The organism is Christiangramia sediminis, assembly GCF_020552705.1.
In the GTDB taxonomy this organism is placed as follows: Bacteria; Bacteroidota; Bacteroidia; order Flavobacteriales; family Flavobacteriaceae; genus Christiangramia; species Christiangramia sediminis.
Genome location: NZ_JAJBZG010000005.1, coordinates 1,153,431 through 1,211,101, shown reverse-complemented (window position 1 = coordinate 1,211,101; position 57,671 = coordinate 1,153,431). Strand labels below are relative to the sequence as shown.

General features: G+C 38.3%; 51 protein-coding genes and 1 riboswitch (2 of these 52 cut by a window edge). Of the genes, 12 read left to right on the top strand and 39 right to left on the bottom strand.

All coding sequences use genetic code 11. The annotated features are described in order from the left end of the window. The 6 genes from LGQ90_RS14965 to LGQ90_RS14940 form a co-directional block, all read right to left on the bottom strand. A protein-coding gene (locus tag LGQ90_RS14965; RefSeq protein WP_229342396.1) for a carboxylesterase family protein crosses the window boundary here: on the bottom strand, nucleotides 1-225 show its start. The gene continues 579 nt to the left of window position 1, outside the view; 225 of the gene's 804 nt are visible here — the first part of the coding sequence; its start codon is at nucleotides 223-225; the stop codon falls past the left edge of the window. Next, entirely contained in the window at nucleotides 215-1,594 is a 1,380-nt protein-coding gene (locus tag LGQ90_RS14960) for a glucoamylase family protein (RefSeq protein WP_229342393.1), read from the bottom strand. Before LGQ90_RS14960 ends, LGQ90_RS14965 begins: the two co-directional genes overlap by 11 nt. A 35-nt stretch (nucleotides 1,595-1,629) precedes the next feature. After that, complete coding sequence (locus LGQ90_RS14955; RefSeq protein WP_229342390.1) at nucleotides 1,630-2,991, bottom strand: glucoamylase family protein; 1,362 nt, start codon at nucleotides 2,989-2,991, stop codon at nucleotides 1,630-1,632. Nucleotides 2,992-2,995: 4 nt separating this feature from the next. Next, nucleotides 2,996-4,426, bottom strand: a complete 1,431-nt coding sequence (locus LGQ90_RS14950; RefSeq protein ID WP_229342387.1) for a RagB/SusD family nutrient uptake outer membrane protein — start codon at nucleotides 4,424-4,426, stop codon at nucleotides 2,996-2,998. A gap of 26 nt (nucleotides 4,427-4,452) precedes the next feature. After that, nucleotides 4,453-7,563, bottom strand: coding sequence for a SusC/RagA family TonB-linked outer membrane protein (locus LGQ90_RS14945; RefSeq protein WP_229342384.1), 3,111 nt, complete (start codon nucleotides 7,561-7,563; stop codon nucleotides 4,453-4,455). 228 nt (nucleotides 7,564-7,791) lie between these two features. Next, nucleotides 7,792-10,530, bottom strand: a complete 2,739-nt coding sequence (locus LGQ90_RS14940) for a helix-turn-helix and ligand-binding sensor domain-containing protein (protein WP_229342381.1) — start codon at nucleotides 10,528-10,530, stop codon at nucleotides 7,792-7,794. Nucleotides 10,531-10,620: 90 nt separating this feature from the next. On the opposite strand from LGQ90_RS14940, the gene LGQ90_RS14935 reads away from it, so the two are divergent. The 5 genes from LGQ90_RS14935 to LGQ90_RS14915 all read left to right on the top strand — a co-directional run bounded on the left by LGQ90_RS14935 (nucleotide 10,621) and on the right by LGQ90_RS14915 (nucleotide 15,048). After that, nucleotides 10,621-12,321, top strand: a complete 1,701-nt coding sequence (locus LGQ90_RS14935) for a sulfatase family protein (RefSeq protein ID WP_229342378.1) — start codon at nucleotides 10,621-10,623, stop codon at nucleotides 12,319-12,321. Nucleotides 12,322-12,412: 91 nt separating this feature from the next. After that, complete coding sequence (locus LGQ90_RS14930; RefSeq protein ID WP_229342375.1) at nucleotides 12,413-13,672, top strand: putative DNA modification/repair radical SAM protein; 1,260 nt, start codon at nucleotides 12,413-12,415, stop codon at nucleotides 13,670-13,672. Beyond that, nucleotides 13,672-14,448 (top strand): TIGR03915 family putative DNA repair protein, encoded by a 777-nt coding sequence (locus LGQ90_RS14925; RefSeq protein WP_229342372.1) that lies wholly within the window; start codon nucleotides 13,672-13,674, stop codon nucleotides 14,446-14,448. The genes LGQ90_RS14930 and LGQ90_RS14925 overlap by 1 nt, the downstream gene beginning before the upstream one ends. 84 nt (nucleotides 14,449-14,532) lie before the next feature. Then, nucleotides 14,533-14,730: a hypothetical protein gene (locus tag LGQ90_RS14920; RefSeq protein WP_341481970.1), complete on the top strand. Its 198-nt coding sequence runs from the start codon at nucleotides 14,533-14,535 to the stop codon at nucleotides 14,728-14,730. 72 nt (nucleotides 14,731-14,802) lie between these two features. Further along, the gene (locus tag LGQ90_RS14915) at nucleotides 14,803-15,048 is read left to right on the top strand and encodes a hypothetical protein (protein ID WP_229342366.1); all 246 of its coding nucleotides are present in this window, start codon (nucleotides 14,803-14,805) and stop codon (nucleotides 15,046-15,048) included. 50 nt (nucleotides 15,049-15,098) lie between these two features. Here the strand turns inward: LGQ90_RS14915 and LGQ90_RS14910 are convergent, their stop codons facing one another. From LGQ90_RS14910 to LGQ90_RS14855, 12 genes are all read right to left on the bottom strand, one after another. Then, nucleotides 15,099-16,076, bottom strand: a complete 978-nt coding sequence (locus LGQ90_RS14910) for a polyprenyl synthetase family protein (RefSeq protein WP_229342364.1) — start codon at nucleotides 16,074-16,076, stop codon at nucleotides 15,099-15,101. Between the two features lie 58 nt (nucleotides 16,077-16,134). Beyond that, on the bottom strand, nucleotides 16,135-17,178 hold the full coding sequence (gene rlmN, locus LGQ90_RS14905; RefSeq protein WP_229342362.1) for a dual-specificity RNA methyltransferase RlmN: 1,044 nt from the start codon (nucleotides 17,176-17,178) through the stop codon (nucleotides 16,135-16,137). 115 nt (nucleotides 17,179-17,293) lie between these two features. Beyond that, nucleotides 17,294-18,343, bottom strand: coding sequence for a tRNA preQ1(34) S-adenosylmethionine ribosyltransferase-isomerase QueA (gene queA / locus LGQ90_RS14900; RefSeq protein ID WP_229342463.1), 1,050 nt, complete (start codon nucleotides 18,341-18,343; stop codon nucleotides 17,294-17,296). 90 nt (nucleotides 18,344-18,433) lie between these two features. After that, a complete protein-coding gene (gene aroA / locus LGQ90_RS14895; RefSeq protein ID WP_229342360.1) occupies nucleotides 18,434-19,651 on the bottom strand; it encodes a 3-phosphoshikimate 1-carboxyvinyltransferase in 1,218 nt (405 codons plus the stop codon). A gap of 30 nt (nucleotides 19,652-19,681) precedes the next feature. Then, nucleotides 19,682-19,936, bottom strand: a complete 255-nt coding sequence (locus LGQ90_RS14890) for a hypothetical protein (protein ID WP_229342358.1) — start codon at nucleotides 19,934-19,936, stop codon at nucleotides 19,682-19,684. Beyond that, nucleotides 19,936-20,262 carry a nucleotide pyrophosphohydrolase gene (locus tag LGQ90_RS14885; protein ID WP_229342356.1) on the bottom strand — a complete coding sequence of 109 codons (327 nt, stop codon included), beginning with the start codon at nucleotides 20,260-20,262 and terminating at the stop codon, nucleotides 19,936-19,938. Before LGQ90_RS14885 ends, LGQ90_RS14890 begins: the two co-directional genes overlap by 1 nt. Then, nucleotides 20,262-20,714, bottom strand: a complete 453-nt coding sequence (dtd, locus tag LGQ90_RS14880) for a D-aminoacyl-tRNA deacylase (RefSeq protein ID WP_229342354.1) — start codon at nucleotides 20,712-20,714, stop codon at nucleotides 20,262-20,264. The genes LGQ90_RS14885 and dtd overlap by 1 nt, the downstream gene beginning before the upstream one ends. Then, entirely contained in the window at nucleotides 20,714-21,661 is a 948-nt protein-coding gene (gene rsgA / locus LGQ90_RS14875) for a ribosome small subunit-dependent GTPase A (RefSeq protein ID WP_229342351.1), read from the bottom strand. Before rsgA ends, dtd begins: the two co-directional genes overlap by 1 nt. 95 nt (nucleotides 21,662-21,756) lie before the next feature. Next, nucleotides 21,757-22,845, bottom strand: a complete 1,089-nt coding sequence (locus LGQ90_RS14870; protein ID WP_229342348.1) for a bifunctional 3-deoxy-7-phosphoheptulonate synthase/chorismate mutase type II — start codon at nucleotides 22,843-22,845, stop codon at nucleotides 21,757-21,759. After that, entirely contained in the window at nucleotides 22,835-23,719 is an 885-nt protein-coding gene (locus LGQ90_RS14865) for a prephenate dehydrogenase (protein WP_229342346.1), read from the bottom strand. Before LGQ90_RS14865 ends, LGQ90_RS14870 begins: the two co-directional genes overlap by 11 nt. Next, nucleotides 23,716-24,861, bottom strand: a complete 1,146-nt coding sequence (locus LGQ90_RS14860; RefSeq protein WP_229342344.1) for a pyridoxal phosphate-dependent aminotransferase — start codon at nucleotides 24,859-24,861, stop codon at nucleotides 23,716-23,718. The genes LGQ90_RS14865 and LGQ90_RS14860 overlap by 4 nt, the downstream gene beginning before the upstream one ends. Further along, complete coding sequence (locus LGQ90_RS14855) at nucleotides 24,858-25,685, bottom strand: prephenate dehydratase (RefSeq protein ID WP_229342342.1); 828 nt, start codon at nucleotides 25,683-25,685, stop codon at nucleotides 24,858-24,860. Before LGQ90_RS14855 ends, LGQ90_RS14860 begins: the two co-directional genes overlap by 4 nt. 349 nt (nucleotides 25,686-26,034) lie before the next feature. On the opposite strand from LGQ90_RS14855, the gene gldA reads away from it, so the two are divergent. Further along, the gene (gene gldA, locus LGQ90_RS14850) at nucleotides 26,035-26,952 is read left to right on the top strand and encodes a gliding motility-associated ABC transporter ATP-binding subunit GldA (RefSeq protein ID WP_229342340.1); all 918 of its coding nucleotides are present in this window, start codon (nucleotides 26,035-26,037) and stop codon (nucleotides 26,950-26,952) included. A 32-nt stretch (nucleotides 26,953-26,984) separates the two neighbouring features. Here gldA and LGQ90_RS14845 read toward each other — a convergent pair whose 3' ends face one another. The 21 genes from LGQ90_RS14845 to LGQ90_RS14745 all read right to left on the bottom strand — a co-directional run bounded on the left by LGQ90_RS14845 (nucleotide 26,985) and on the right by LGQ90_RS14745 (nucleotide 49,274). Continuing rightward, a complete protein-coding gene (locus tag LGQ90_RS14845) occupies nucleotides 26,985-27,740 on the bottom strand; it encodes a head GIN domain-containing protein (protein WP_229342338.1) in 756 nt (251 codons plus the stop codon). Beyond that, entirely contained in the window at nucleotides 27,737-28,840 is a 1,104-nt protein-coding gene (locus LGQ90_RS14840; RefSeq protein WP_229342336.1) for an acyloxyacyl hydrolase, read from the bottom strand. The genes LGQ90_RS14845 and LGQ90_RS14840 overlap by 4 nt, the downstream gene beginning before the upstream one ends. A 60-nt stretch (nucleotides 28,841-28,900) precedes the next feature. Beyond that, nucleotides 28,901-29,857 (bottom strand): methylenetetrahydrofolate reductase [NAD(P)H], encoded by a 957-nt coding sequence (gene metF / locus LGQ90_RS14835; protein WP_229342334.1) that lies wholly within the window; start codon nucleotides 29,855-29,857, stop codon nucleotides 28,901-28,903. A 209-nt stretch (nucleotides 29,858-30,066) separates the two neighbouring features. Beyond that, on the bottom strand, nucleotides 30,067-33,198 hold the full coding sequence (locus LGQ90_RS14830) for a vitamin B12 dependent-methionine synthase activation domain-containing protein (protein ID WP_229342332.1): 3,132 nt from the start codon (nucleotides 33,196-33,198) through the stop codon (nucleotides 30,067-30,069). A gap of 5 nt (nucleotides 33,199-33,203) precedes the next feature. Continuing rightward, nucleotides 33,204-34,217, bottom strand: a complete 1,014-nt coding sequence (locus tag LGQ90_RS14825; RefSeq protein WP_229342329.1) for a homocysteine S-methyltransferase family protein — start codon at nucleotides 34,215-34,217, stop codon at nucleotides 33,204-33,206. 51 nt (nucleotides 34,218-34,268) lie between these two features. Continuing rightward, nucleotides 34,269-34,373: riboswitch (SAM riboswitch) on the bottom strand. An 85-nt stretch (nucleotides 34,374-34,458) separates the two neighbouring features. Continuing rightward, nucleotides 34,459-34,965 carry a hypothetical protein gene (locus LGQ90_RS14820; RefSeq protein WP_229342327.1) on the bottom strand — a complete coding sequence of 169 codons (507 nt, stop codon included), beginning with the start codon at nucleotides 34,963-34,965 and terminating at the stop codon, nucleotides 34,459-34,461. After that, the gene (locus LGQ90_RS14815) at nucleotides 34,965-35,387 is read right to left on the bottom strand and encodes an OsmC family protein (RefSeq protein WP_229342325.1); all 423 of its coding nucleotides are present in this window, start codon (nucleotides 35,385-35,387) and stop codon (nucleotides 34,965-34,967) included. The genes LGQ90_RS14820 and LGQ90_RS14815 overlap by 1 nt, the downstream gene beginning before the upstream one ends. A 63-nt stretch (nucleotides 35,388-35,450) precedes the next feature. Continuing rightward, nucleotides 35,451-35,945 (bottom strand): SRPBCC family protein, encoded by a 495-nt coding sequence (locus LGQ90_RS14810; RefSeq protein WP_229342323.1) that lies wholly within the window; start codon nucleotides 35,943-35,945, stop codon nucleotides 35,451-35,453. Between the two features lie 124 nt (nucleotides 35,946-36,069). Then, entirely contained in the window at nucleotides 36,070-37,134 is a 1,065-nt protein-coding gene (locus LGQ90_RS14805; protein ID WP_229342321.1) for an NAD(P)/FAD-dependent oxidoreductase, read from the bottom strand. Beyond that, nucleotides 37,127-37,720, bottom strand: a complete 594-nt coding sequence (locus tag LGQ90_RS14800; RefSeq protein ID WP_229342319.1) for a precorrin-2 dehydrogenase/sirohydrochlorin ferrochelatase family protein — start codon at nucleotides 37,718-37,720, stop codon at nucleotides 37,127-37,129. Before LGQ90_RS14800 ends, LGQ90_RS14805 begins: the two co-directional genes overlap by 8 nt. Before the next feature lie 10 nt (nucleotides 37,721-37,730). Then, nucleotides 37,731-38,516 carry a uroporphyrinogen-III C-methyltransferase gene (cobA, locus tag LGQ90_RS14795; RefSeq protein ID WP_229342317.1) on the bottom strand — a complete coding sequence of 262 codons (786 nt, stop codon included), beginning with the start codon at nucleotides 38,514-38,516 and terminating at the stop codon, nucleotides 37,731-37,733. Then, complete coding sequence (locus tag LGQ90_RS14790) at nucleotides 38,509-40,602, bottom strand: HEPN domain-containing protein (RefSeq protein WP_229342314.1); 2,094 nt, start codon at nucleotides 40,600-40,602, stop codon at nucleotides 38,509-38,511. The genes cobA and LGQ90_RS14790 overlap by 8 nt, the downstream gene beginning before the upstream one ends. A 250-nt stretch (nucleotides 40,603-40,852) precedes the next feature. After that, on the bottom strand, nucleotides 40,853-42,097 hold the full coding sequence (locus tag LGQ90_RS14785; RefSeq protein ID WP_229342312.1) for a sulfate adenylyltransferase subunit 1: 1,245 nt from the start codon (nucleotides 42,095-42,097) through the stop codon (nucleotides 40,853-40,855). 111 nt (nucleotides 42,098-42,208) lie between these two features. Continuing rightward, complete coding sequence (cysD, locus tag LGQ90_RS14780; protein ID WP_229342309.1) at nucleotides 42,209-43,108, bottom strand: sulfate adenylyltransferase subunit CysD; 900 nt, start codon at nucleotides 43,106-43,108, stop codon at nucleotides 42,209-42,211. A gap of 10 nt (nucleotides 43,109-43,118) precedes the next feature. Further along, the gene (locus tag LGQ90_RS14775) at nucleotides 43,119-43,748 is read right to left on the bottom strand and encodes a phosphoadenosine phosphosulfate reductase domain-containing protein (RefSeq protein WP_229342306.1); all 630 of its coding nucleotides are present in this window, start codon (nucleotides 43,746-43,748) and stop codon (nucleotides 43,119-43,121) included. 68 nt (nucleotides 43,749-43,816) lie between these two features. Further along, on the bottom strand, nucleotides 43,817-44,074 hold the full coding sequence (locus LGQ90_RS14770) for a DUF2061 domain-containing protein (protein ID WP_229342303.1): 258 nt from the start codon (nucleotides 44,072-44,074) through the stop codon (nucleotides 43,817-43,819). Between the two features lie 118 nt (nucleotides 44,075-44,192). Continuing rightward, complete coding sequence (locus LGQ90_RS14765; RefSeq protein WP_229342300.1) at nucleotides 44,193-44,609, bottom strand: RrF2 family transcriptional regulator; 417 nt, start codon at nucleotides 44,607-44,609, stop codon at nucleotides 44,193-44,195. A gap of 33 nt (nucleotides 44,610-44,642) precedes the next feature. Further along, entirely contained in the window at nucleotides 44,643-45,860 is a 1,218-nt protein-coding gene (locus tag LGQ90_RS14760) for a trans-sulfuration enzyme family protein (RefSeq protein ID WP_229342297.1), read from the bottom strand. Between the two features lie 6 nt (nucleotides 45,861-45,866). Beyond that, nucleotides 45,867-46,940 carry a homoserine dehydrogenase family protein gene (locus LGQ90_RS14755; protein WP_229342294.1) on the bottom strand — a complete coding sequence of 358 codons (1,074 nt, stop codon included), beginning with the start codon at nucleotides 46,938-46,940 and terminating at the stop codon, nucleotides 45,867-45,869. After that, nucleotides 46,903-47,916 carry an alpha/beta fold hydrolase gene (locus LGQ90_RS14750; RefSeq protein ID WP_229342292.1) on the bottom strand — a complete coding sequence of 338 codons (1,014 nt, stop codon included), beginning with the start codon at nucleotides 47,914-47,916 and terminating at the stop codon, nucleotides 46,903-46,905. Before LGQ90_RS14750 ends, LGQ90_RS14755 begins: the two co-directional genes overlap by 38 nt. A 65-nt stretch (nucleotides 47,917-47,981) precedes the next feature. Continuing rightward, nucleotides 47,982-49,274, bottom strand: a complete 1,293-nt coding sequence (locus tag LGQ90_RS14745) for an O-acetylhomoserine aminocarboxypropyltransferase/cysteine synthase family protein (RefSeq protein WP_229342289.1) — start codon at nucleotides 49,272-49,274, stop codon at nucleotides 47,982-47,984. Nucleotides 49,275-50,313: 1,039 nt separating this feature from the next. Here LGQ90_RS14745 and metK point away from each other — a divergent pair. The 6 genes from metK to LGQ90_RS14715 form a co-directional block, all read left to right on the top strand. Continuing rightward, on the top strand, nucleotides 50,314-51,576 hold the full coding sequence (gene metK, locus LGQ90_RS14740) for a methionine adenosyltransferase (RefSeq protein WP_229342285.1): 1,263 nt from the start codon (nucleotides 50,314-50,316) through the stop codon (nucleotides 51,574-51,576). A 119-nt stretch (nucleotides 51,577-51,695) separates the two neighbouring features. After that, nucleotides 51,696-54,263 (top strand): DUF3857 domain-containing protein, encoded by a 2,568-nt coding sequence (locus LGQ90_RS14735; RefSeq protein ID WP_341481969.1) that lies wholly within the window; start codon nucleotides 51,696-51,698, stop codon nucleotides 54,261-54,263. A 96-nt stretch (nucleotides 54,264-54,359) separates the two neighbouring features. Then, complete coding sequence (locus tag LGQ90_RS14730) at nucleotides 54,360-55,724, top strand: acyl-CoA dehydrogenase family protein (RefSeq protein WP_229342282.1); 1,365 nt, start codon at nucleotides 54,360-54,362, stop codon at nucleotides 55,722-55,724. A 12-nt stretch (nucleotides 55,725-55,736) separates the two neighbouring features. Further along, a complete protein-coding gene (locus LGQ90_RS14725; RefSeq protein ID WP_229342280.1) occupies nucleotides 55,737-56,666 on the top strand; it encodes a 2-hydroxyacid dehydrogenase in 930 nt (309 codons plus the stop codon). A gap of 18 nt (nucleotides 56,667-56,684) precedes the next feature. Further along, complete coding sequence (locus LGQ90_RS14720) at nucleotides 56,685-57,131, top strand: universal stress protein (RefSeq protein ID WP_229342278.1); 447 nt, start codon at nucleotides 56,685-56,687, stop codon at nucleotides 57,129-57,131. A 69-nt stretch (nucleotides 57,132-57,200) separates the two neighbouring features. Continuing rightward, on the top strand, nucleotides 57,201-57,671 hold the 5' portion of the coding sequence (locus LGQ90_RS14715; RefSeq protein ID WP_423738458.1) for a threonine ammonia-lyase. 465 nt of this gene lie beyond the right edge of the window; the window shows 471 of its 936 coding nt (coding positions 1-471); the start codon lies at nucleotides 57,201-57,203; the stop codon falls past the right edge of the window.

Below are 57,671 nucleotides of genomic sequence, written 5' to 3'. Positions count from 1 at the left end.
ATTGTTATTTCCTCTTTCTCCCGCGCCATGCAAAACCAATACTACCGGATATTGCTTTTCTATAGAAAAATCCTTCGGATATAAAATCCTGTAATTAAGCGTATCCTCATCTAAAATAAAATGTTCTCTTTTAAAATCTTCTTTGGACTGAGCCTCCAGTGTAAGAGGTAACATTAGAAGAATCGAGCCAAACATTATTAGTAAATACTTCAGTCTATTTTTCATATTCAAATCCTAAGTTTTTTAATCCATTTTGTACTTCCGGGGCACCCATAAATAAATCCCAGATCAATCCTGAACGATAATTTTCTATCATTACAAGCATAGGCCCCTGGTCTATTGCCAGGTATTTTTTTGCTGCCCAGGGTTTACCCTCAAGACTATATGCATCATAAAATCCTGCCGGTCCCCAAAGCAATTCATTCTGTTCGTTAAAAAAGTATCTCATTGCAGCCATTGACTTTTCCGGAGTATAGGGAATTGAGCTTATAGCTGCTGTTGGAGAAACCACTCCTTTATCTGTGTCTGGTGAATGTGCCGTATATCCAATACCATCGTCCTCCTTACGAGTGTAACTAGCCGTTAAACCCCAGGAATTAGGACCATAGGTCTCAAAGTTATTAGGATTTTCCTGGCAGTATTCATAATTAATCAACGTATGGTTTACGTTTAGATCCCAATAATTGGCATACTTATCGGAAAGGCCTTTCGGATTTAATCCTAAATAAGAGTAATGTGCCCAGAATAGAGGGCCACCCATATCTCCGCGTGTGTTATGTTTTAGTATTAACGGGTATCCATATGCCTCTACATCTGTAGTGATATTCCCGCTACGAGCCCATCCATCATGATACACTCTTGGGTCTATCGCATGATCTGGAGAAGAAGCGGCCATCACGTAAGTGATAAGACATTCATTATAACCTTCAATCATAAAGTCCATTTCCCATTCATACACCGGGGACCAATGCCAGTATATACCGTCTTTATTGTTGGTATACCAGTTCCATTCTATCCCTTTCCATAACTCATCGTATTTCTTAGCCACGGCCTTTTCTTCCTCGGAACCATTTTGAAGGTATTCTCTAACCACGATAAAACCCTGAGCTAGAAATGAAGTTTCCACAATATCACCACCGTTATCTTTTTCTCCAAAGGCCTGAACGTCCCCGGTTTCTCCATTCAACCAGTGGGACCACGCCCCGTGAAATCTGGGTGCAGCATCAAGGAAATCGGCAATTTTATTAAGTCTGGCTACGGCAGAATCTCGAGGAATAAAACCTCTTTCCATTCCGGCAACTATTCCCATTAGTCCAAAACCTGAACCACCAGTTGTAACCACATGGGCATCATTCTTAGGATACTCACCATCGGGATGATATCTTTCCCTGGCCATTCCGCTATTGGGTTCAGCATAATCCCAGAAATATTTTAAAGTTTGTTTTTGAACTGTATCCAGTAAAGCTTCATCTGATAATTCTTCATCAGTTGAAATTTCATTTTCCTGGGATTTTTCAGATTTATTCTGATCATTCTTGCAACCAGCAATTAGAAAAACTCCAATAATTAATATTAGTAAAGATCTATTAAGCATTTGGGTTAGTGTTATTATGTAAAATTTCTTAAAATCTAATACGAGAACCCTAATTTTTCCAATCCGCTTTTAACTTCGGGATTAGCCATGAATAGATTCCATGGTAATTGAGTTCGGTAATTTTCAATCATGGCTACTATCAGACCCTGGTCTATGGCGAGATAGCCATCAGCATACCAGTTATATTCTTCAGAAAAAGCATCGTAAAACCCCATATCTCCCCATAAATTATCACCCTGCTCTTCATAAAAATAGCGCATTGCAGCCATGGACTTTTCAGGAGTATAAGGAAAAGAGGATAATGCGGCAGTAGGGGTTATTACTCCCAGATCATTGGTAGGGCTATGAGCCGCATATCCTGCTCTACTATCTGAAGCCGTCAAGCCCCATGAATTCGGACCATATCCTTCATAATTTAAAGGATTGTCAACGCAATATTCATAATTTATCAGAGAATGTGCTGTATTCTGCTCCCAGTAACTGGCATATTCATCCTGAAGATTTCTTGGATCCAAACCTATAAATGAATAATGACTGAAAAATAATGGCCCGCCATAAGATGGTCCTAAAGGCATATTTATGCCATAATGAGATCTGCCGGTTCTAATATTTCCATTTGATGCCCAGCCATTCGTATAAACTTCTTTGGAAATACTATGCGTGGGGGACGAAGCTGCGAGTACATATACTATTAATGCTTCATTCCAGCCTTTAATCTCAAGACCTATTTGAAAATCGTTATTTGGAGACCAGTGCCAGTAAAGGGTATTTTCACCCTGGGTGTACCAGTCCCATTCTACATCTTCCCAGATTTGGTTGATCCTGGAGGCTACTTGCTCTTCACTAAAGTATTCGCGACAAATCATTAAACCCTGCATAAGAAATGCTGTTTCCACTAAATCTCCACCATCATCAAGATCACTAAATGGTCTTGTTTGTGCCGTACTTCCCAAATACCAGTGTGAATAAGCACCGTGATAGGTGGGGACACTTTCTAAGAAGCTAAGAATTTTGTCCAATCTCGCTAATGCATCATCCCGTGTTATCCAGCCACGTTCCACTGCGGTAGGAAATGAAGCAAGACCAAAACCAGTACCTCCGGTAGTAACCAGATTTGGCGATTGACCGCCATAAGCATTATCCTGTGATCTTTCTCTGGCCATCCCGCTAACAGGTTCTGCAAATTCCCAGAAATACTTAAAGGTTTGTTCCTGCACCAGCTCCAGAAGTTCTTCATCAGAAAGAGAAGGAACCTCTTCAGGTTCCTCTTCTTCTGTTTCTTCCTCTGTAACTGGATCAGGTGATTCGGGCACCACCTCGGTACCCGAATCATTACTGCAACCTATTGTAGCTAAAAAAAACAATATTGTACTTAATGTTCTGAGCTGTTTTATCATGAAATTACCATCCTGGATTCTGCTCCATCTCAGGAGTTTGAATCAATTGATCGTTAGGGATCGGGAATAGCTCATGTCTGCCAGTTTGAAAAGGCTTACCATGTTCTATCATTTCTTCTGCAGCCTGTCCTGTTCTTATAAGATCAAACCAACGATCGTGTTCAAAAGCAAGTTCCAGACGACGTTCTTTCCAAATAGCCTGTCTTAATTCTTCCTGACTTAATCCGGTCTTTGGCTCAAGCTCTACACGTTCACGTACCATATTTAAGAAATCTTCAGCTGTGGCTGTTTGTCCCAGTTCATTAAGAGCTTCAGCATAAATTAAAAGAATTTCAGCATATCTAAGCACCCTGATATTCTTATCACCATCTCCAGCTCCTGCATTTGCGCTTGAATATGCTTTTTCATTATATCTTGGATTCTCTACAGCAGGATCTACTTCTCTTCCATCCCAAAGGGTCTCCCCGGCGAAAACGATCGTTGCATTTTTTCTAATTTCATCTTCTTCTGAATCAAAAGCATTTACAAGATCTTCAGTTGGAGTATTGAATCCCCAACCCCAACCGCTAGGTCCACGTGCACCTTGTGTTGATGAATATTGTTGAATTCCGTGCGCAGGAATTTCACCTCTTCCCTGTAATTCAAAGATTGATTCGATTCCATTTTCTGTAGATTCTCTCCAAAGAGTCGCATAGTCATCTTCCAGTCCATATTCACCTGAAGTGATCACGCTATTAGCTGCATCTGCTGCTGCCTGCCATTCTTCCTGATATAGATAAACTTTGGCTAGTAAAGCCTGTGCAGCTCCACTAGTCGCCCTTCCTAAATCTGAAGGAGCATATTCGCTTTTAGCCGGTAATAAACTTATAGCATCATTAAGATCCTGTTCTATATAAGAGTAAATCTCTTCTACCGGAGCTCTTTCAACAAGACTCACGTGTTGCAAAGGTATAGGTCCAAAAGATCTTACCAACCAGAAATAGTTAAGTGCTCTTAAAAATTTCGCTTCTCCTATAAGTCTACTCTCTAAATTTTCAGGATCTGGATTTTCCGCATAATACTCTTCAGTAAATTCTATAGAGAGAGTTGCTCTTCCAATTGTTTTATACCATTGTGTCCACATATTCTGTATAGAAGGAGTGGATGTAGTATGGGTTAAACCATCTAAAAGATGTTTATCTGTTCCCGTGTCTGTTGGGGCACTACCTTTATCTGCATTATCTGAAATAATTTCAGTAATTCCCAGGTAAGCAAATGCATAGGCAAAATCTGTATGTCTACCATAGACTCCGTTTACGAAATCTACAGGCACATTGAATTCTCCTCTTTCTTCAGCAGTAGGATCTACGATCTCTACCTCTTCTACAAACTCTTCATCACAAGAAATGATGATGAGTGAAAACAGGAGTAAATGAATTATATTTTTTAGTTTCATATCCTTAATGTTTTATCTTTTAATAATTACAGTTGAAGATTCGCTCCTAGCAAGAAAGAACGAGTTGTTGGATAAGCAGATAGTTCTATACCCGTTGTTTGCTTAGGATTTCCATTTTGATTTAATTCAGGAGTAAAACCTGAATAATCGGTGAACATAAATGGATTCTGCAACGTGAAATAGATTCTGGCTCTCTTTACCAAAGAGATATCCTCTAAAGTATATCCCACGGTCATATTATTTATTCGGAAAAAATCTCCGTCTTCCAGATAATAGGAAGAAGCAATGGCATCCCTGTCTGCTCCCGGTGCTGAATTCGTAGAACCTGGACCTGTCCATCGGTTATTGAAGGTCTCTAAAGTAACATTCTCCCCTCCTAATCTTGTATTCTTAAGTCCATTATATACTTTATTTCCTCCTACACCATAACCATCAACACTTAGATCAATATTTTTATAGTTTACACCAAATCTTACCCCATAATTATAGGTAGGAATGTAAGAACCAAAATATTTCTTATCCCTGTCATCAATTACTCCATCATCATTTTGATCTACATAGCGAAGATGTCCTGGAGCCGCATTTCCAACAGCAGGATTATTATCTATTTCCTGCTGAGTCTGCCAAACACCATCTGCCTCGTACATCCACCAGGCAAACAATGGTTCTCCATCTTTAAGTCTTTTGGTGATCTGTCCATTTCCTAAGCTACCACCAGTTTGTCCATCAAAAGCCTCTCGAACATTTTGAACCGTATTCTCATTGGTAGAAAAATTCACCCCAATGTTATAACTAAAGTCATCGTTAATGTCATCACTCCAATTAGCAAGGAATTCAAAACCTTCATTAACCACTTCAGCGGCCTGTGCGAGGAAATTACCTTCTGCGGCTGAGTTTAGAAGAGGAGTAACCTGAATTATCGCATTGGTATTCGTTCTTTGATAATACGCGGCTGTACCGGTTAATTTTCTGTCGAATAATCCATAATCAAATCCAACTTCCCATTCCTGAGTAGTTTCCCATTCCAGAGTTTCTACCGGGCTTCCAAAAGCTGCACCTAATATTAATGACTGTGTAGGCCCAAATACATAGTTCGTATTTCTACTTCCGTCACCTGAGTTAACCTGCTGAATATTAATTGGTACGTTAGCATTTCCTATTTCTCCCCATCCTGCGAATATTTTGAAATAATTCAATACCTCACTATCATTTAAGAATTCTTCATTTGTAACCGTCCAACCAACACTGAATGCTGGGAAGGTCGCAAAATAATTATCCCCGGTAATGAAGTTACTTGAACCATCACGTCTTACAACTGCTCTTAAATAATATTTCTTGTCAAAATTATATTCTGCTCTGGCAAAATAAGATTGCAGGTTCGTAGACTGATTAAATTCCTGGGTAACTGTATTGTCAAAGAAATTAGCTGTTCTTCTACTAATTTCTCTAAATCGTCTTTCTTCAAATACATCGTAAGCCTGACCTTCAAGAAATTCTCTTCCTCCAAAATTTTCACGGCTAATACCTACCGTGGCATCCAGGTTATGCTTTCCAAATGTTTTTTCAAAAGTCAGGAATCCTTCTATATTCCATCGGAAGTAATTCTCATCTCTTACCGTATAAGAATTATTTGCGAATTCCGTAGAAATTGAACCATCCCCATCTGCATCAACTCTACCCTGCTGAAATTGTTCTAATGTTCTTCTTGGATCTGCATTTAACCAACGTTCTCTGGTTGGAGTATATGCATACCTTTTATAGTAAAACTGCGTAGCACCAAATCTGGTAGTGAATGTCAAATAATCGGTTAGATCTAATTCTGCCGTAATTTGTCCCTGAAGTGTAGTAGTATTTATATCTTCATCGGCAAAGAAAACATCAGAAACCGGGTTTCCATGAGGATTCAACCTACCAATAGATTCACCCTCTCCACCTATATAATTTACAATTCCTGTGGTTTGATTCACATATGACTGCCCGAATCTTCCATTTGGATAAAAAACTGGTACTAATGGAGACTGCCTGTAAGCGTTACTAAATGACCCAAATGGCTTTGGAGACTCATTCGTATAACTAATATTCAGGTTTTGTATAATTCTGAACCTGTCATCAAATAAATGGAAAGTATTATTATTTCTGATGGTACCTCGGCTATAATTATTTTCTTCCAGAATACCTTCTTCATCATAAAAGTTATAACTTAAGAAGTAATCTATATTTTCTCCTGCACCAGAAACTGAAAAACTGTTATTGCTAATTGTTCCTGTTTGTAACAATTCATCGTACCAGTCTGTTTCAAAAGGCTGATTTTGCTGAAGTTGATAACCTCCAGATGCAGCACTCTCTTCATTAAAGTAATCTATGTATTGCGATCCATTGGCCATTTCCACCTGATTTTGAACAGTACGAATACCATAATATGTATCAAAACTGAAAGTTGGTTTTCCTTTACCCCTCTTGGTCGTAATTAAGATAACTCCATTTGCAGCTCTAATACCATAGATGTTGGCATAAGAAGCACCTTTCAAGAATTCTATAGACTCAATATCATTTGGACTGATATTCTGGATATCCTGAACCGGTTGTCCATCTACAACATAAAAAGGGTCTCTACCCCCTTCTGCTGTTCCAAGTCCCCTAACCAACACTGTTGGAGTAGATCCAGGTGCATCATTAGCGATGATATTTACCCCGGCAACTTTACCCTGAACAGCCTGAGCGGCATTTAAAGCAGGTTGCTTTACAATATCTTCAGATTTTACAGATGCAATCGCACCGGTAATATCAGCACGGCTCTGACTACCGTATCCTACAACGACCACCTCATCAAGCTGGCCGGCATCTTCCTGAAGGACTACTGAATAATTTGAATTTTCAGTGACTTCTACTTCCTGTGGAGCGAATCCAAGGAAAGTTACTCTAAAGACATCCCCAACTTCAACATTTTCTAAAGTGAAATTTCCGTCGAAATCAGTTACATCATAAATCTCCTTACCGTCAACTTTAACTTCTGCTCCCGGTAATGGAACCTGATTAGCATCTGTTATGATACCACTAATGGTTTTGGTTTGTTGTGCGTGCGATAATCCTGAAAAGACTAAAAAGATAATGCAAGCAAAGAATAATTTTAATTTCATACTCGTTGGGTGTTTTTGCTTAATTTGTATTAGAAAGATACGCCGTAATGCATTCTTTACGCAAACGTTGTAGTACATAACTACTACATCAGACTAATTTAGCAAATAAAACCCTGTATATCAAGTCTTTGTTTAATTAATGAAGTATAGTTTTAACGAAATTTTTTATAAGTGATGTACTAATGTAGTAGTATGAATTAAAAATTTTACAGTGATATTATTAATAATTTAGAAATTCTTTATTAAAAATTTTGTCAAATTCACATCGCTTTCCAAGTTCATTTTCTTTCTTAATCTATACCTGTGAACTTCTACTCCCCTAACTGAAATTCCCATTAACGGCGCTATTTCTTTGGAACTTAAATTCATCTTTAGGTATGAGCAAAGTTTTAGATCTTTGCTGGTAAGTTTCGGGTAACTATCTAATACATCCTTGAAAAAGTCTTCATGGACTTCTGTAAAGTTCGTTTCAAAGACTTTCCATTCATCTTTACTTTTAACCGCATTATTGATCTTATTCATAATATGCTTTAATCGAAACTGATTTGAGAACTTACTTTTGTCTTTATTAAGTTCACCCTGTATTTCCATTAGAACTTCATTCTTTTTTGCAGCCATCATGGTGGTGTTGGCCAATTCCTTCCTTTTTAGATCAATCTCATTTACCAGACGTTCTTTTTCAATTCTATTTAATCTCTCAGCATGTTCTTTCTCAAATTTTTCTTCCAGCTGTAACTGATGTTTTTTAAGTTTTTGCTGATTCAACCAATAAAAAAATAAAATAACGCCTAGAAAGAATAGAATATAAATAGTCTTCATCCATGCCGAAAAATACCAGGGAGGGGCTATCTTAAAGAAGAATTTTTCTGTTGAAGTTTCATCATTGTTGGTGCCCGATGCACTTAACTGGAGTTCATAATCACCATAATTAAGATTTTGGAAAGTAATCACGCCATCAATAAAAGAGCCTTTTAAAACTTCATCTCCAACAAGACTATATCTTAATTCTGTAGCTTCAGAAACAGGCATACCCGCTTTTACAATTATATTTCGCGAGTTTTTATAGGGAATAACCGGAGATCCCGAAAGCGAGTAACGCTGTAATTCGTCTGCAAATTCTTTTATAAAAGGCTTACTAATCCACTGATCTTTATCTTCCGCTTTTAGTCTATTGAGATTTAATCTCGCAAAACCGTCATTAAGTGTGATATAAAAAATCGAATCATTTTCTTTGATAAGGTTTTCATTAGACCTCACCAGTCTGTTATTTAGTTTCTGAGAAGAAACCCGAAGATTATTATCTTTCAAATCGGTGATAGTAATCGACCCCTCTTTAGAATTGGCAAAAACATATTCCACACCGTCCTGAAAAATCAACCTGGAATTTGTATATGAATTAAGTTCATTGAAATTTTCAAAATCTTCCTTGAAAGGATTGTATTTGAACCATTTATCATTTACATAAATAATTATCTGCTTATTTAATTCGTAGATCTTGGGATTAAAATTTGCTACCCCCCCAAGACCAGGAACCTTTTGAACTTTAGAAACATTGAACTTATCATGAGTGATCTTATATATCCCTTCATAAGGATGAGCTGCCCATATAGTGTAGCTATCCTCGAGGATTATATTTTTCACTGGGAAATTTATTGAATCCAGTTCCTTTATACTATCCTTACTCCTGTCGTATAGACTTATCCCAGTATAACTTGCTATCAATAATTTATCGGGGTCATCAGCAATTTTCTCAATATTAAAGCTCCCGGTCCTTGACTCAATTGAAATGAATTCATCATCCACAATTTTATAAATACCTGTATTGTGGTTTGCAAATAGAACGTCGTCTATAACCGATAAATTCCAGGTATGATCTTCAGTGTTCTCAATTAAATTTAATTCTCCATCATTGAAACTGTATACCCCGGTATTGCTGGCCAGATAGTATTTTTCATTATATTTCTGAATATCATAAACTGCTCCTAATTCACCTGTATTGTCTGTATAAAATATGATTGGTGCACTTAGATCTATCATATCCACACCCTTATCTAAAGCTAGCCATAACCTGCCTTTATCATAGGTCATTCCTAACACCGTATTATTCTGTAAACCAGATCTCCTGTTAAAGACATGAATTTGACGGGTTTTAATATTATAACTAATGATTCCGTTCTTAATAGTACCTAGAATGATCTTGTCTTTAGAAACAGAAATAATGTGATTTAATTCCGATTTTTCCAGAATCCTATTTAATCTTTCATCCCAAAAAGGAGAGAATTTTTTGTTTGCATATATATACAAAGACTCTTTACCTCCTAGGTATAAAGTATCTCCTTTAGTATCAATGTCTATAATATTTATATCACTTATAAGCTCCTGATTTCCTTCCAAGGGATTAATTTCATTATTTTCGAGATAAACCACTTTATTTTTGCGGGGTGTCATAATTAATTTATCCTGAAAAATCCCTAATGCACTGGAAACAATATTCTGAACTTTAGATATTTTATTGTTCTCATATTTGTAAACGGCACCAAAAGACCTGAAAAAAATAGCTTCTTCAAAAGATATTATCTCCCAGAATTCATCACTTTGCATGTTGAACTCAGACATTAAAGAAGTTAGTGAAGTATAGGCCATGCATCCATCTTCCTGAGGTTCCCAATAACCGAATTCTTTATAGGAGCCTGTAAAGATCTTTCCCTTATAAGGATACACAGACCTAATAATTGATTGACTCTCTAAGGAAAATAGTTCCCAGCTTAAACCGTCAAAAACTAGCAGTCCCTGGTTATTGGCTGTATATACTACACCTCTTTCGTCTAAAGCTATATCCCAATTTTGACTTGCTGCAGAATATTCAGCAGGTGAATAATTTTGTATGGGTGGTACAAGTTCTTGCGAATAAGTATAGTTTACAAGAAACATCAATAATATCAGGCATTTAGGAAGAGGTTTTTTCATCCTGTAGATAGGTTTGTGCAGTCATTGAGCAGGTGAAAAGTAATAATTTTAAACGAAAACTTTCGTAAATTCCATTCAAATTTAAATTTTATGCAAAGCTCTTCTTTTTTGAGAAAGTATATTTCTCTAGTCATTTTGATTCTACCTTTTCTTTTTGGCAGTTGTAACGACAAAAAAGATAAGGACACCACAAAAGAACAATCAGAACCTATAAAACCGAATATTGTCTTTATAATGACTGATGATCATGCATCACAGGCTATAAGCGCGTATGGACATCCGGTAAGTCAAAAAGCACCTACTCCTAATATTGACCGGATCGCAAATAATGGAGCAAAATTTTTAAATAATTTCTGTACAAATTCAATTTGTGGCCCCAGTCGGGCAGTAATACTTACAGGAAAATTTAGCCATATTAATGGCTTTAGAATGAACGGGGAAGTCTTTGATGGCTCGCAACCAACTTTACCAAAGTTCCTCAAAGGAGCAGGTTATCAAACTGCCATTGTTGGGAAATGGCATTTACATGGTAAACCCCAGGGATTTGATTACTGGAACGTACTAAATGACCAGGGTAATTATTACAATCCGGAATTTATTCATCAAAACGATACCACTATTGTTAATGGTTACACTACAGATATTATAACCGATATGGGTATCGATTGGATGGAAACAAAAAGAAATAAAAACGAGCCCTTTTTTCTAATGGTTCACCATAAGGCTCCTCATCGTAATTGGATGCCGCCAATTAGGCATATAAATACATACGATTCTGTACAATTCCCATTACCAGATACGTATTTCTCTAAACATGAAAATCAAATTGCTGCCCAAGAACAACTTCAAACTATATATGAAGATATGTATGAAGGTCACGACCTGAAAATGACTGTTTCAAAAGGAAGTGATTCTCTCAGGCACAATCCATGGACTTCAGATTTTAATAGGATGACCAGGGAACAAAGAAAAGCCTGGGATGATGCTTACAGACCTAAGAATGATGCTTTTCACGACGCTAACCTAAGCGGTAAGGAATTAGCAGAATGGAAGGGTCAGCGTTATTTAAGAGACTATATGGGGACGGTTAAAGCAGTTGATGAAGGGGTAGGAAAAATTCTTGATTATCTCGAAGAGAAGGGCCTTACTGAAAATACTATTATCGTTTATACCACAGACCAGGGATTCTATTTAGGAGAAAAAGGCTTTTTTGATAAAAGATTCATGTATGAAGAGTCTCTTGCAATGCCATTATTAATACAATATCCTAAAGCCATAAAAAAAGGGACTACTATAGATGCACTTACTCAAAACCTGGATTTCGCCCCTACTTTCTTAGATTTTGCCGGAGCTGAAATCCCGGAGTCTATGCAGGGTAAATCTCTTCGCCCATTATTAACAGGAAATAATAAAGAAGAAAATTTCAGAGATGCGGTTTATTACCATTATTATGACTTCCCTGCATTTCATATGGTAAAGCGTCACTATGGAGTGAGAACAGAGCGCTATAAGTTAATTCATTTCTATGATGATATTGATACCTGGGAATTATACGACCTGAAAAAGGATCCGAAGGAAGAGAACAATTTATATAATGATCCAGCTTATGCAGAAATACAAGAAAATCTTCATGAAGAATTAAAATCGCTTCAGGATAAATATGAAGTCACCGAAGAAGAATTTAAAACAACTCCAAAAGAGAAAGTAGAACAGGCCTATAGAAATTTTGCGCGTCTTGCCGGTGAAGATCCAGAAACCTACCCCAAAAAGAAGTCTAATGAAATCAATTAGGTTATTTTTCTAAAGGATTGAGTTAATTCTTTTCATTTAAAAAATTAAGATAAATTGGAATTTTTCCTATTTTTGGAAAAATTCCAATTTTATGGATTTCGATCGTATAAAAGAAAAACTTGGCATTCTGGCTGATGCTGCCAAATATGATGTTTCCTGTTCCAGTAGCGGTAGCAAAAGAAAAAATACCTCTAAAGGCTTAGGAGATTCTTCGGGGATGGGTATTTGTCACTCCTATACTCAGGATGGCCGATGTGTTTCCCTTTTAAAAATTCTACTTACCAATCACTGTATATTCGACTGTGCCTATTGCGTTACCAGAAGAAGTAATGACATTAAACGCGCCGCATTCAAAGTTCAGGAAGTTGTAGATCTTACTATCAATTTTTATAGGCGTAACTATATAGAAGGCTTATTTCTTAGTTCCGGAATTTTTAAAAGTCCAGATCATACCATGGAAAGGTTGATACAGGTAGCTAAAAAACTGCGGAAAGAAGAATATTTTAATGGATATATACATCTTAAAAGTATTCCAGGAGCCAGTGACGAACTCATGCGGGAAGCAGGATTATATGCAGACAGGTTAAGTGTGAATATTGAGATCCCAACCAAATCAGGTTTAAAATTACTCGCACCAGAAAAGAATCATGAAGATTTCATAAAACCTATGAAAAAGGTGAAAAACGAAATCATACAATATAAGGAGGAATCAAAACTTATAAAAAGCACTCCTAAATATGCTCCTGCCGGGCAAAGTACCCAGATGATAGTGGGTGCTACGGGAGAAAGTGATCGCGATATCATGTACTCTTCTGCTTTCTTCTATAAGAACTATAATATGAAGCGGGTTTATTATTCAGGATATGTTCCTATTAGTAATGACCCCCGGCTTCCTGCTCTTAATACCCAGGTACCCATGCTTCGAGAAAACAGGTTATATCAAACCGACTGGCTAATGCGCTTTTATGGATTTGATATTCGAGAGTTACTGAACAATGATTTTCAATATTTGGACATGGAAATAGACCCAAAATTAAGTTGGGCATTGCGAAACAGACAACTTTTCCCGGTGGATATTAATAAGGTGGACAAACAGCTATTATTAAGAATTCCTGGCGTCGGACTCAAATCGGTTAATAAGATCATCAATGCAAGGAAATTTCGTAAACTTAACTGGGAGCATCTCAAAAAAATAGGGATTGCTTTTAATCGTGCCAAATATTTTGTGACCTGCGATTCTCGTGAGAAAGAATTACGTGATCTATCCAGTGAAAATTTGAAATCTATTATTTTACAAAATTCACAAAGTAAATTTAGAAAAGATCTCAGCAATCAACTAAGCCTATTTTAATGACCAAAAGGGTTTTAAATTATGATGGCAGTTTTGAGGGTTTTCTAACCTGTGTTTTCAATGCCTATGAGCAGAAATTACTAGTGGTAGAAATTATTCCGGCCGGCGAAAATCAGAACCAGTTATTTAGTAAAACTGAAACTATTATAACTGAAGACCTTAAGGCACAGAGAGTTTTAAAAGCTTTAAAAACAAAAATGAGTATTCAAGGATTAAGGCGAATAAAATTCGCTTTTCTTAGTGAAAAACCAGGTATAGAGTTTAGATTATATGAAATGATAAGATATATCTTCTCTATGCCCGAGAAAGCAGAATTGGATTATTCGCATCCTGTAGTTTTAGATGTTTCTAAAACTGCAAAACAGGTAGGAAGAGAAAAACATCGCATGGAGGCCTTTGTAAGATTTAGGCTTACAAAGGATAATATTTATTTTGCTATTATTGAACCCGATTTTAATGTACTTCCTATTATTACTCCACATTTCAAAAGCAGGTATGCAGATCAAAAATGGTTAATTTATGATGTGAAAAGGAAATATGGAGTTTACTATGATCTTTCAAAAACGGAATATATTTCGATAGATTTACCTAAAGATATAGGAGTTTCTGGAGGAAATTCAGAATATTTTGAGGCTGGAGAAATCTATTTTCAGAAACTATGGAAGGAATATTTCGACTCTACAAATATCAAAAGCCGAGTAAACATGCGTCTTCACGTGCAACACGTTCCAAAACGATATTGGAAATATTTAAGTGAAAAGAGTCCTTTTGCATAATTAAAATTTGTTTAACTTTGTTTCTTCAACTAATTAAACATTTTAACAATGAAAAAATTATTCTTACTATTTGCTGTTGCAACAATGTCTCTTTCAATCTACTCTTGTAGAGAAACTACTGAAGAAAAAACCGAAGATGCCGTAGAAGAAATGGGTAACGACATCGAGGAGTCTACTGAAGAAGCTGGACAAGAAGTAGAAAACGCTGCTGAGAATGCAGGTAATGAAATGGAAGAAGAAGTAGAAGGAACTGACGATATGAACGCAGATGATGATATGTAATCATCTTCTTTCTTAATACAATTAAAGCCATTCTCTGAATGGCTTTTTTTAATTAACCCAAAATGTATAGAAATGAAAAAATTAGGGATTTTAATTATGGCTGCTATTTTCAGCCTTTCAATCTACTCCTGTCGTGAAACTACACAGGAAAAAACTGAAGAAGCTGCCGAGGCGATAGGTGAAGACATCGAGGCAGGGGCAAAAGAAGCTGGTGAAAAAATTAAAAAAGGAGCTGAAAAAGTTGAAGAGGAAATCGATGAAGAAATTCACGAGACCGATGATGTAAATAGCGAAGAGGCTACTAATGATGCTGCTTAATTATAAAGCAGATAACCTATAAAAAAAGCGAAGATTTCTCTTCGCTTTTTTTATTTCTTTCTTTCAATAACGTAATTCACCATGAGTACCAGACTTTCTTTATATACTGAATCTGGATAATCTTCCAGAATTAATAAGGCTTCTCGCTGAAACTCCTTCATTCGTTTAACCGCATAATCCAGCCCGCCTTTATCCTTAACAAAATCAATGACTTCCCGTACCCTTTTTCTATCCTTATTATGATTTTTAACCGAATTGATCACCCAGTCTTTTTCTTTTTTTGAAACAATATTCAGCACATAGATCAAAGGCAGCGTCATTTTTTGCTCTTTGATATCTATCCCGGTAGGTTTGCCTATTTTCTGAGTTCCATAATCAAATAGATCATCTTTAATTTGGAACGCCATTCCAATCAACTCACCAAATCGTCTCATTTTAGCGATCTCATTACTTTCAGGCTTTACCGAAGCCGCTCCCAGACTACAACAGGCAGCAATTAAAGTGGCAGTCTTTTGCCTGATAATATCATAATAAATAGTTTCGGTAATGTCCAGTCTTCTGGCTTTTTCAATTTGAAGAAGTTCTCCTTCACTCATTTCTTTAACCGCAACCGATATGATCTTCAAAAGATCAAAATCATTATTATCTATAGATAGTAAAAGACCTTTAGATAAAAGATAATCTCCCACCAATACTGCGATCTTATTCTTCCATAAGGCATTTATACTAAAAAACCCTCTTCGCCGATTAGAATCGTCTACCACATCATCGTGAACAAGGGTTGCAGTATGAATAAGTTCAATAACTGAAGCCCCACGATAGGTTCTTTCATTTACACTGCCATCTGAGACCATTTTGGCCACCAGAAAAACAAACATGGGCCGCATTTGCTTCCCTTTACGGTTTACGATAAAATGAGTAATACGATTTAGAAGCGCAACTTTGGAAGACATGGATTCGAAGAACTTTTTCTCAAAAAGTTCCATTTCTTTCTCCACAGGAAGTTTTATTTGGGAAATAACCTTCATAAAGGCCGTAAATATACATATTTAAACCGAAGGAAAAGCTTATAGAAAGCTTAGGAATTTAAGCTGATTTATTTGCTAATTGACCGCAGGCTGCATCAATATCCTTTCCTCGTGAACGCCTTACAGTAACAGTTATACCATTTCTCTCCAGCATATCCTGATACATATTGGTTGCTTCTGAAGCGGCTTGTTGAAAATTCCCGTCATCGATAGGATTGTACTCGATAAGGTTCACCTTGCAGGGCACATATTTACAGAATCTTACTAAAGCCTGAGCATCTTCCCGGGTATCATTAATATCCTTCCATACTATATATTCATAGGTGATCCTGCTCTTAGTTTTAGAATACCAGTATTCTAAAGCTTCGCGAAGATCTTCTAGTGGAAAAGTTTCATTGAAAGGCATAATCTGCGTTCTCACTTCATTTCGTGCAGAATGCAGGGACACGGCAAGTTTGATCTTGGCTTCATCATCGGCCAGCTTTTTGATCATTTTAGGCACTCCAGAAGTTGAAATGGTAATTCGCTTAGGAGACATTCCCAGTCCTTCTGGTGAAGTTATTTTCTCGACAGCCTTCATTACATTATTATAATTCATCAAAGGCTCACCCATTCCCATAAATACGATATTTGAAAGTGGACGATCAAAATATAAACGACTTTCATTATCTATCGCAACCACCTGATCGTAGATCTCATCAGGATTAAGGTTACGCATTCTTTTAAGCTTAGCCGTAGCGCAAAACTGACAATCCAGGCTGCAACCAACCTGGGAAGAGACACAGGCGGTAGTTCTCGATTTCGTAGGAATTAAGACAGATTCAACAGTAAGGCTATCATGAAGTTTCACCGCATTCTTAATAGTGCCATCACTACTTCGCTGCATCCGGTCTACCCGGATATGATTGATCACGAAATTATCCTTCAGCATTTGTCGCGTTTCTTTCGAGATATTGGTCATATCATCAAAAGAATGAGCCGCTTTATTCCACAACCATTCGTAAACCTGGCTTCCGCGGAAAGACTTATCTCCTTCAGAAACGAAGAATTTCTGAAGTTGTTCCTTAGTAAGTGCCCGTATGTCCTTCTTTTTTTCTTTCACGCTGCTAAATTACGAAGTTAAAACTGAATGCTTCAGTCTTTTAAATATCAATAGCTTACAAAAAAGGCCATAAACCGGATTTCGATTTATGGCCTTTAATTATCTTAAATTCCGACTATAAGATCAGCATCGCATCACCATAGGTGTAGAATCTGTATTTCTCTTTCACAGCCTCCTCATAAGCCTTCTTCATAAAATCATGTCCCGCAAATGCAGAAACCATCATTAAAAGAGTAGATTTTGGAGTATGGAAGTTCGTGACCATACAATTCGCGATATTGAAATCATATGGAGGAAAAATAAATTTATTGGTCCACCCACCAAATTCATTCAAAGTCTGATCTGATGAAACAGCGCTTTCCAGTACTCTCATCACGGTGGTTCCCACAGCACAAACTTTACGTCTTTCAGTTTTGGCGTTATTTATCACCTCGGTTGCATCCTTGGTAATAAATGCTTCTTCGCTATCCATTTTATGTTTTGAAAGGTCTTCCACCTCAACCGGGCTAAATGTACCCAAACCAACATGAAGAGTTACTTCAGCAAAATCAACACCCTTGATCTCCAATCGTTTCAATAAATGCTTTGAAAAATGCAGACCCGCAGTTGGTGCCGCAACAGCTCCTTCATTTTTAGCGTAGATCGTTTGATATCTTTCCTCATCTGAAGCCTCTACCTCCCTTTTAATATACTTTGGAAGTGGAGTTTGCCCCAGTTCTTTAAGTTTCTTTCTAAAATCACTGTAAGATCCGTCGTACAGGAATCTCAAGGTTCTTCCTCTGGAAGTAGTATTATCTATAACTTCAGCCACAAGACTTTCATCTTCCCCAAAGTAAAGTTTATTTCCAATTCTAATTTTTCTTGCAGGATCTACCAGGACATCCCATAATTTTGTTTCAGGATTCAACTCTCTTAACAAAAAGACTTCAATTCTGGCGCCTGTTTTTTCTTTATTTCCGTATAATCTGGCAGGAAAAACTTTCGTGTTATTAAGAACCATCACATCTTGCGGCTCAAAATAATCAATTAAATCTTTAAATTTTTTATGTTCAATCGTCTGCTCTTTTCGGTTAAGCACCATCAGTCTCGCTTCGTCGCGATTTTCAGATGGATATTCAGCCAAAAGTTCTGGTGGCAGTTCAAAATTGAAATTCGAAAGTTTCATTCCCATAGTTGCTGTTTTAAAAGCCGCAAATATACAATCTCAAGGTAGGGGTTGTCAAGTAAATGAGTGTTTATTTGGAAATAAAATAATTTATTGTACCAAAAACTGTAATTTTTTAAGGTCTTCCCAAAAATCGGGATAAGATTTAGATACCACCTCGGCATCTATTATTGTGACTGGAACTTTTTGTGCCAGCGGAGCAAAAGCCATGGCCATACGATGATCGTTATAAGTTTCTATTTGCACATTTGCCTTAAGGTTTTTACATGGCAGAAGATGCAAACTATCTTTTGTGGTCTTCACCTCAGCTCCAAATTTTTCCATCTCATTCTTTAAAGCCTGTAGCCTGTCGGTTTCTTTGATCTTTAAAGTATGCAGTCCTTCTAATTTGCATTCCAGTCTCCGCGCGAGACAGGTAACCGCAATAGTTTGTGCAATATCAGGAGCATCTCTTAGATCTTCACAAACTCTAATAGAAGTAGTTGCTTTTTGCTTTTTAAGGATAATACTATTTCCCTGAAATTCAGTCTGAACTCCAAAATGTTTATAAATCTTTGCCAGGCAGGAATCTCCCTGTCTACTGCTCTTTCTGTAATTCGAGAGTTTTATTTCAGCGGTTTCAGAAATGGCAGCTATACTATAAAAATAGGAAGCTGAACTCCAGTCAGACTCAACTGCAATAGTTGAAGCTGCTATATTTTTTACCGGATGAATAAAGATACGATCATCTTTAAAATCTCCTTTTATCCCTGCGTGCTGAAGTATTTCCAGCGTCATTAATATATATGGTGTGGATGTTATTTGTCCTTCAAGAATAATTTCCAGCCCTTTCGGAAGTGATGCTCCAATAAGCATTAGAGCCGATACATACTGACTGCTAACGTTTGCTTGCAGCTTTACCGAATCTACATGAAGTTTCTTTCCTTTTATTAGGAGTGGAGGATATCCTATTTCATTCTTATATTGTATATCAGCACCCATTCTTTGAAGAGCATCCACTAAAAGTCTTATAGGACGCTCCTTCATTCGTTTACTACCGGTAATCTCAACTTCACAACCTTCTTTGGAAGCGAAATAGGCGGTTAAAAAACGCATGGCGGTGCCGGCATGATGAATATCTATCACTCCCGAGGATTGATCCAGAGCCTTCTTTAAAACTACAGTATCATCACTATTGGAAAGATTTTCAATTTGAATATTTGGATATAGAGCCTGAAGAATGAGCAGTCTGTTAGATTCACTTTTAGAGCCTGTGATCTGTAGATCTGCAATTAGATTTTTACTGGAGTGTTGAAGGGATAGGGTCATTTTCGAAAATGCTAGAATGAAATATGCAATTTAATTTTTCTTTTCTTTTCCACGAAACTGTCCGAAGGCTAAAATAAATCCATACATAAAAGCCGCCAGTAGCTGACCAATGACAAATCTTATCAACTTACCATCACCGGTCCTTTCCTCAAAAAACCTTACAAAGTCAAACTCACCGTATTCAAAGAAAATGGTAATTACATTGTATAATACTAGAAAAGAAAGACCCAGCCAAAAAACTGATTTCCAAAAAGCTCTTGTTGAAATAATTGATTTAAATTTCATTATTTCAGCTTTTCGTTATTCTTATGTCTGTCTTTATCTCTTTTTGTCTTGATATCCAATTTCCTGTCAAATGCTTCCTGAAGATCAATTCCGGTTTGATTTGCAAGACAGAGCACTACAAAAACCACGTCTGCTAATTCCTCCCCAAGATCTTTATTCTTATCAGACTCCTTTTCACTTTGCTCACCGTAGCGGCGTGCAATAATGCGGGCCACTTCGCCTACTTCTTCAGTAAGCTGGGCCATATTGGTTAATTCGTTAAAATAACGAACTCCGTTTTCTTTGATCCAATTATCTACCGCTTTCTGCGCGTTCTGAATTTCCATTAATTCTTATTTTTAGAATCTATTATAATTGTTACCGGTCCATCGTTAAGCAGCGAAACTTTCATGTCTCCGCCAAAAACCCCTGAACCTACACTTTTACCAAGTTCCTGTTCAAATTTGGAAATAAAATCTAAATATAGTGGCTCTGCAATTTCCGGCTTGGCTGCTTTTATATAACTGGGTCTGTTTCCTTTTTTTGTACTGGCATGTAAGGTGAACTGACTTACGATAATAGTATCTCCATCCACACTTTTTAAAGAATCATTCATAACATCCTGTTCATCATTAAAAATCCTCATGTTTACGATCTTTCTGCACAACCAGTCAATATCCTCCTCATTATCTTCTTCTTCAATTCCCAGAAAAATTAATAAGCCCTGATATATTACTGCACAAACTTTATGATCTACGGTTACAGAGGCTTCGGAAACTCTTTGAATTACTGCCTTCATTATTTTTGATATTGGTCTATTCTGTAATTATCCTCTTCGCCTTCCATAATTTGCAGGTAACTTTTATATCTGGACCAGGCGATCTCCCCCGCTTCCAAAGCATCTTTTATAGCACATTTTGGTTCTTCTAAGTGCAGACAATTATGAAATTTACAATCCTGTTTTCTTTCAAAAAATTCCGGGAAATAATCACCTATCTCTTCACGATCCATATCTACCACTCCAAAACCTTTGATACCGGGAGTATCAATAATCCTGGCATCAAAACTAAGGTCAAACATTTCAGCAAATGTAGTGGTGTGCTGACCCTGGCTGTGTTGTTTAGAGATTTCCGAGGTTTTAAGAGCTAAGCTTGGTTCTATGGCATTGATTAAAGTTGACTTTCCCGTTCCGCTATGTCCCGAGATCATACTGGTCTTTCCGGTCATTTTATCCTTGACCTTATCTACATTCTTGCCATTTTTAGCTGAAATACCAATACATTCATAACCCGCACCTCTATACAATTCTGCCAAATATTTTACTTCAGCAAGTTCTTCTATGGAATAAGTGTCTACTTTATTAAAAAGCAACACCGCTGATATAGCATAAGCTTCAGCAGTAACCAGGAAACGATCTATAAAAGTGGTTAAAGTTGGTGGGTTATTTAACGTAATAAGCAGAAATACCTGATCTATATTTGAAGCGATAATATGCGTCTGCTTTGAAAGATTAACCGACTTGCGAATAATGTAATTCTCCCGCTCCCTGATCTTTTTAATAACTCCGGTATTTTCTTCCACTCCCTCTTCCAGGTCGAAGGTAACCTCATCTCCAACAGCAACGGGATTGGTGCTTTTGATTCCCTGAATTCTGAATTTTCCTTTGATCCTGCAATCGTAAAATTCACCATTTTCAGATTTGACCTGATACCAGCTCCCCGTGGATTTATAAACCGTTCCCTGCATCTATACTAAATTATTCATATCCTGAATTATATACTTTCCATACAAATTTATAGGTTTATTTCAAGACGACATATATATCTATCCTTTGTTTGAAATTATCTGGTTTCATCAAGAATTTTTTGCTGATGATTAATAGATTCCTGGTGAATTGCTTTAAACATTCTGAGCACAAATTCTTCACTAAGTCCTTTTTCTTCACCTTCCAGAACCATTTTTCCTAGGATCTCATTCCATCTTTTTGTTTGAAGAATTGCAACGTTCTGGTCTTTTTTAACCTGTCCTATTTCTTCTGAAATTTTCATTCTCTTCGAAAGTATTTCCAGAATCTGACTATCGGTAATATCAATTCTTGAACGTAACGCGGTTAGTTTATTCTGAAATTCTTCACTAGCCGAAATTTCCTTTCTTACTTTCAAATCTTCCATCATCTTGATAAGTGTTTCCGGGGTTATTTGTTGTGCCGCATCACTCCAGGCTTTATCCGGCGTATGGTGAGTCTCGACCATAATCCCGTCATAGTTCAAATCAAGCGCGGTCTGGCAAAGATCAAAGATGATATCTCTTCTTCCAGCTATATGCGACGGATCCAGAATAAGTGGAAGATCAGGAAACTTATTTTGAAGCTCAATAGGTATCTGCCATTCAGGATTGTTTCTATATTTTGTTTTTTCATAGGCCGAAAAACCACGATGAATTACCCCAAGTTTGTTGATGTCTGCCGTATGTAGTCTTTCTACTGCTCCTAACCATAATGAAAGATCTGGGTTCACTGGATTCTTAACCAATACGATCTTATCTGTTCCTTTTAAAGCATCGGCAATCTCCTGAACGATAAATGGGGAAACCGTAGTTCTCGCTCCTATCCAAAGAATATCCACATCATGTTTTAGCGCAAGATCTACATGATTCGGGTTGGCAACTTCAGTAGTTGTGAGCATTCCAGTTTCCTCTTTAGCCTTCTGAAGCCATTTTAGACCAAGAGCTCCAACGCCCTCAAAATTCCCTGGTCGGGTTCGCGGTTTCCAGATTCCTGCTCTTAATACGGTTGCATCGCTATCCTTTAACTGGTGTGCGATCGTCAAAACCTGTTCTTCTGTTTCGGCACTGCAAGGTCCTGCAATTACCAGTGGGTGTGACAATCCAAAATCATCTAACCATGTTCTGAGTTCTTTCTTATTTTCCATTTTCAAGTATTTTAGTTTCCTCTTTTTGATTTATTCCGTTTAGTACTTCTCTTATATGATTTGTTCTTTCCATTTCATTGAAAACCTCCTCAAAATTATCTTCTTCCATCAATTTTCTGAAGTGTTTCAGGTTTGAAATATATTCATCCAAAGTTTCCATGACATTCTTCTTATTCAAACTGAAAATTGGTGTCCACATGGCCGGAGAACTTTTCGCCAGTCTTACCGTAGAAGCAAATCCACTGCCGGCGAGATCAAAAATATCCCTTTCGTTTTTTTCCTTTTCAAGCACGGTCTTCCCTAGCATAAAGGAGCTTATATGTGATAAGTGAGACACATAAGCGATATGTCGGTCGTGAGAAACAGGATCCATATACCTTATTCTCATCCCGATAGCCTGAAAGATCTCCAAAGCTTTTTCCTGTAACTTGAATGCTGTTTTTTCTACTTCGCAAATGATATTTGTCTTATTCCTGAACAGGCCATGTATAGCAGCCGAAGGCCCTGAATACTCTGTTCCTGAAATGGGATGACCAGAAAGGTAATTTCTACGTTTAGGATGACCCGCTACCTTTTCACAAAGATGTTCTTTGGTTGACCCGGCATCGGTCACTACACAATTATCATTTACCAGATCCAAAATCTTCGGCAGAACTTCCAGTGAAGCATCTACCGGAATAGCAAGGTAGACAAGGTCTGCCTTTTTAAGATCCTCAAATTTTGCTTTTTGATCTATTATTTCAAGTTCTAAAGCTTTATCCAAATGTTCATCGTTCTCATCTATCCCAAAGATCTCTACCTTATCTAATTCAGATTTGAGATCCAAAGCAAAAGAGCCTCCTATCAGTCCTACTCCTATTACAAAAACTTTCATTCTTTTATTCTTTTTAAAGCTTCCTCAATTACCTCCTCATTTGCACAAAGGGAGAATCTTATATATCCTTCCCCTTGGGAACCGAAAATAAATCCTGGCGTTATAAAGATGTCTTTATTATATAACAGATCATTTACTATATCTTCTGAAGTCTTTCCTTCCGGCACTTTTGCCCACACAAAAAGACCAACCTGTTCCTTCCTAACTTCACAATCTAATTCTGATATCAATTCCAGAACTTTTTTCTTTCTATCTGCATAGACCTTATTCTGTTCTTTAAACCAGGAACCAGATAACTTCAAAGCTTCCACAGCTCCAGCCTGCACCGGATAGAACATTCCGCTATCCATATTAGATTTCACTTTTAGAACAGAATTAATATTCTTCTTACTTCCAGCCAGTATTCCTACTCTCCAGCCGGCCATATTAAAACTCTTACTTAAAGAATTTAATTCCATCACATAGTCACTTAAATTGTCTTTCTGAAGAATACTTCTGGGAGTATCATTCTGAATAAAACTATAAGGATTATCATTGACCACCAGAATTTTATGTTTTTCAGCAAATGCTGTCAATTCTGAAAAAAACTCATCTGAAGCGATTGAACCGGTAGGCATATGCGGATAGTTAACCCACATGATCTTAACCTTGCTCAGATCTTCATCTCCCAGTTCTTTAAGATCGGGTAGCCAGTTTTTTTCAGCTTTCAGTTCATAATTGCGCTCTTTCGCATCCAGTAATTTGGTTACAGAACTATAAGTTGGGTACCCTGGATTCGGCAATAAAACTTCATCTCCGGGATTTAAGAAAGTCATGGAAATATGCATGATCCCTTCCTTACTTCCCATCAACGGCAATATTTCGGTTTCCGAATCCAGATCCAGTTCGTAGAACTTTTTATAAAATCCGGCAATGGCATTTCTCAATTCTGCGATCCCCTTATATGGCTGATACTGGTGAGCGCCATTAGAAGAAAGTGCCTTATTCAATGCTTCCACTACCTGTGGTGGCGGAGCTAGGTCCGGGCTTCCAATTCCCAGATTTATAATTGGCTTCCCCTGAGCTCTAAGCTCGGCCACCTCTCTAAGTTTTTTGGAAAAGTAATATTCCTGAACTGTATCAAGCCTTTTTGCCGTTATCATACCAGTCTGTTTTTATAAACACCTAAAACCTTTAGTTCTTCGGTCATCAATTTTAATACGTTTATCGCTTTCTCAAGATCTTCAGGTCTTTCAAAGATCACATCTATAAAAAATGAATATTTCCAGGGTTCATCAATAATGGGAAGAGACTGGATCTTAGTCATATCCAGGTAGCAGTCTCTTAGAATATTCAACACCGAAACCAAACTTCCCCTTTCGCTCTTCAGATTAAATTTTAGGGACGCCTTATCCAGAATTTCTCCATTAGGCTTTTGTCTTTCTATTCCCAAAACCAAAAATCTGGTAGCATTACTTTTTATCGTATGTATCTCTTTGGCAAGGATCTCCAAACCATACATTTCTGCCGCGGCCGGACTGGCTACTGCTGCTACTTTCATCAAACCTTCTTCTGAAATTCTCCTGGCAGCTTCAGCGGTATCAGCATCTTCGATAAGTTTTATATGCGGATGTTTTTTAAAAAATTCCTTACACTGAAGCAGCGCCATAGGATGAGAAAACACCTTTTTAATATCGCCTATAGCCTGCCCTTCCATAGCCATCAAATTCATATTCACCGGCGTATAATGTTCGCCGGTAATACTTAAATTATATTCATTTATAAGGGCATAATTGGGAAGAATTGAACCGGCAATGCTATTTTCAATAGCCATCACTGCCTCATCGGTCTCTTTCGAAGCTAGTTTTTGAGCCAGTTCATGAAAAGACATATGCTCCATCACCGCCACATCTTTATGGTAATAATCCATGGCCACCAAATGATGGAATGAACCTTTTATTCCCTGAATGCCGACTTTTTTATTCATATTGATACAATAAAAAAAGTCCCGATCTAAGATCGAGACTTTTATATAATTTTATGTTTTAGTTAATCATATAGCATTCCCGATCCTATCTCTGGTATAGAAATAAAAATAATAGAATGCGTTCCAATTGATTAAACTTGTCATTTTCAATAATAATGAAAGACTAAAGTAAACTTTAAATTCTACATTCAAAATATTTCAGCTTTATAATTTACAGTTTTCTGATATTCGGAATATCAGTGGTGTTTTAATATGAATTACAATTTATAACTATGATTTATCGTTGAAACTTTGAAATATTTTCAGCGGTCTTCCTGATTATTTATTCCTAATTTTGAATTTGAAAGCTATGTCTATAACCGTAAATAACATATCGAAACACTTTGGCAGCCAAAAAGCGCTGAACGAGGTTAGTTTTAAAATTTCAAGAGGCGAAATTGTGGGATTTCTGGGGCCAAATGGTGCGGGGAAATCTACTTTAATGAAAATTCTTACCGGTTATCTGCAATCTGATGGTGGATCTGCTCAAGTAAGTGGCTTGAATCTAGAAACTCAAGTATCAGAAATCCAAAAACAAATTGGGTATTTACCGGAACATAATCCTTTATATACTGAAATGTTTGTACGGGAATATTTAAGATTTAATGCTTCTGTTTACAAAATAGATAAAGCTCGTGTCGAAGAAGTCATTAAGCTTACTGGTCTTACCCCGGAAGCCAATAAAAAGATCGAGCAGCTTTCCAAAGGTTACCGCCAACGTGTAGGACTTGCGGCCGCACTGCTTCATGATCCTGAAGTTTTAATTTTAGATGAACCCACTACCGGTCTGGATCCAAATCAATTGGTCGAAATAAGATCTCTGATTAGAAATATAGGTAAAGAGCAGGCAGATGGCAAACCGGGAAAAACTGTTTTCCTGTCTACTCATATTATGCAGGAGGTTGAAGCAATCTGTGATAGAGTGATCATTATTAATAATGGTAAAATTGTTGCCGATAAAAAATTAAAAGATCTCAGGGAAGAAAATGAACAGATCATCTTTGTAGAGTTCGATTATAGAATTGAAGAAATAGCGCTGGAAAAGATCCCAAATCTCACCAAAGCCAAAAACACCGGCGGATTCACTTATGAACTGATCTTTGATACCAAAAAAGATATGAGACCGGCAATTTTTGATTTTGCTCACGATAACGGCTTGAAAACACTTCAGCTAAATCACAAAACCAAGAATCTTGAAAGCCTTTTTGCTGAACTAACCAATTCCTAGAATTTCTTAATAAAAAGTCCTCCTTGGGGGATTTAGGGGACCTCAAAAATGAGTTTCCCTCGAAAATGCTCTGTCACATTTACCTGCGGTGGCCGGTTTATTGAAATAATATCCCCATAACTATAAATATCAGCCTTCAGGCTTTGTTGCGGATTAACAATTAATTTATTTGTTCCGCGGTGAAACAGATCATAATTCTGAACTACCAGATCTCTGGCTTCCAATCTACCATCGCCAGCGGCAAAAAAGCCATCAAAATTTTCAACCGAACCGGTCAAAAAGAAATGCGAATAATTATCGTTCGTAATTCTTAAGTTCTGAACCTCAAGATCAAGAATAAAATCTCCGTTTGTATAAATTTCAGGATCCAAGGCTTGATTTTCAGAGACCAGCCACAAATTTTCAAAATTCAGCCTTCCCACACTTTCTAAAGGAATGTTACCGGCATGTCTAAGGTATTCCAGGTTTGGGGTGGTTACATAAATTTTGGTGATCCCATAATCACGCACCAGATTGCACACATTTTCATTTTTTAGAACCAAAAGTCCTTCTTCTACTTCCACGGTAATTTCGTTCATTAGGTTTTCACCACTTTCAATAATGACCTTATGTTCGGCACCCTGTTCAATAAATAGCTTTATCTTATCATAGACCATGATTTCACTAAAATCTGGGACTTCAATTTCCTGCCGGACAATTTCCCCTGATTTTTGAAAACAATCTCCCGCATCTTCAGAATCACATCCAAGAAAACACAGTACTGAAAATATAATTATCAGTTTTTTCATAATCTATATCCTATTGAAAATTCTACCGCTTCTGCATTTGCTCCATGTGACCTAACCGTGGCAGAAGCCCACCAATGATCAGAAATTTCTCGTTGTAATCCCATTCTATTGTAGAGTTGCTCTACATAATCTGTATATGGATAATATACATAATAGCCTAGCTGGGTGATCAGGGACATTTTATTAAAAGTTAGCTTATGACCGAGAAAGACCCCTACCCTCTTAGAATCTTCATCTCCGGTCGTCCCCTTTTGAGGAAAAGCTACTGCCTGGTATTCTATGAATTCTTCCAGTGATCGGGAAAAGAATAATTCAGCTCCACCCTGCAACGTACTTTTTCTATTTAAAACCTTATCTGCATAAGCCGAAACAGTAAGAAAGGGAAGTCTGGGTGATCCCACAACTCCTGCCGTATTCACACCGCTTCGAATTGCAAAATTATAATGGAAAGGCTCCGTATATTTTTCTTTTTCTCCTCTGGGAATAAAATCTGGATGTTCCTTATGATCCAGCAAATAATTCAGTCCTACATTAAAGGTTAAGGTATTCGTACTATGGTTGGGAGACCCTATATCTGCGTTAGAATAATGAATAATGGTTACCCCGGCATTCACTCCAAGCCCTGCAATGATATTCTGTTTATGGATATTCCCCACCAAATACGTAGAACTTAAAAATCGACTTCCGTAGGCATTATTAATATAATTGGTTTCAGGATCGTATGGATTTGTAGTATATGCAATCCCCTGCCCGATCCTGAACATTAACAGTCTCTTTAAAGCATAAAAACTGAAATGACCATAAACAGAATAATTCTCCCCTAAATAGGTGTTTTTCATATTCTGATAAATGAAGGAATATCCAAAATCGGGATAATTATACCGCCTTTCCCATTTCTCAAGACCATAAGTTTTCCTGTTGAAACTTAACAGAAATCCATTAGGATGATCTGTGATAAGGTGAGCGATGTCTGGGTTATGTTCTAAAATAGAACCATAAAAATAACTCGCATTCAGGGAAAAATATTTTTTAGGTTTTTCATCCTGTCCAAAAGTTATAAAACTGCATAGAAGAAGCAGGAAAGGGGCAATTCTTTTCATACGAGGGCAAATCTAACATATTTACGAAAAAAACGGCCTGTTGGATGAAACCTTAACTTACTAAAATACCGCCGAAGCGATTTTCTGAATATTTGTACTCTTCCCCATGGAATAGTAATGCAACACCGGTGCACCACCGGCGATCAACTCCTTACTTTGCTGAATACACCATTCAATTCCCAGCTCTCTAACTGCCCTATTATCTTTGCAATTCTCAACCTCTTTAATTAGGCAATCTGGCATATCCACATGAAACCTATGCGGAATAATGCTCAACTGCCTTTTAGTAGCAAGAGGCTTTAAACCAGGTATAATTGGAACTTTTATCCCATTCTCCCGGCATTTTTCTACAAAATCAAAATATCTGTCATTTTTAAAGAACATTTGGGTAACCACGTATTCAGCACCAGCTTCTATCTTTTCTTTCAATCTTTCAATATCCTTATCTATACTTGGAGCCTCCATATGTTTCTCGGGATAACCGGCCACCCCAACACAAAAATCGGTATTATGCCCTTTCTCGATCACCTCGTCTAAATATTTACCACAATTCATCTCTCTTATCTGGCATACCAGATCCTTAGCGAAATTATTACCATTTGCCTCGGGTTTAAAATAAGTTTCACTTTTCACTGCATCTCCACGCAGTGCCATCACATTCTTAATTCCGAGAAAGTCCAGGTCTATTAGGAAGTTCTCAGTATCTTCTTTTGAAAATCCTCCACATAGAATGTGTGGAACGGCATCAACACCATATTTACTTTGGATAGCAGCACAAATACCTACAGTTCCAGGCCTTTTACGAACGATCTTCTTTTCTAAAAGTCCGTTCTCTCTTTCCGAATAAACATATTCTTCCCTGTGATAAGTCACATCAATAAACGGCGGCTTGAATTCCATTAGTGGATCTATATTCTCATAAATTGAATTTAAATTCTGCCCTTTTAAAGGTGGTAAGATCTCAAAAGAAAATACGGTTCTGTCCTTAGCTGCTGCTAAATGTTCGGTGATTTTCATTAAACTTTTTTTTAATTTTATGGGCGTTGCCTTTCAGGCCGGGCTTTTCGCTTTATCTTTTTCCTGTATGCTTCGACAGGCTCAGCATGCCGGTAAAAGGATGCCGCTGCAATCCCTAACGCATTTACTTTTTCATCAAAATTTTAGGTCAAGCTGAACCTGATTCAGCCTCTCTTAAGATTCTGAAACAAGTACAGAATGACATCTGCTTAATCAGTAATATTCGGATTCAGCCATTTTTCAGCTTTTCGATAATCAATTCCCTTTCTTTTCGCGAAATCACGAACCTGATCTTCCTTGATCTTACCAAGCCCAAAATATTTAGCTTCCGGATTGGCGAAATAATATCCACTAACGCTGGCCGCCGGCCACATGGCCAGGCTTTCGGTAAGCTCCACTCCAATATTTTCCTTTACTTTAAGAACATCCCAAATCGTCAATTTTTCCAGGTGATCGGGACAGGCAGGATAACCGGGTGCAGGCCGAATTCCCTTATAAGCTTCTTTGATGAGCTCTTCGTTGCTCAATTCTTCGCCCGAAGCATATCCCCAATGCTTAGTTCGTACCCCTTTATGTAAATATTCCGCGAAAGCTTCCGCCAGTCTATCGGCCAGTGCTTTGACCATAATAGAATTATAATCGTCGTGTTCCTTTTCAAACTTTTTGGCTAATTTCTGGGTTCCAAATCCGGTAGAGACACAAAAACATCCCATATAATCCTGGATCCCACTTTCCTTAGGAGCGATAAAATCTGCCAGCGCAAAATTCGGCTGGTCGCCATGTTTCTTTAATTGCTGACGTAGCGTTCTGAAAACCGCTGTTTTTGAATCTGAATTCTGTTGAAAACAGACTTCAATATCGTCCTCGTTAATTGAATTAGCTTCAAATAATCCAAAAATCGCTTTCGCCTTTAGAAGCTTTTCATCCAGAATTCTTTTCAGCAAAACCTGAGCATCATCAAATAAAATTTGCGCCTGCTCCCCTACTTTTTCATCTTTTAGAATATCCGGATATCTCCCATGCAGATCCCAGCTTCTGAAGAACGGGCTCCAGTCTATATAATCCACAAGTTTATTCAGGTCAAAATTTTCAATAATCTGAATTCCCGGTTCAGCAGGTTTTGTGATCTGCGTTCTATTCCAATCGATCTTAAATTTATTTCTCCTGGCTTCCGGTAAACTTAAAAAGCTCTTTACTTTACTTCGTTTTTTAAAGTTCTGTCGAAATTTATCATATTCGGTCTTAAGATCGCTTTTGTATTTATCCCGGGTACTTTCTTTCAATAACTGCCCTACCACAGTCACCGCCCGGGAGGCATCATTTACATGTGCCACGGCATTTTTATATTGCGGGTCTATCTTTACCGCGGTATGTGCCTTGGAAGTGGTAGCCCCACCAATTAAAAGCGGAACCGAGAACTCCTGACGTTCCATTTCCCTGGCCAGGAAAACCATCTCGTCCAGCGAGGGTGTTATGAGTCCGCTAAGACCAATCACATCCACATTTTCCTTTTTAGCAGTTTCGATGATCTTGTCTGGCGGTACCATGACTCCAAGATCAATAATCTCGTAATTATTACATCCCAGCACCACAGCCACGATATTTTTACCAATATCATGCACATCGCCCTTTACTGTTGCCATTAAAACTTTTCCAGCCCCCCCGGCCCCCGTTGGGGGAGCCTTTTTTAGTGTTTTCAAAATGCTTTCCAAGACAGCATCCAGATCTTGAATAACCTCAGTATTCGAAAATCTTATAACTCTGAATCCCTGTTCCTGTAACCATTCTGATCTCTCAGCGTCACTCTTTTTATTGTCAGGTAATTGATGGATTAAACCGTCAACCTCAATGACTAATTTTTCCTTTAGACAAACAAAATCTGCGATATACCCACCAATAATATGTTGTCTTCTAAATTTATAACCCTCAAGCTGTTTAGTTTTCAAAGCCTCCCACAATCTCGTTTCCGCCATCGTAGGATTATTATATCTCATTTTTCGAGCATAATTTTTCATTAGACCATATAAGGCTGGATCAGCAGTTCGCCAATATTGCTCCCCCTTTGGGGGTTGGGGGGCTTTTTTCGCCTCTTCAATATAGGGAAGTAAATGCGCCACCGCCTTTTTCATCACCCTGGCCGATTTCACCACTTGTGGCAGAAACATTTTTCCGCTTCCAAAGAGATCTCCCACTACATTCATCCCGATCATCAACGGACCTTCGATAACATCCAATGGTCTTTCGGCTTCGATTCTAGCTTGTTCAATATCTTCTAAAATATAGGCATCTATACCTTTTACCAGTGCATGGGTGATCCGTTCCTGTAACGGATTTTCTCTCCAGGAAAGATCAATTTTGTTCTCTCTTTTACGTCCTACGACGTTTTCAGCAAAATCCAGAAGACGTTCCGTAGCATCATCTCTTCTATCCAGAATTACATCTTCCACATGCTCCAGAAGATCTTTCGGAATTTCATCATAAACTTCCAGCATAGAAGGGTTCACGATACCTATATTCATCCCGGCCCTGATCGCATGATAGAGGAAAACCGAATGCATGGCTTCGCGAACGGGATTATTTCCACGGAAAGAAAATGAAACATTACTCACCCCACCGCTTACGCTGCAATGCGGTAAATTCTCTTTTACCCAACGCGTGCCTTCAATAAAATCGAGGGCGTTTCTCTTATGCTCGTCCATCCCCGTCCCTACCGGAAAAATATTCAGATCAAAAATGATGTCTTCCGGAGGGAATTTTACCCTGTTTACTAAAATATCATAGGAACGTTTTGCAATCTCAATTCGGCGTTCATAATTATCTGCCTGCCCGGTTTCGTCAAATGCCATCACGATCACGGCCGCACCGTAACGTTTGATCTTTTTCCCATGGCTGATGAATTCTTCTTCCCCTTCCTTTAAACTAATGGAATTCACCACGCATTTTCCCTGCACGACCTGGAGTCCGGCCTCAATAATTTCCCATTTTGAGCTATCTATCATAATAGGTACCCTGGAAATATCGGGTTCAGCGACAACGAGATTCAGGAATTTCACCATGGCTTCCTTGCCTTCAATAAGGCCATCGTCCATATTCACATCGATGATCTGGGCTCCATTTTCTACCTGTTCCCGGGCAACCTCCAGCGCTTCATCAAATTTCTCTTCTTTAATGAGTCGCAGGAATTTTTTGGATCCGGCAACATTGGTTCGTTCTCCTACATTTATAAAATTACTATCCGGTGTGATCACCAGTGGTTCCAGTCCGGAAAGTTTTAGCCCCCTCCAGCCCCCCCCAGAGGGTGGGGTTCTTTTTCGCGAAATTTGTTCTAAATTTTTGTCCATAAAAATTACCGGGTTTGCTCTTGAAGTTTATAGATAGGACGTGGTTTATAATTTACAGCAACCTCTGCAATTGCTTTAATGTGTTTTGGTGTAGTTCCGCAGCATCCGCCCAAAATATTGACCAGCCCTTTTTCCAAATATTCCTTGATTTGAGCGGCCATTTCCTGGGCGTCCTGGTCGTATTCTCCAAAGGCATTTGGTAATCCCGCATTGGGATACGCTGAAACTCCCGAATTCGCATAGCGATTCAGAACTTCCAGGTGCGGAGTTAATTGTTTTGCTCCCAAAGCACAGTTAAAACCAATGCTTAGTAACGGAATATGAGAAACAGAGATAAGGAAGGCTTCTGCAGTTTGTCCGGAAAGTGTTCTTCCGGAGGTATCGGTGATCGTTCCACTCACCATGATCGGAATATCCAGATTTAGCTCTTCTTTTAATTCTTCAATCGCAAAAAGAGCTGCCTTTGCATTTAAAGTATCAAAAACGGTTTCTACCAGGAGTACATCCACACCACCCTCCACCAGGGCTTGCGCCTGTTGTTTATAAGCTTTCCTAAGTTCATCAAAAGAAATGGCGCGAAATCCGGGATCGTTCACGTCTGGACTCATACTGGCCGTTTTATTAGTAGGACCCATGGCTCCGGCTACAAATCTCGGTTTGGAAGGATCTTCAGCCGTAACTTCTTCCGCGACCTTTTTGGCAATTCTCGCCGACTCATAATTAAGCTCATAAACGAGCTCCTCCATTTGATAATCGGCCATAGCGATGGTGGTTCCAGAAAAGGTATTGGTTTCCACAATATCGGCCCCGGCATCAAAATATTTACGATGAATGCTAGCAATGGCTTCTGGCTGGGTAAGGGAAAGGAGGTCGTTATTTCCTTTTACGGAAACAGGCCAATTGGCAAAACGATTCCCACGAAAGTCCTCTTCAGAAAATTTATATTCCTGAAGCATGGTACCCATTGCACCGTCTAATATTAATATTTTTTGAGAGAGTTGCTCTTCAATTTTTGACATGATTATATAAATAAAACGATATCAAAAAAAGAAGACTGAAAAGAATTCTGTTTGTTATCTATCCGAGGTTTAACTCAGTAGAATGTAGCACCTTCTCCAAAAGGAGGGTTGCTAAGGTTTCACAGGGTCTAATCCCTCAACCTTTCTTGATAACGATTGTTAGTAAACAATGAACTTATAAAACAAATATAGTGCTCACACCTTAAAATCCAAGTTATTTGAGATAATTTTATGTAGAAGTTTAAAAAGTAGAATTCCCGGTCTGGGCGATTTTTAAATAAGACGTATTCTGAATTCTTTTTAATAACAACTTAAATTCTTCTTTTACTTCTTTATTCTGCAATACAATCTCATAATCAAATTTCTCACCTGAACTTACCATGAAATAGAAGTGATTCTTATTTCCATATATGCTATGCTTCCAAAAACTACTATATCCTCTATAATTAAAGCCTAGTTGCTCCAATTCTGAAATAGGAAATTCTTTCTGTTCTCCATGAAGATCAACCCTAATCCTTTCTTCAGAAACTGAAAGATTTCCTAAATATTTTGGCTTAAAAAAAGATTGACTCAAAGCTAGAAATAAGCTTATCATATATACTCCATAAGAAATATTCATTAACCATGATACATCCGGTTTCCAGACATAAACCACTCCTGCACTTGCTAATAATAATACTGTCAGGATTACTCTGAGCCAAATGGACGGCTCCCAGGTTCTCACTATTCTGGTTTCAAAGAAATTCATTATAATATTTTCTCTCCATTTAAGTGAATCGAATATGAAATTTCTGCCGCTTTCTCTAGCATTTTAGAGACAGAACAGTATTTATCCATTGATAATTTTACTGCTCTTTCAACTTTAGCCGCCGGAACATCACCTTTCAGGATAAAGTCCAGATGGATCTTTTTGAAAACATTTGGAATAGCTCCTTCTTCGCGAAATCCGTCAACTTCTACCCTAAGATCTTCCAACTCATGTTGCTGCTTTCTTAGGATCATTACCACATCTATACTGCTGCATCCGGCAATTCCGCGAAGTATAAGATCCATCGGACTGGAACCTTTAGGCTCCTCATCAGATTTATTGTCCAGAAGAACAATATTACCGCGTTCGTTTACAGTTTCAAATAGATAATTATCGTTGATTCTTTTTAGGCTGATCTTCATGTTTTCGAATTTTCACCAAAGATAATATTCCTAACTTTAAATCAGAATCCCGGATTAACAGAATTATATCTTTTCCAGATGTTCATCAAGCTGTAAAAGTCCGGCTGTAAAACCCTCCTGAAATCCCATCTTTAAAATTGCATCCAGCGCCTCTTCGGTTTCATATTCCGTTTCGATTATTACCAGTGTATGAGAACCTTCAGGTTCAAACTCCACTTTCCAGGTCGATTTTGGTAAATCTTCATTAATAACCCCGTTTTCATCACAAAACGAATCCAGGCCTACGAATCTTTGTTCCTGCACAATTTCTTTATATTGAGCCAGGGCATAATGCTCCTCACCTTCGGGACTCTGCATGGCATACAACCAACTTCCATTTTCCCTGAAATTCATCCGTTTAGTTTTAGCTTTCCAGGGTTTTGGCGCCCACCATTTATCAAGTGTTTCAGCCCGTGTCCAGGCAGACCATACCACATCTAAGGGAGCTGAGAATTCTTTTTCAACTAGAATGCTGCGCTTTTCCCTGTCTATTTTAAACTCCAGTTTCAATGTTTCCATTTAATTTAAAATTTTGAATAAAATGAATTTTTTTCAGAAAAATACAATCAACCTAAATTAGGATATTAAAGCATAAATAATTGAGAATAAGAAGTTAAAACCAACAAAAATTATCCGTAACAAATTAAACACTAATACTCTGCACTACTTCTTTCTTAGCTTCTTTTTTGGTCCCGTCAAATCCTTCCACACCACCAACAGTAGTATATTTTAGAACATATTTTTTATCCGGATAAATTTTCTGGTAGGCACTCTGACACATAATCGCCGCTTCATGAAAACCGGAAAGAATCAACTTAAGTTTTCCCTTATAGGTATTTACATCTCCAATGGCATATACCCCTGGAATATTGGTTTGATAATCATAAGAATTGTCAACTTTTATCGCATTCTTTTCAATTTCCAGGCCCCAGCTACCAATGGGTCCGAGTTTAGGTGATAATCCGAATAACGGGATAAAATCGTCCACGGATCTGAACTCTTCTCCGCGAGCCTTATCTTTGTGACGTATCACCACTTTTTCCAGTTCATCTTCACCTTTTAATCCAACGACCTCAGCATTGGTGATCATTTCAATTTTACCGAGTTTAGCTAATTCTGAGACTCTTTCTACGGAATCCAGAGCGCCCCTAAATTCTTCCCTTCTGTGAACCAGTGCTACTTCTGAAGCAACATCAGACAAATAAATAGCCCAATCTAAAGCAGAATCACCACCCCCGGCGATCACCACTTTTCTATCGCGGTAAACTTCCGGATCTTTTATAAAATAAGAAACTCCTTTATCTTCATATTCAGCAATATTTGCAATAGGTGGTTTTCTTGGCTCAAAAGATCCTAATCCGCCGGCAATAGCAACCACAGGTGCATGGTGTTGAGTTCCCTTATTTGTGGTCACAATGAAAGTCCCATCATCGAGTTTCTCCAGAGTTTCTGCGCGTTCGCCCAGAGTAAAACCGGGTTTAAAAGGCCTGATCTGTTCCATAAGATTTTTTACCAGATCACCGGCCAGAATTTCCGGGAAGGCCGGAATATCATAAATAGGTTTCTTGGGATAAATCTCTGAACACTGCCCTCCTGGCTGTGGCAAAGCATCTATTAAATGGGTCTTTAATTTAAGGAGTCCCGCTTCAAAAACGGTGAACAAACCGGTAGGTCCTGCTCCAATTATCAGGATATCTGTTCTAATCATCTTTACTTTTTTTTACAATTAAGCTTTCTGTTATAGTATTCATCTGTTCTACTTTGGCTTCAAAATCGCCTTTTATTGATTTTCTGTATTCATTTAAATTTTCCACCATCTGGTTCACATTTTCCGGAATCACTTCCTCAAAAAATTGCCGTAATCGCTTGGCAGTTGTGGGTGATTTTCCATTGGTGGAAATAGCTATTTTCACATGTCCTTTATTTACAATACCTCCCATATAGAAATCACAGAGCTCTGGAGTATCAGCAATATTGGCCAGTAAATATCTTTTTTTGGCATCCCGATGAACCTTCTTATTCAATTTAGCATCGTTGGTGGCAGCGATCACGAAATGTTTTTTTTTCAGATATTTTCTTTTATACCTGCCTTTTACCAGTTTCGCGCCATGTTTTTTTGCCAGTTCTTCAGTTTCCGGCAAGAACCATTTCGCAACGATCTCAACCTGCGCATGCGGACTGGATTTGAATAGAAAATACAGTTTTTCGTGACCTACATTTCCTCCACCCACCACGAGTATATTCAACTGGTTGACTTTCAAAAAAACCGGGTATAATTCGTTTCTTTCTTGCATACTTTGCCCCCTATCCCCCAAAGGGGGTATTATGATATACCTTTTCTTCAATCACTCTCTCAAACGCCGATTGCAAATCATTCGCTTCTTTTACCACCTCACCAATCACGATAATTGCCGGAGCGCCTAGTTGTTTTTCTAAAACCACCTTTTCAATCGTTTTGATCGTCCCAAAACCTGATCTTTCATTTTGGGTAGTTCCATTTTGAATGATTCCCACCGGAATATCTTCTTTTCCGAAGCTGCGGAAAACATCAACTATTTCATGCAGTTTTCCCATTCCCATCAATATCACCACGGTTGCGGTAGATTGCGCGGCCAGCCTTACATCATTTGATAATTTCTTCTGGGAGGTGGTTCCGGTGATCACCCAGAAACTTTCTGAAGTTCCTCTTTGCGTCAACGGGATTCCAACATTCGCAGGCACCGCAATCGAAGAGGTAATTCCTGAAACTACCGCTGTTTCCAGTCCGTGTTTCCTGGCATAATTAATCTCTTCTGAACCTCTTCCAAAGATAAAAGGGTCTCCGCCTTTCAATCTAACCACATGCCCTCGTTCCAGGGCGTATTTCACGATCAATTCATTGATCTCTTCCTGCGGAAAACGATGTTTATCCTTTCGTTTTCCTACGAATATATGTTCTGCCTGTGGCGCATATTCCAGCAGCTCACGATTGATGAGTGCGTCGTACAAAACCACCCTGGCAGACTTCAACGTATTTAAAGCTTTGACGGTGATCAATTCCGGGTCGCCCGGTCCTGCTCCTACGACGGTTAACTTTGGTGAATTATACATTTTGTACCTCCTTTGTTCTATAGGCATCCACTCTTTTCAGAAATAAATGCGCATCCTCTAAATATTTATTTGCAAACGCCTCGCTCGGCTCGTTTTCGTTCAATTGATAGGCGAATTCCTTAAAGGAAGTCGATAATTCAATTTTATGCGTATCCACGAAAAGTTCATCAAACTGGGCAATGATCCCGGCCTGGGTATTCGTTTTTACGTCTTCAGAAAGCAATAAAGCTTTAGCTGAATTCACAATTGAGGTATAGGAATGGTAAATACTGTCTGACCAATCCTTTCTTTCCAGCGCAGCTTTCGCATTATCGATCTTTTCTTCGCTTTCGAATAACAAGGTGGCGATAAGGTCTATGACCACACCGGCACATTCTCCCACCCCAACTGCCTTAATATATGGCGATTCATGGCCCCAATCCACAAATTCATTTTCGGTGAGATTGGAAGTATCGGCCAGGTCTTTTAGAAGATCATAGAAATAGGTCTTTTCTTTCCGATCATAATATTCTACGAATTTTTCATTGGTTTTAGAATTGGCTTCAAAATCATTCAGCAAAACTCGTAGAGCTTCAGGACCGCGTTTACTGGGAACTTTTACCACTTTATCAGCAAATCTTCCCTGCCCGTCGCCTAAAGTTCCACCTCCAAGTAATACCTGAAGTGCCGGAGCTACCGTTTTACCAACTTTAATAGACATTCCCTGGAAGCCAATTTCAGCCATATTATGCTGGCCGCAGGCATTCATGCATCCACTGATCTTAATCGTAATATCCTTTCCGTTGGTGAATTGCGGATATTCTTCTTTAAGAACATCTTCCAGCACATCTGCGATTCCCGTGCTGCTGGCGATTCCAAGATTACAGGTATCGGTTCCCGGGCAGGCGGTGATATCAACGGTTTTATTATAACCGGTTTCGGCATAATCGAGCTTTTTTAATTCGGAATAAAAGAGAGGCAGAAATTCTTCCCGCACGTGACGGATCAAAATATCCTGTCGCAGCGTAAGTCTTATCTCGTTTCCGGCATATTTTTTAACCAGATCGGCCAGCTTTCTTGCTCCGCCGGTATAAAAATCGCCTAAGGGAACACGAATTCCTACTGCAAATAAACCTTCCTGTTTCTGTGGAAATACATTCGTGTTCTTCCAGTTTTCAAATTCTTTTTGATCTTTAATCTCTACTGAAGGAACTTCTACATTTTGTAATGCAGGAGCTGCTTCAAATCTTTCAATTTCGAATTCCGGCTGATCCTTAGAAAGGGCTGTCTTCTGCTCCTCTACTAATTCCATAAAAGATTCTTTACCAATATCCTTAACCAGAAACTTCATTCTTGCCTTTAATCGTTTAGTCCTTTCGCCATGGCGATCAAAAACTCTCAACACACCTTCAATTAGAGGAATGATCTCTTCGGCAGGCAGAAATTCATATAATTCGTCTGCATGTCGAGGCTGTGAACCGAGACCCCCACCCAGCATTACCTTAAAACCTCTTTTCCCTTCTTTGAGTTTGGCGATAAAACCAAGATCATGGATATAACTTAGCGCTGTATCTTCATCTGAAGAAGAAAAAGACATCTTGAATTTTCTTCCCATCTCCTGGCAGATCGGGTTCCGAAGAAAGAACTGAAAGGCCGCATGAGCATAGGGTGAAACATCAAAAGGCTCTTTGGGATCTATCCCTGCCATTGGCGAAGCGGTAATATTTCTCACCGTATTTCCGCAGGCCTCACGAAGGGTGACATCATCCCGCTCTAATTGTGCCCAGAGTTCCGGCGTTCTGTCTAAACTCACATAATGAATTTGAATATCCTGACGGGTGGTGATATGCAGGCGACCTTTGGAATACTCATCAGAAACATCGGCGATTCGATGCAGCTGTTCTGAGGTGACTTTCCCAAATGGCAGTTTTATTCGAACCATCTGAACTCCCGATTGTCTTTGTCCATAAACTCCGCGGGCCAGGCGCAGACTGCGGAATTTCTCTTCATCGGCCTTTCCTTCACGGAACAGCCTGATCTTCTTTTCTAAATCCAGGATGTCCTTTTCAACAACGGGATTTTCAATTTCGGTTCTAAAACTTTGCATGATTAATAATTTATTATTCGTAACCCTAGTTAAGATCCCTCATGACTTCGGGATAATTCGATCTTCCAAAATTTGTTCACCTAGGCTCCAAATTTTGGGATCTTATTAAATGAAAAAAGTCCTTTTAGATTTTCACTTAAAAGGACTTTTTTATAATTCAGTTTATAAAACAGGCTTCTAAGTATGAGGCGAATAGCACATACACATATTTGATAGAATGTTCATAATGAATAGTTTCACTGTTTTTTTATTATTTTATAAATCCAACTCCTGCGGTGGTATTAGTTTGCGTATCTACCAGAATAAACCTTCCGTTTGCACGATTATTATTATAACTGTCGGCAAAGATTGGTTTGCTAAGTTTGATCTTCACACTTCCAATATCGTTGAGATTAAGGGACAAAACTTCCGCTTCTGCTCCAAAATTCGTATCCACATGACCTTCAACCTTATCTATTTTTGCAAGAATTCCATTCGTATTATGCTGCAACACATATTTAGATCCCGGCACCAGAGCTTTATTATCCATCCAGCATACCATTGCATCCAGGACTTTTTTCTCTTCAGGAATTTCATTCGATTTTACCAACATATCACCTCTGCCAACATTGATATTATCTGAAAGACTGATGGTGACAGAACTTCCTGCCGGAGCTTCCTCAAAGGATTCATTAAAAAAATGAATTTCTTTAATGGTGGAGGTTGTTAATGAAGGTAAGACCGTTACTTCATCACCAACTTTCAGGCTACTTCCACTTATTTTGCCGGCATAGCCGCGATAATCGTGAAATTCATCAGTTTTAGGTCTTATCACAGTTTGAACAGAAAACCTGGCCTGACTTTCTTCTTTGAAATCTTCGGCCTTAAGCTCTTCCAAATGTTCAAGAATAGTTTGACCATTATACCAGGACATTGCGCTGGATTTTTCAGCAATATTTTCTCCCCATAAGGCACTCACAGGTATAAAAGTGAGCTTTTGATCCTTGAAATCACTTTTAGCCCTAAGCTCCTCAAAATCCTGAACGATATTATGGAAGACATCTTCAGAATAATTAACCAGATCCATTTTATTAACCGCAACAATTACCTCTTTAACCCTTAAAAGATTATTGATAAAGAAGTGCCTGTATGTCTGCTCGATCACTCCTTTCCTGGCATCAATAAGAATAATGGAGGTTTGAGAAGTAGATGCACCGGTTACCATATTCCGGGTATATTCAATATGCCCGGGAGTATCTGCAATTATGTAACTTTTCTTTGGCGTAGAAAAATAGATATGCGCGACATCTATAGTTATACCCTGCTCCCTTTCTGCAACCAGACCATCTGTAGCCAGGGAAAAATCCAGGTAATCCAGTCCATTTTTCTTACTGACCTTATCTATGGCTTCAATTTTATCTGAAGTCAGCGATTTTGTATCGTAGAGCAGTCTACCGATCAAGGTGCTTTTACCATCATCTACACTCCCTGCTGTTGCTATTTTTAGTACTCCCATGGCCTCTCCCCAGCCCTCTCCAAAAGAGAGGGAATATTATGGGTAATTTTATTGATTAGTAATTTCATTTCAATCAGGTTTTTAAAAGTCCCCCTTCGGGATTTAGGGGTATTAGAAATAACCCTGTTGTTTTCTTGTTTCCATGGCTGCTTCAGTCCTTTTATCGTCTATTCTCGCACCTCTTTCTGAAATAGAAGATTCTCTTATCTCCCCTATAATCTTCTGAACCGTATCAGCATCAGATTCTACGGCGGCCGTACAGGTTATATCACCAACAGTTCTAAATCTTACCCGTTTGGTTTGGGTCATTTCATGGTCTTCTTTATAGACATATTCTGAAGCGGTCCAGATCAAGCCATCCCTTTCAAAAATCTCCCGGTCATGAGCAAAATAAATGGATGGGATTTCAATATTTTCTGAAGCTATATAATTCCATACATCCAGTTCTGTCCAGTTTGAAATTGGAAATACTCTAACATTCTGACCAATATCGATTCGCCCGTTCAGCATATCAAAAACTTCCGGACGCTGATTTTTTTCATCCCATTCCCCAAAATCGTTTCTAACTGAAAAAATTCTTTCTTTGGCCCTGGCTTTTTCTTCATCCCTGCGCGCTCCACCAATACAGGCATCGAACTTAAATTCTTCTATGGCATTCAGCAGCGTATTCGTCTGTAATGAATTTCTGCTGGAATATTTTCCTTTCTCTTCTATAGATATTCCCCTGTCTATATCGTCCTGAACTTTTCTCACGATGAGATTCAGTCCTAATTCTTCCACCAGGCGATCCCTAAATCCTATGGTTTCAGGAAAATTATGGCCGGTATCTATATGTAAAAGGGGAAAAGGAATTCTTGCGGGATAAAAAGCTTTTTGGGCCAATCTAACCAGGCTTATAGAATCCTTACCGCCTGAAAATAGCAGCACAGGATTTTCAAACTGAGCAACTACCTCCCTGAAGATGTATATAGCTTCGCTTTCCAGTGTATTTTGATCTAATATTGCACTCATTTATAAACTTTTAGGCGTGTAAACCACATTCTCGGTTTTCTAATACTTTAGTCGGGTCGAAATATTTGAATTCGTTGGGTAATTTGTGTTCTCTTAAATACCCATCCAGTTTCTCATCTGTCCAGTGGTAAAACGGACTTACTTTTAGAACCCCATCTTTACTATAGCTTAAAATATCTATGCTATCCCTGAAATTCGTCTGTCCTTTTCTCAAATTTGTAAACCAAACATCGGGCTGCTGCTCGGCCATAGCACGTTGAAATGGCTCCAGTTTTACCTGCCTTGTAAACTCTGCATGATCTGGAGAATCTACTCCAGGAATTCCATTAAACAGAGCGTCCCTATATGATGCAGTTTCTTTTGGGGTGTACAGCTTAACATTAAGATCTAAATGATCTATCAGGAATTTGGCGTGCTTATAGGTAGGCAACGTATTGTAACCTGTATCGCACCAGATAACCTTGATATCCTTTTCCACCTGAGTACAGGCATGTAAAATCGCCGCCTCATAGGGTCTAAAATTCGTAGTAACCACAGGATTATCACTTGATGCTAATACCCACTGAATAATTTCTGAAGGTGCTACCCCTCGCAACTGACTATTCAGTTTTTTCAACTCTGTATCTCTAAACTTTTTCATCTGTTTATGTTTTTATATTGGTCAGATGCGGGACGCCAATGATAATTTCGTACTGCCACATTTTATAGCTATTCTTTTCCATAAGGGATGAGATTCCAAATTCTTTCATGCCCAAAATAAAGGATCATTTTTGTCACCAGTTCCACTGAACCAATCGCTAAAGCTGTTTTAATCTGACCTGTAAGAACCCAGGAAATTATGATGGTATCTATGGTTCCTATTATCCTCCAACTGATCGTCTTCAAAATACTTCGAAGAGGCTTTTCGGCAGATTTATCTTTCTTGTATGTGCTTTTTGCTTTGGTATGATTTAGTAACATCAACATATCTTCTTCATTAAAAACTATAATCCTATCGGTTTACTAGGTTTTAAGCAAAACTAAACTTAACAGGTTTAATAGCCAATTAATTCAGTAAATAAAAATCTATATTTAACACTGAAGATTATTGCGTAAAGGCAATATCTTCCAGGGTGTTTTCGCCGAGTACATTTAGTGAGGCATCCCTAACCTGGATCATTAACTTATGAACCGAACAGGTATGTTCATCGGGGCAATCCTCACATTTCTCATAGTAATTAAGGCTTACACAGGGAACCATCGCGATAGGTCCTTCCAAAACCCGTATTACTGCGGTCATCTTTATTTCATCAGGTTCTTTGATGAGATAATAACCTCCGCCTTTCCCTTTTTTTGAACCCAGAAATCCTGATTTTCTCAACTCCAGCAGAATACTTTCGAGAAACTTCTGCGAAATATTCTCACTTTCAGAGATTTCTGAGGCCTGGACCGGTTTCCTGTCCTTTTTTCTGGCGATATACGCCAAAGCCTTAATTCCGTACTTGGTCTTTTTGGAAAGCATGGAACGAATATAAAAATATTCCCTTTGCTTTCTCTAATTGTTTAACGCGTTTTTTAAATCATTAATAATATCGTCTATATGCTCCAATCCAACTGAGATCCTTACAAGTCCCTCACTAATACCTGCTTCCAAACGTTCATTTTCATTCAATTTACTATGCGTGGTTGAAGCTGGATGCGTAACTATTGTCCGTGTATCCCCAAGGTTTGCTGAACGTGTGCATAATTGCAGACTATCTATAAATCTTCTGCCGGCCTCTATTCCTCCTTTTATTTCAAAAGCCACAACATTACCTCCCAACCTCATCTGATTTTTAGCAATTTTATATTGAGGATGAGATTTCAGGAAAGGATATTTAACCCAGCCAATTTTTGCATTTTCTTCCAGAAACTCCGCCACTCTTAACGCATTCTCGCAATGTTTTTCTAATCTTACCGATAATGTTTCCAGACTTTTTGAAAGCACCCAGGCATTAAATGGCGAAAGTGCCGGACCTGTATTTCTACTGAAAAGATAAATTTCTCTTATTAGATCCTCCCTTCCCACGGTTACTCCGCCAAGGACCCTTCCCTGCCCATCTATTAATTTGGTGGCTGAATGTATTACCAGGTCGGCTCCAAATTTTATAGGATTCTGAATATATGGCGTCGCAAAGCAATTATCGATGATCAGGATCAAATCATGCTTCTTTGCGATCTTTCCTAAATATTCCAGATCAAGAATATCCACCCCGGGATTGGTAGGAGACTCAGCAAAAAGAATTTTGGTTTCAGGTTTTATATGGCTTTCGATGGTTTCCGGTTCATTTACATCAAAATAGGAATGGGTAATATTCCACTTCGGAAAATACTTGGTGAACAAACCATGAGTGGAGCCGAAAACCGATCTCGCTGCCACAATATGATCTCCGCTATTTAGTAAAGCAGCCAGAGTTGAAAAAACCGCGGCCATTCCCGTAGCGAAAGCATAGCCCGCTTCCGCCCCCTCCATTCTGGCCACCTTCTCTATAAATTCAGAGGTATTTGGATTTGAAAACCTACTGTATATATTTCGCTTTTTTTCCTCGGCAAAACTGGCCCTCATATCTTCTGAATCTTCAAAGACATAACTAGAGGTAAGATATAAAGGCACCGAATGCTCCTGAAATTGGGTTCTTTCGCTTTGAGTTCTTACCGCAATAGTCTCGAAATTCTCCTGAAAATGAGCATTACTGCCACTTTCCTCTAGTCCCATTGCTTGTAGGTTTTCCATTTTGTATTAGTTTAATCGTTCAGATATTTTCAAAATATCTCCAAATACTCCTCTTGCAGTCACCGCCGCTCCCGCACCTGCGCCCCGTATCACCAAGGGCTGATCTTTATAAGATTCTGTATAGATCTCAAAAATATTATCGGCGCCTTCAATCTGTCCCAAAACAGAAGCTTTTGGTTCATTGATCAATTTTGTGGTTAGAGTTCCTTTTTCCACATCCAGTTCTCCCACATATCTCAAAACCTCATCTTTCAACTGTTTTGTTTTATAGCTTTGAAAATGTTCATCCAGCTCATTAACTCTTGAATTGAAATCTTCCAAACTGGTTTCTCCATTCAATCGGGATGGAATGAGCGATTCTATACTAACTTCTTCAAATTCCTTTTGCAACTGAAGTTCTCTGGCGAGAATCAATAATTTTCTTCCCACATCTTTTCCGCTAAGGTCAATACGGGCGTCCGGTTCAGTATAACCTAGAATTCCAGCTTCTTTTAGCACTTCTGAAAACTCTTTTTCTTCTTCTGAAAAGGTGTTGAAGATATAGCTCAGAGAACCCGAAAAAACGCCTCTTATCCTCGTGATCTTCTCTCCGGAAAGATGAAGATTTCTTAAAGTTTCGACTATTGGAAGCCCTGCTCCAACATTGGTTTCGTAAATAAAATTTTTATTATTCCTTTTCAATTGACTTCTCAGTTCTGCATAAAATTCCAAAGACAAAGTATTGGCCACCTTATTTGCAGCGATTATGTGGCTTCCGGCATTTACCAGAGAAAAATATTTCTGTGGAAATTGATCGCTGGCCGTAGTGTCTATAGAAACAAGATTTTCAAACTGATGCTTTTTCAGGTAAGCTTCAATATCATCAAAGGAATATCTTTGGGAGCTTGTTTTGAACCCCTGATCCCAGCCCGATTTTATGCCGTTAGGATTGAGAAGTGCATGTGAGGAATCTGCTACCAGGATCAATTTCAAAATGATCCCGGAAGAATTCTTCAAGTGTTCTTCAGAATTGGCAAGCTGTTCCAGCAATTTACTTCCTACTTTACCTGGCCCAAACAGAGCGAGATGTATTGTTTTCATATCCTTGTGTCGTTAGTTGAAATATTGGTTTTAAAAATCTGTTAAGCTGATCGGTTTCTATTAAAAATGCATCGTGCCCATGAATGGATTTTATTTCATGTATGCTGATATTAGGTTTTAGCAATGAAAGTTCTACGTAAGTATTCCAGTTTTCTTCCGCGAGGAAAAACAGGTCAGAATTTACCGTGACGATATGCACCTCCCCTTTAATTTTACTGGCCGCTTCTAAATAATTTCCGCTGCTATGACTAATATCGATAGTCATCAATAAATGATTCATCAACTTATAGGAAGCAAGGGTGAAACGATTTTTCAGTTTTTCGCCGTGGTGCAAAAGCCAGTTCTCCACTTCAAAGCCCTGATCCTGGGAATTTCTTTTACCTTCAAATTTTTGAGCCAGGGACTGCGGAGTTCGATAAAAGGTCATCGCATGCATTCTGGCATCGTGCACGGGATTTGACGAATTATTTAAAATGTGATCCTGAATCCTGCAATTCGCGACAAGCCAGTCCGTCGATTTATAATCTGAAGCGATTGGTATCACATGTTCCGCCAGATCTGGTTTCTGAACCGCGAGTTCCCAGGCAAGAGCTCCGCCTATAGAACCACCAATAATGGCAAAAAGCTTATCTATCTTCAGTTTTTCTAAAGCTATAAGCTGAATCTGAGCAATATCTTTCAATTTAAATTCGCGATAATTTTCAAAGAACTGATCTTCGTGACCTTTAAATCCATTCCCCGGGATATTAAAAGCCAGGATACAGAATTTGTCAATATCGATACACTTATTTTTTCCGATAAGATCCTTCCACCAACCATTACTTCCGGTAACTAAAGAATTTCCGGTTAATGCATGATTCACCAGGATAATTGGAGCTTCTGAAGCCTTTCTTCCAAACCACTGATAACTCAAATGTATATCCTGAGTGCTACCCGCGGAATTCGTATAATTTTCTATGATTAATTCTTCCAGCATTGTTTTTTAATTTAATCCGGAAAAAGTCATTCTGACCTTTCCCGGATCTATTAACCAAACCAACATTAAACCAATGATTTCTTTTTTATTTGCGCGAAAGCTTCTTTAAGATCTGTCTTAAGATCGTCTACATCTTCAAGTCCTACTGATAACCTTATAAGATCTGGAGTTACTCCGGTAGAAGCCTGCTCCTCCTCAGTCAACTGCTGATGCGTAGTACTTGCCGGATGAATGATGAGTGATTTTGTATCCCCAATATTTGCGAGTAGCGAGAATACTTTAGATTCATCTACCACTGTTTTTGCTGCTTCAAACCCTCCTTTTACTCCAAAGGTTACCAATCCGCTCTGTCCTTCTGGAAGGTATTCCTTGGCTAGTTTGTGATATTTACTGGATTCAAGTCCCGGGTAATTCACCCACTCCACATCATCCTGTTCCTGAAGCCATTTAGCCAGTTCCAGCGCATTTTTGCTATGCTCTTTAATTCTGATCTTCAAAGTTTCCAATCCCTGGATGATCTGGAAAGCGTTGAACGGACTCAATGCCGCACCATGATCTCTTAAACCTTCAATTCTAACTTTGGCGATGAACGCAGCTTCCTCTAATGCATCATGATAAACTAACCCATGATAGCCCGGAGATGGCTCGGTAAACTCTGGGAACTTACCGTTAGCCCAGTCAAATTTACCGGCATCGATAATTACTCCCCCAAGTGCGGTTCCATTCCCGTTGATGTATTTGGTAAGTGAATGAATAACTATATCAGCTCCATGCTCAATTGGATTAAGCAGGTATGGTGTTGCCACGGTATTATCCACAACGAAAGGAACTTTAAAGGCCTTCGCCTCTTTAGAAATTCCTTTAAGATCGAGTACATCCAGCTTCGGATTTCCGACAGATTCAGCAAAAAATACACGAGTATTTTCCTTTGCTGCTTTGGTAAAATTTTCAGGATCTGAAGGATCTACGAAGGTGGTGGTGATTCCGAATCTTGGTAAGGTATTCTTGAATAGATTATAAGTTCCACCGTAAAGACTGTTGGAGGAAACGATATGGTCTCCTGCTTTAAGTAAGGTAAGCAGCGCTGTATTTGTTGCTGCTGTTCCAGAAGCGGTAACTACTGCGGCAATTCCACCTTCGAGCGCTGCCAGTCTTTGCTCCAGTATATCCAGCGTGGGATTGTTGATCCTGGTATAAATAAAGCCGGGTTCGGCTAGAGAAAAAAGTGCGGCCGCGTGATCGGAATTATTAAAAACGTACGAAGTGGTTTGATAAATTGGAACTGCTCTGGTTCCACCATTCTGGGTTACATCGTGTCCTGCATGTAATGCTTTCGTTGAAAAATTTTGTGTGCTCATAATATTAATTTTTAAATGTTGATTTTGACCTAATAAAAAAGTCCCCCTGATATGCTATTACCAGGGGGACTTTTGAATTGAACTTTATAACTAATCTAAATTCTCAAGTTTTGGCAATAGCTTGTCATGTGACGCATACACATCATATCCATACACATAGTCATCATTAGGTTACAAGTAGTTCTCATTAGTTCTCTTAACATTTAAAACTCAATTTGGGAGCTTTGGTTTTATACACTTTGACTGCGCTCAGTGTGACATTATTTCTTTTCCTCAAGCTGAACTCAATTCAGCTTCTCAATAGATCCTGAATCAAGTTCAGGATTACGTTTATTTCAACTTTAAAATCTTGATATAAAAAAAGCCGCTGCGGTTGGCAGCGGCTTTTTGCATTTATATACTTTTCAGTTTATGCAATAGAGTGCGCTGCGGAAGCTTCCGGCATCATACACATCATATTGCAAATTGTTCTGATCATTTTTTTGTTTTCTGAATTACAAAGATATGCACGGAATTTTTTAATATCCAAGCCTTTAGCAAAAAATAAATTAAAAAAGTTTTAAAACCTCCCATTTTGCTGGTGCTTTGAAAGCATAAATTTTTCTAGCTAAAATTCTTATGGAAATAAATCCCGCGTTAGGGATTGAGCGGGTTGTTTGAGCTCTCCCCCCACCTTCCCGGAATTTCTATTTCGAAATTCCGACCTCCCTCAAGGGAGGTGGGGGAAGCGAGCCGCGAAAGCCCGGCGTAAGCCTTTTTTGGCGCTACGCAACGCCCAAAATACCCTCTTTGAAATACAAGGACAGATTAAACAAAGCCTATAAATGATTCAAATTGGATAAAATGAAGTTAAATCCATTTGCGATGATATGAATTTTTATACATTTGTAGCCAACATATTGAAAGGGATAGATTTGACTGATTGCAACCCTAATACCGTGAAAAAGGTATATGAAAATGCTAAAGCAGAATGTTTACCGCACTCCATTTAGCTCTTCACGTCAAATTTTTCCATTCTTATAAACTAAAAAGTAATTGAATGGCTTATTTATTTACTTCAGAAAGTGTTTCTGAAGGGCACCCGGATAAAATTGCAGATCAGATTAGTGATACCTTACTGGATAATTTCCTTGCCTTTGACGGGGAGTCCAAAGTTGCCTGTGAAACTCTGGTAACCACCGGGCAAGTGGTACTTGCAGGCGAAGTTAGAAGCAATACCTATTTAGATGTTCAAAATATCGCCAGGGATGTGATCAATGATATTGGTTATACGAAAGGCGCTTATAAATTCAGCGGAGATTCTTGCGGGGTAATTTCTTTGATCCATGAACAGTCCCAGGATATTTACCAGGGGGTAGACCGTGGTAATAAGGAAGAACAGGGAGCTGGTGACCAGGGTATGATGTTTGGTTATGCAACCAACGAGACTGAAAACTATATGCCGCTCGCCCTGGATATTTCTCACAGGATCCTAATTGAACTGGCTAAACTAAGGCGCGAAGGAAAAGAAATCGAATATTTAAGACCTGATTCTAAAAGCCAGGTTACTATTGAATATAGCGACGAGAATGTTCCGCAGAGAATCGTGGCCATAGTAGTTTCTACCCAGCATGATGATTTTGATGCTGACGATGAGAAAATGCTGGCTAAGATCAAAAAAGATATTCTTGAAATTTTGATCCCGAGGGTAAAAGAACAGTTGCCGGAATACGTTCAGAAATTATTTAATGATGATATTATTTATCACATAAACCCTACCGGGAAATTCGTTATTGGCGGACCTCATGGAGATGCCGGCCTTACCGGAAGAAAGATCATCGTAGATACTTACGGCGGAAAAGGTGCCCACGGTGGTGGTGCATTTTCAGGAAAAGATCCTTCCAAGGTAGACCGCTCTGCTGCGTATGCTTCCAGACATATCGCGAAAAATCTTGTAGCCGCGGGTGTGGCTCCTGAAATTCTTGTCCAGGTTTCTTATGCCATAGGTGTGGTTGAGCCAACTTCAATCTCAGTCTATACCTACGGGAAGAAAAATACGGACCTAAGTGACGGGCAGATCGCCGAAAAGGTTAAAGCGATCTTTGATATGCGCCCTGCTGCCATTGAAGAGAGACTTAAGCTTAGAAATCCTATTTATCGTGAGACTGCTGCCTATGGACACATGGGAAAAGAATCGAGGACGATAACTAAAGTTTTTGAGAGTCCGTATAAAGGAAAGATCACGAAGGAGGTAGAACTCTTTACCTGGGAAAAACTGGATTATGTAGATAAAGTGAAAGAAGCCATTTCGCTAAATGACTGATTATTGTTTGACATAAATTTATAAAGCCACGCGAATGCGTGGCTTTGTTTTTTTACAAGATTTGTATTTTATGATATTTTCTTCTTTATTTGGTTTTTATTAACATTCAATCCCAATAATTGAAATTTTCCAATTTACTCTTAGCTCTAACCCTACTTTTCTCATTTTCTACATTTAGTCAACACAAGAATGTTAGCTCTGTCCCAGTACCAGATTGGGTTGACGAACAGAATATCGACACTTCTATTCATAAAGATAGCATTCAAAATTCGGGTTATATCTACCTTTTGGTAGACGAGACCGATAATCTACAAACTCAAGAAAGCTATACCCGGGCTATTTATAAGCTATTTAATAATGAGGCAATTCAAGATTTAAGCTCCTTGAATTTTACATTTGATCCCGAATACGAAGAATTGATAATTCATTATATAAGAATTCTTAGGGATGGAAAAGTTTTAAAAAGATTAAATCTAAATGATATTCAAGTTGCTCAAAGGGAAGAAAATCTCGAAAGCAATTTGTTAGATGGCAGATTAACGGTAATTAATCAACTAAAAGATGTACGGAAGAATGATGTAGTAGATTATGCCTATACAATCAAAGGATGGAATCCCGTGCATCAAAATAACTTTCAATCTTCATTTTACTTGGAGTTTCAATTTCCAGTCCTAGAAAGAAATTACAGCATTCTAGTTCCTCAAAACCAAAGTCTGTATTACAAAATGCAAAATGGAGCTCCTGAGCCTAAAGTGAACCAAACTAATCAGCACATAATTTACACCTGGTCTATTTCCAATCCTAATGTCATTAATTATGAACCAAATACTCCAGCATGGTATGCGCCAAATAAGTATGTAGAGATAACACAATTTAAATCTTGGAATCAGGTTGCCAGGCAATATTCAGATCTTTTCAATGTAAATACCTCTGAAGTTGCTTCTCTAAGTAATTCTATTCCTGAAGAGATTAAAAATTCGAAAACCGAGGATGAATATATTAACAAAGCTATCAGGTTTGTCCAGGATGAAGTACGTTACCTTGGTTACGAAGGTGGTTTAAATTCACATATGCCCTCAAAACCATCAAAAGTAATCAACAGAAGGTACGGGGATTGTAAAGACAAAGCTCACTTGTTAAGTCAAATTTTAAGTTTACGAGAAATTACCTCTTTTCCAGTATTGGTACATAACAGTTCTGCCAACCAATTTAACGAAAGATTACCTTCAGGAGTAATATTTAACCATTGCATAGTTCAAATTGAAAGAGGTGATAAAAAATATTATGTAGACGCAACCCTTTCAAATCAGGGAGGGGACTATAAAAACATTTATTTTCCTAATTACCATTATGGGCTTCCATTAAAAGATTCTCAAGATGATCTTGAATTATTACCTAGTCCGGAACCTTCAATTATAAGTGTTACCGACACCTTTATTCTAGATAGTATTGGAGGTAGGGCAGATCTTGAGATAAGTTCAATCTATAGAGGAAGCCAGGCAGATTACAAAAGATTGGAGTTTGCAGAGTCCAATATGGATATTGTGAAAAAAAATTATCTCAATTTCTACAGTAGTTACTATCCTAGTATAAAATCTACTAGTGATATTCAGTTCATAGATGAAAGAAATAAAAATGAAATTAGAATAATAGAAAAGTATAAAATTGATAGTCTCTGGAAAAAATCAACTGAAAATGAAAATGTGATTTTTTCAGAATTCTATCCCATGGCAATGTCTCATTATTTTGAAACGACTAAAACAGCGGAAAGAGAAATGCCTTATTATTTAAATATTCATAATAATATGGAATATAATACCATTGTATTCGTTCCTCAGGCCTGGAGTATTGAACCACTTGAAGGCTCTTTTGGCACCGATGCTTTCGAATACAATTATGATGTAAAATATAAAAATGCCAGACTAGATCTAGTTCATACTTATAAAACAAACAAATATTATCTTGAGCCTCATCAGGTCAATGAATTTATAAAAGAACAAAATAGAGCAAAAGAAAGCCTGTCTTATTTTCTAACATATGATAAAGCATTTACGGGTAGCAATGATAATAATTTCGATGATAATTGGCTTTCATTACCAGTTTCAATATTGATTATAATCCTCAGTTGTATACTATTAAATAAAATTGGTAAAAATTATAAGGTTATTAGTAGAGAAAAAGAAGAATGGTCTCGAAAAATAGGTGGCATTCTAATATTTCTGGCTATTCTACTAGCATTTTATCCTTTGGTTTATTTTGGACAAGCATTTGGTGGAAACTTTCTTAGTTCACCAAGTTTATGGAGTGATCTCTTTAGCTCTACTTGGGAATCCTCATTCTTACTGATTTTTGAAACCGTGGCTAGTTTATTCCTTATGGTATTCGCCATATATCTTAATGTATGGTTTTACAAAAGAAGAACCTACGTCCCTAATCTTTTAATCATATTCTTCAGTGGAGTTCTGGCAATAAATTTCATCGATGCTATTTTAACCAACTTTTTGATTGAAGGAAGCAATGTGTTTTCAAATCCAAAATGGATTCAAGGATTATCATTTCAGTTTATCTTAGCAGTTATATTCATTCCATACCTGTACTTTTCGAATAGAGTTTCCGAAACTTTTACAAGGCTACCTAAAAAATATAGGGAATATAAAATAAAAAATGAAGAAGCTTTTCAATTTTGAATAAGTAAGCTTTAGAATTTATCATTTCTTCGGAAAACCTTAACAGCAGCGAGCTTTATTAATTCCTATTTTTAAAACTCACCAACCGGTTTTCTAATGTCTATATTCAAAAAAGTAAAAAACACCATCAACCTGCTAAAGTCGGTTGACATAGATCAATTAGCCAAGATCAATGAAAAAATAGATCTGGCCGATGCCATGAAATCTTTGGGAAGTTTAGACGAGCGTCAATTGGCCGGATTGATGAAAATGTTAAAATCTAAAGGCAAAAAAGGCCAGCATGACCTGCCTCCCATCGATGGTGATTTTTACAATCTTGATTTAAAACTGACCGATGCTCAAAGAGAAATTCAGCTGAAGGTTCGCAATTTCATGGAAGATGAAATCAGGCCTTTGGTAAATGAATACTGGAGAAAGGATCAATTTCCATTTGAAGTTATTGAAAAATTCAGGGATCTGAATATCGTGGGAGTTCCTTACGAAGGTTACGGATGCCCTAACCTGCCATTTTTAATGGAAGGTATCATCGCACAGGAGATCGCCAGGGTTGATGTTTCCATTTCTACATTTTTTGGAGTGCACAGTGGTTTAGCCATGGGCTCTATATATCTATGTGGTAGCGAGCAGCAAAAACAGGAATGGCTCCCGCAGATGCAAAAAATGGAAAAAATCGGTGCTTTTGGCCTTACCGAACCTAATGTAGGTTCCGGTGTTGCCGGCGGACTAGAAACCACCTGTAAATTTGATGGGGAAAACTGGATTTTGAATGGTCAGAAAAAATGGATTGGGAATGCAACCTTTTCAGATGTTACCATTATTTGGGCCAGGGATCTGGACTCCAATCAGGTAAAAGGCTTTTTAGTAAGAAAGGAAAATCCAGGTTTTAAAGCCGAAAAGATCAAAGGAAAAATGGCTTTGAGAATAGTGCAGAATGCACTGATCACTCTAAAAGATTGTCAAGTTCCAGAAAGCGACAGGCTTCAAAATGCAAATTCCTTTAAAGACACTGCAAATGTTCTTAGAATGACCAGAGCCGGAGTGGCTTGGCAAGCAGTGGGATGCGCAAGGGGAGCTTATGAGAGCGCTTTGAAATACACCAAAAAAAGAGAACAATTTGGAAGACCTATTGCCTCATTCCAATTGATCCAGAATCATTTAGTAGAAATGCTTTCAAATTTAACATCCATGCAAACCCTATGTTTCAGACTTTCTGAAATGCAAGATCAGGAGCTGCTTACAGATGAGCATGCGAGTTTGGCCAAAGTGTATTGTAGCATGCGGATGAGAGATGTGGTAAGCCGTGCCCGCGAAGTATTGGGCGGGAATGGGATTCTACTGGAATACGATGTGGCACGCTTTGTTGCAGATGCCGAGGCTATTTATAGTTATGAAGGAACCAAAGAAATTAATTCACTTATTGTTGGGCGCGCCATTACAGGTTATAGTGCCTTTGTTAGTTAAAAAAAGAAAATTATGTCAGTATTGATTGTAAGCCCGGGAAGAGATCCGGAAGAATGGAAAAAAGCATTAGAAAATCAGCATCCGGGGATGAACGTATATGTTTATCCCGAGGATCATGATAATGAAGAAGTAGAGTTCGCGCTCAGCTGGAATCATCCACGCGGATTGTTCAAGAATTATCCAAATCTAAAAGTTATCGCCAGTATGGGCGCAGGAGTAGATCATATTTTAAGTGATAGTGCTTTGCCTGAAGGTGTTGAAATTACTAAAGTGGTAGACGATACCCTTACTGAAGATATGGGAGACTTTGTGTTGAGCCAGGTAATGAACCATATTCGTGGGCTCCACCACTATGTAAAATGCCAGAAAGAAAAAGAATGGGATAAATTCCAGTATAGAAGACCCCAGGATACTAAAGTTGGAATCATGGGACTGGGAACTCTTGGTAATGCAGTGGCCGATAAACTTCATAAAAACTTCTTTAAGGTGTACGGCTGGTCCAGAACTGAAAAGAGTTGTGATAATGTAACCAGTTTTCATGGAAAAGATCAGTTAGAAGAATTTCTTGAGAATTCCGAAATTCTGGTTTGTTTATTACCTTTAACTGAGGATACTGAAAATATTCTTAATGCAGACCTGTTTGATATGCTGCCGGAAGGTGCCTACGTCATAAATGTGGCTCGTGGTGAACATCTTGTGGAGCATGACCTTATGGAGATGATAGACAGTGGTCATCTTGCTGGAGCTTCATTAGATGTTTTTAGAGAAGAACCCTTACCACAGGAACATCCTTTCTGGGAACATTCTAAGATTAATATCACCCCCCATATTGCTAGTTTAACCAAACCTGAGTCTGTAGTTCCGCAAATTGCAGAGAATTATGATAGGATGAAAGAAGAAGAACCACTAAAAAATAAAGTGGAATTAGATAAAGGTTACTAATAATTTAAACTTTTACAGATGGATGCGTTTAAGAATATCATGGTGGCGGTAGATTTTAATGACAGCCTTGGGGAGCTAATGGTTTATGCCGATAGGCTTGCTCAAAAATTTGAATCTAAGGTATGGGTACTACATGTCGCCGATCCTGAACCCGATTTTGTGGGTTATGAACCGGGGCCACAGTACATCCGTGACCTTAAAGCTGAAGAATATCGCGAAGAACATCGTAATCTTCAGGAAGTCTGTAAAAATTTTCTCAGTGAAGAAGTAAAAGCAGAAGCCTTGTTAATACAGGGATCTACAGTGGAAACTGTGATGAGTGAAGCTCAAAAACTCAAAATAGATCTGCTTATTGTAGGAACCCATAAACATAGTTTTTTACATAATTTGTTGCAGGAAAGTGTATCTATGGAGCTCATAAAAAAAGCAGAAATTCCCATGCTCACGATCCCCATAGATGAATAAAGAAAAAATAAAAATTCCCTGAGATCCCAGGGAATTTTTAATTTCACTTCAAATTTGCAAATTTTGGAAATAGAAAAGTCCCATCTAGAAAAGGTTTTAGAAAGAATTAAACCACATATTCATCGCACCCCGGTGTTAAGCTCAACACTTATAAATGAAATGCTGGAGACCAATATTTGGTTTAAGTGCGAAAATTTTCAGAAAATGGGTGCTTTTAAAATGCGTGGTGCAACCAATGCCATTTTAAATCTTCCGGAAGAAAAGAAGCTAAAAGGAGTGGTAACTCATTCTTCGGGAAATTTTGCCCAGGCACTTTCACTTGCCGCTAAAAGCTTAAATGTCCCCGCTTATATTGTAATGCCAGATTCTGCGCCCGAGGTTAAAAAAGCTGCTGTTAGAACTTATGAAGGAAAGATCACGGAATGCCCTTCAACTTTAAAAGATCGCGAAGAAACTGCTTATAAAATACAGGAGGAAACAGGAGCTACTTTTGTGCATCCTTCCAATGATCTGGATGTGATCTTAGGCCAGGGAACTGCC

Excerpts from the sequence above, each read along its gene's own strand:
- LGQ90_RS14920 (WP_341481970.1), top strand. The coding sequence starts at position 14,533 with ATGTCTCTTTCAATCTACTCTTGTAGAGAAACTACTGAAGAAAAAACC.
- LGQ90_RS14855 (WP_229342342.1), bottom strand. The coding sequence starts at position 25,685 with ATGAATAAAAAAGTCGGCATTCAGGGAATAAAAGGTTCATTCCATCAT.
- LGQ90_RS14925 (WP_229342372.1), top strand. The coding sequence starts at position 13,672 with ATGACCAAAAGGGTTTTAAATTATGATGGCAGTTTTGAGGGTTTTCTA.
- LGQ90_RS14910 (WP_229342364.1), bottom strand. The coding sequence starts at position 16,076 with ATGAAGGTTATTTCCCAAATAAAACTTCCTGTGGAGAAAGAAATGGAA.
- LGQ90_RS14720 (WP_229342278.1), top strand. The coding sequence starts at position 56,685 with ATGGATGCGTTTAAGAATATCATGGTGGCGGTAGATTTTAATGACAGC.
- LGQ90_RS14890 (WP_229342358.1), bottom strand. The coding sequence starts at position 19,936 with ATGAAATTTAAATCAATTATTTCAACAAGAGCTTTTTGGAAATCAGTT.
- LGQ90_RS14885 (WP_229342356.1), bottom strand. The coding sequence starts at position 20,262 with ATGGAAATTCAGAACGCGCAGAAAGCGGTAGATAATTGGATCAAAGAA.
- LGQ90_RS14840 (WP_229342336.1), bottom strand. The coding sequence starts at position 28,840 with ATGAAAAGAATTGCCCCTTTCCTGCTTCTTCTATGCAGTTTTATAACT.
- LGQ90_RS14935 (WP_229342378.1), top strand. The coding sequence starts at position 10,621 with ATGCAAAGCTCTTCTTTTTTGAGAAAGTATATTTCTCTAGTCATTTTG.
- LGQ90_RS14820 (WP_229342327.1), bottom strand. The coding sequence starts at position 34,965 with ATGAATTTCTTTGAAACCAGAATAGTGAGAACCTGGGAGCCGTCCATT.
- LGQ90_RS14765 (WP_229342300.1), bottom strand. The coding sequence starts at position 44,609 with ATGCTTTCCAAAAAGACCAAGTACGGAATTAAGGCTTTGGCGTATATC.
- LGQ90_RS14755 (WP_229342294.1), bottom strand. The coding sequence starts at position 46,940 with ATGAAAACAATACATCTCGCTCTGTTTGGGCCAGGTAAAGTAGGAAGT.
- aroA (WP_229342360.1), bottom strand. The coding sequence starts at position 19,651 with ATGACCCTATCCCTTCAACACTCCAGTAAAAATCTAATTGCAGATCTA.
- LGQ90_RS14815 (WP_229342325.1), bottom strand. The coding sequence starts at position 35,387 with ATGAAGATCAGCCTAAAAAGAATCAACGATAATTATCTATTTGAAACT.
- LGQ90_RS14845 (WP_229342338.1), bottom strand. The coding sequence starts at position 27,740 with ATGAAAAAACTGATAATTATATTTTCAGTACTGTGTTTTCTTGGATGT.
- LGQ90_RS14805 (WP_229342321.1), bottom strand. The coding sequence starts at position 37,134 with ATGATTAGAACAGATATCCTGATAATTGGAGCAGGACCTACCGGTTTG.
- LGQ90_RS14750 (WP_229342292.1), bottom strand. The coding sequence starts at position 47,916 with ATGCTGGAAGAATTAATCATAGAAAATTATACGAATTCCGCGGGTAGC.
- LGQ90_RS14945 (WP_229342384.1), bottom strand. The coding sequence starts at position 7,563 with ATGAAATTAAAATTATTCTTTGCTTGCATTATCTTTTTAGTCTTTTCA.
- LGQ90_RS14870 (WP_229342348.1), bottom strand. The coding sequence starts at position 22,845 with ATGGAAAATAAGAAAGAACTCAGAACATGGTTAGATGATTTTGGATTG.
- queA (WP_229342463.1), bottom strand. The coding sequence starts at position 18,343 with ATGAAACTTTCGAATTTCAATTTTGAACTGCCACCAGAACTTTTGGCT.
- LGQ90_RS14830 (WP_229342332.1), bottom strand. The coding sequence starts at position 33,198 with ATGGACAAAAATTTAGAACAAATTTCGCGAAAAAGAACCCCACCCTCT.
- LGQ90_RS14950 (WP_229342387.1), bottom strand. The coding sequence starts at position 4,426 with ATGAAACTAAAAAATATAATTCATTTACTCCTGTTTTCACTCATCATC.
- dtd (WP_229342354.1), bottom strand. The coding sequence starts at position 20,714 with ATGAAGGCAGTAATTCAAAGAGTTTCCGAAGCCTCTGTAACCGTAGAT.
- LGQ90_RS14800 (WP_229342319.1), bottom strand. The coding sequence starts at position 37,720 with ATGCAAGAAAGAAACGAATTATACCCGGTTTTTTTGAAAGTCAACCAG.
- LGQ90_RS14940 (WP_229342381.1), bottom strand. The coding sequence starts at position 10,530 with ATGAAAAAACCTCTTCCTAAATGCCTGATATTATTGATGTTTCTTGTA.
- metF (WP_229342334.1), bottom strand. The coding sequence starts at position 29,857 with ATGAAAATCACCGAACATTTAGCAGCAGCTAAGGACAGAACCGTATTT.
- LGQ90_RS14810 (WP_229342323.1), bottom strand. The coding sequence starts at position 35,945 with ATGGAAACATTGAAACTGGAGTTTAAAATAGACAGGGAAAAGCGCAGC.
- LGQ90_RS14790 (WP_229342314.1), bottom strand. The coding sequence starts at position 40,602 with ATGCAAAGTTTTAGAACCGAAATTGAAAATCCCGTTGTTGAAAAGGAC.
- LGQ90_RS14760 (WP_229342297.1), bottom strand. The coding sequence starts at position 45,860 with ATGGAAAACCTACAAGCAATGGGACTAGAGGAAAGTGGCAGTAATGCT.
- LGQ90_RS14930 (WP_229342375.1), top strand. The coding sequence starts at position 12,413 with ATGGATTTCGATCGTATAAAAGAAAAACTTGGCATTCTGGCTGATGCT.
- metK (WP_229342285.1), top strand. The coding sequence starts at position 50,314 with ATGGCTTATTTATTTACTTCAGAAAGTGTTTCTGAAGGGCACCCGGAT.
- LGQ90_RS14725 (WP_229342280.1), top strand. The coding sequence starts at position 55,737 with ATGTCAGTATTGATTGTAAGCCCGGGAAGAGATCCGGAAGAATGGAAA.
- LGQ90_RS14775 (WP_229342306.1), bottom strand. The coding sequence starts at position 43,748 with ATGAAAAAGTTTAGAGATACAGAGTTGAAAAAACTGAATAGTCAGTTG.
- LGQ90_RS14860 (WP_229342344.1), bottom strand. The coding sequence starts at position 24,861 with ATGATAACGGCAAAAAGGCTTGATACAGTTCAGGAATATTACTTTTCC.
- LGQ90_RS14955 (WP_229342390.1), bottom strand. The coding sequence starts at position 2,991 with ATGATAAAACAGCTCAGAACATTAAGTACAATATTGTTTTTTTTAGCT.
- LGQ90_RS14785 (WP_229342312.1), bottom strand. The coding sequence starts at position 42,097 with ATGGGAGTACTAAAAATAGCAACAGCAGGGAGTGTAGATGATGGTAAA.
- rsgA (WP_229342351.1), bottom strand. The coding sequence starts at position 21,661 with ATGCAGGGAACGGTTTATAAATCCACGGGGAGCTGGTATCAGGTCAAA.
- LGQ90_RS14745 (WP_229342289.1), bottom strand. The coding sequence starts at position 49,274 with ATGAGCACACAAAATTTTTCAACGAAAGCATTACATGCAGGACACGAT.
- LGQ90_RS14960 (WP_229342393.1), bottom strand. The coding sequence starts at position 1,594 with ATGCTTAATAGATCTTTACTAATATTAATTATTGGAGTTTTTCTAATT.
- cysD (WP_229342309.1), bottom strand. The coding sequence starts at position 43,108 with ATGAGTGCAATATTAGATCAAAATACACTGGAAAGCGAAGCTATATAC.
- LGQ90_RS14730 (WP_229342282.1), top strand. The coding sequence starts at position 54,360 with ATGTCTATATTCAAAAAAGTAAAAAACACCATCAACCTGCTAAAGTCG.
- LGQ90_RS14915 (WP_229342366.1), top strand. The coding sequence starts at position 14,803 with ATGAAAAAATTAGGGATTTTAATTATGGCTGCTATTTTCAGCCTTTCA.
- gldA (WP_229342340.1), top strand. The coding sequence starts at position 26,035 with ATGTCTATAACCGTAAATAACATATCGAAACACTTTGGCAGCCAAAAA.
- LGQ90_RS14770 (WP_229342303.1), bottom strand. The coding sequence starts at position 44,074 with ATGTTGATGTTACTAAATCATACCAAAGCAAAAAGCACATACAAGAAA.
- LGQ90_RS14825 (WP_229342329.1), bottom strand. The coding sequence starts at position 34,217 with ATGTCAAAAATTGAAGAGCAACTCTCTCAAAAAATATTAATATTAGAC.
- LGQ90_RS14865 (WP_229342346.1), bottom strand. The coding sequence starts at position 23,719 with ATGAAAGTTTTTGTAATAGGAGTAGGACTGATAGGAGGCTCTTTTGCT.
- cobA (WP_229342317.1), bottom strand. The coding sequence starts at position 38,516 with ATGTATAATTCACCAAAGTTAACCGTCGTAGGAGCAGGACCGGGCGAC.